Source organism: Niallia sp. MER 6 (assembly GCF_023714395.1).
Classification (GTDB): Bacteria; Bacillota; Bacilli; order Bacillales; family Cytobacillaceae; genus Niallia.
Window position 1 is genome coordinate 1 of sequence record NZ_JAMAUK010000031.1, and the last position, 51,021, is coordinate 51,021.

Annotated in this window: 42 protein-coding genes, 17 tRNA genes and 3 pseudogenes; 6 read left to right on the plus strand and 56 right to left on the minus strand. The window is 36.6% G+C overall.

Going from position 1 to position 51,021, the window contains the following annotated elements:
- Positions 1–84 precede the first annotated feature (84 nt).
- A complete protein-coding gene (locus M3600_RS23745) occupies positions 85–495 on the minus strand; it encodes an SRPBCC family protein (RefSeq protein ID WP_251647798.1) in 411 nt (136 codons plus the stop codon).
- A 939-nt stretch (positions 496–1,434) separates the two neighbouring features.
- Between M3600_RS23745 and M3600_RS23750 the strand changes: the two genes are divergently transcribed.
- Positions 1,435–2,838: an MFS transporter gene (locus tag M3600_RS23750; protein WP_251647800.1), complete on the plus strand. Its 1,404-nt coding sequence runs from the start codon at positions 1,435–1,437 to the stop codon at positions 2,836–2,838.
- A gap of 337 nt (positions 2,839–3,175) precedes the next feature.
- On the opposite strand, the gene M3600_RS23755 is transcribed toward M3600_RS23750, so the two are convergent.
- Complete coding sequence (locus M3600_RS23755; RefSeq protein WP_251647802.1) at positions 3,176–4,045, minus strand: dihydrodipicolinate synthase family protein; 870 nt, start codon at positions 4,043–4,045, stop codon at positions 3,176–3,178.
- 184 nt (positions 4,046–4,229) lie between these two features.
- On the opposite strand from M3600_RS23755, the gene pdxR (M3600_RS23760) reads away from it, so the two are divergent.
- The gene (pdxR, locus tag M3600_RS23760) at positions 4,230–5,606 is read left to right on the plus strand and encodes a MocR-like pyridoxine biosynthesis transcription factor PdxR (protein ID WP_251647803.1); all 1,377 of its coding nucleotides are present in this window, start codon (positions 4,230–4,232) and stop codon (positions 5,604–5,606) included.
- Positions 5,607–5,810: 204 nt separating this feature from the next.
- Here pdxR (M3600_RS23760) and M3600_RS23765 read toward each other — a convergent pair whose 3' ends face one another.
- The 26 genes from M3600_RS23765 to M3600_RS23890 all read right to left on the minus strand — a co-directional run bounded on the left by M3600_RS23765 (position 5,811) and on the right by M3600_RS23890 (position 16,295).
- Positions 5,811–6,452, minus strand: a complete 642-nt coding sequence (locus M3600_RS23765; RefSeq protein ID WP_251647805.1) for a CPBP family intramembrane glutamic endopeptidase — start codon at positions 6,450–6,452, stop codon at positions 5,811–5,813.
- A gap of 195 nt (positions 6,453–6,647) precedes the next feature.
- Complete coding sequence (gene dltD / locus M3600_RS23770) at positions 6,648–7,808, minus strand: D-alanyl-lipoteichoic acid biosynthesis protein DltD (protein ID WP_251647807.1); 1,161 nt, start codon at positions 7,806–7,808, stop codon at positions 6,648–6,650.
- Positions 7,808–8,044, minus strand: a complete 237-nt coding sequence (gene dltC / locus M3600_RS23775; RefSeq protein WP_237943517.1) for a D-alanine--poly(phosphoribitol) ligase subunit DltC — start codon at positions 8,042–8,044, stop codon at positions 7,808–7,810. The genes dltD and dltC overlap by 1 nt, the downstream gene beginning before the upstream one ends.
- 14 nt (positions 8,045–8,058) lie before the next feature.
- Complete coding sequence (gene dltB / locus M3600_RS23780; protein WP_251647809.1) at positions 8,059–9,216, minus strand: D-alanyl-lipoteichoic acid biosynthesis protein DltB; 1,158 nt, start codon at positions 9,214–9,216, stop codon at positions 8,059–8,061.
- Positions 9,213–10,715: a D-alanine--poly(phosphoribitol) ligase subunit DltA gene (gene dltA, locus M3600_RS23785; RefSeq protein ID WP_251647811.1), complete on the minus strand. Its 1,503-nt coding sequence runs from the start codon at positions 10,713–10,715 to the stop codon at positions 9,213–9,215. Before dltA ends, dltB begins: the two co-directional genes overlap by 4 nt.
- 17 nt (positions 10,716–10,732) lie before the next feature.
- A complete protein-coding gene (locus M3600_RS23790; RefSeq protein ID WP_233318026.1) occupies positions 10,733–10,879 on the minus strand; it encodes a teichoic acid D-Ala incorporation-associated protein DltX in 147 nt (48 codons plus the stop codon).
- Between the two features lie 17 nt (positions 10,880–10,896).
- Positions 10,897–11,568, minus strand: coding sequence for a response regulator transcription factor (locus M3600_RS23795; RefSeq protein ID WP_251647813.1), 672 nt, complete (start codon positions 11,566–11,568; stop codon positions 10,897–10,899).
- 77 nt (positions 11,569–11,645) lie between these two features.
- Positions 11,646–13,388, minus strand: a complete 1,743-nt coding sequence (locus M3600_RS23800; protein WP_251647815.1) for a sensor histidine kinase — start codon at positions 13,386–13,388, stop codon at positions 11,646–11,648.
- 543 nt (positions 13,389–13,931) lie between these two features.
- Positions 13,932–14,006: transfer RNA gene (locus tag M3600_RS23805), tRNA-Asn, on the minus strand.
- Between the two features lie 20 nt (positions 14,007–14,026).
- Positions 14,027–14,103: transfer RNA gene (locus M3600_RS23810), tRNA-Ile, on the minus strand.
- Between the two features lie 4 nt (positions 14,104–14,107).
- Positions 14,108–14,181, minus strand: a tRNA-Gly gene (locus M3600_RS23815).
- 80 nt (positions 14,182–14,261) lie between these two features.
- Positions 14,262–14,335: transfer RNA gene (locus M3600_RS23820), tRNA-Trp, on the minus strand.
- A gap of 3 nt (positions 14,336–14,338) precedes the next feature.
- Positions 14,339–14,415 (minus strand) — tRNA-Asp (locus M3600_RS23825).
- Between the two features lie 3 nt (positions 14,416–14,418).
- Positions 14,419–14,492 (minus strand) — tRNA-Met (locus tag M3600_RS23830).
- Positions 14,493–14,514: 22 nt separating this feature from the next.
- Positions 14,515–14,607: transfer RNA gene (locus M3600_RS23835), tRNA-Ser, on the minus strand.
- A gap of 4 nt (positions 14,608–14,611) precedes the next feature.
- A tRNA-Ala gene (locus M3600_RS23840) sits at positions 14,612–14,687 on the minus strand.
- A 19-nt stretch (positions 14,688–14,706) separates the two neighbouring features.
- Positions 14,707–14,783: transfer RNA gene (locus M3600_RS23845), tRNA-Pro, on the minus strand.
- Positions 14,784–14,786: 3 nt separating this feature from the next.
- Positions 14,787–14,863: transfer RNA gene (locus M3600_RS23850), tRNA-Arg, on the minus strand.
- 18 nt (positions 14,864–14,881) lie between these two features.
- Positions 14,882–14,970, minus strand: a tRNA-Leu gene (locus M3600_RS23855).
- Between the two features lie 15 nt (positions 14,971–14,985).
- Positions 14,986–15,060: transfer RNA gene (locus M3600_RS23860), tRNA-Gly, on the minus strand.
- Between the two features lie 18 nt (positions 15,061–15,078).
- Positions 15,079–15,163 (minus strand) — tRNA-Leu (locus M3600_RS23865).
- Between the two features lie 5 nt (positions 15,164–15,168).
- Positions 15,169–15,244 (minus strand) — tRNA-Lys (locus M3600_RS23870).
- 16 nt (positions 15,245–15,260) lie between these two features.
- Positions 15,261–15,336, minus strand: a tRNA-Thr gene (locus tag M3600_RS23875).
- Between the two features lie 7 nt (positions 15,337–15,343).
- A tRNA-Val gene (locus tag M3600_RS23880) sits at positions 15,344–15,419 on the minus strand.
- A gap of 6 nt (positions 15,420–15,425) precedes the next feature.
- Positions 15,426–15,500 (minus strand) — tRNA-Glu (locus tag M3600_RS23885).
- Between the two features lie 267 nt (positions 15,501–15,767).
- A complete protein-coding gene (locus tag M3600_RS23890) occupies positions 15,768–16,295 on the minus strand; it encodes an ECF transporter S component (protein WP_233318035.1) in 528 nt (175 codons plus the stop codon).
- 139 nt (positions 16,296–16,434) lie between these two features.
- On the opposite strand from M3600_RS23890, the gene pdxR (M3600_RS23895) reads away from it, so the two are divergent.
- Entirely contained in the window at positions 16,435–17,832 is a 1,398-nt protein-coding gene (gene pdxR / locus M3600_RS23895) for a MocR-like pyridoxine biosynthesis transcription factor PdxR (protein ID WP_251647817.1), read from the plus strand.
- Between the two features lie 410 nt (positions 17,833–18,242).
- Here the strand turns inward: pdxR (M3600_RS23895) and M3600_RS23900 are convergent, their stop codons facing one another.
- From M3600_RS23900 to M3600_RS23995, 20 genes and pseudogenes are all read right to left on the minus strand, one after another.
- A complete protein-coding gene (locus M3600_RS23900; protein ID WP_233318041.1) occupies positions 18,243–18,875 on the minus strand; it encodes a trimeric intracellular cation channel family protein in 633 nt (210 codons plus the stop codon).
- A 733-nt stretch (positions 18,876–19,608) separates the two neighbouring features.
- Positions 19,609–20,685 (minus strand): annotated as a pseudogene (locus M3600_RS23905) (helix-turn-helix domain-containing protein).
- Between the two features lie 196 nt (positions 20,686–20,881).
- Positions 20,882–21,292, minus strand: coding sequence for a DUF1801 domain-containing protein (locus M3600_RS23910; RefSeq protein WP_251647818.1), 411 nt, complete (start codon positions 21,290–21,292; stop codon positions 20,882–20,884).
- Positions 21,293–21,488: 196 nt separating this feature from the next.
- Positions 21,489–22,961 carry a phytoene desaturase family protein gene (locus M3600_RS23915; RefSeq protein WP_251647820.1) on the minus strand — a complete coding sequence of 491 codons (1,473 nt, stop codon included), beginning with the start codon at positions 22,959–22,961 and terminating at the stop codon, positions 21,489–21,491.
- On the minus strand, positions 22,958–24,064 hold the full coding sequence (locus M3600_RS23920; RefSeq protein ID WP_251647821.1) for a glycosyltransferase family 2 protein: 1,107 nt from the start codon (positions 24,062–24,064) through the stop codon (positions 22,958–22,960). Before M3600_RS23920 ends, M3600_RS23915 begins: the two co-directional genes overlap by 4 nt.
- Positions 24,065–24,078: 14 nt before the next feature.
- Positions 24,079–24,741: a lysophospholipid acyltransferase family protein gene (locus tag M3600_RS23925; protein WP_251647822.1), complete on the minus strand. Its 663-nt coding sequence runs from the start codon at positions 24,739–24,741 to the stop codon at positions 24,079–24,081.
- Positions 24,738–25,472: a carotenoid biosynthesis protein gene (locus M3600_RS23930; RefSeq protein WP_237943493.1), complete on the minus strand. Its 735-nt coding sequence runs from the start codon at positions 25,470–25,472 to the stop codon at positions 24,738–24,740. The genes M3600_RS23925 and M3600_RS23930 overlap by 4 nt, the downstream gene beginning before the upstream one ends.
- 288 nt (positions 25,473–25,760) lie before the next feature.
- A complete protein-coding gene (gene fni / locus M3600_RS23935; RefSeq protein ID WP_251647823.1) occupies positions 25,761–26,822 on the minus strand; it encodes a type 2 isopentenyl-diphosphate Delta-isomerase in 1,062 nt (353 codons plus the stop codon).
- Between the two features lie 35 nt (positions 26,823–26,857).
- Positions 26,858–27,736 carry a phytoene/squalene synthase family protein gene (locus tag M3600_RS23940; protein ID WP_251647824.1) on the minus strand — a complete coding sequence of 293 codons (879 nt, stop codon included), beginning with the start codon at positions 27,734–27,736 and terminating at the stop codon, positions 26,858–26,860.
- Entirely contained in the window at positions 27,723–29,288 is a 1,566-nt protein-coding gene (locus M3600_RS23945; protein ID WP_251647825.1) for a phytoene desaturase family protein, read from the minus strand. The genes M3600_RS23940 and M3600_RS23945 overlap by 14 nt, the downstream gene beginning before the upstream one ends.
- Before the next feature lie 548 nt (positions 29,289–29,836).
- Positions 29,837–30,100: pseudogene (locus M3600_RS23950) on the minus strand (HXXEE domain-containing protein); the annotation flags it as partial.
- Between the two features lie 206 nt (positions 30,101–30,306).
- Complete coding sequence (locus M3600_RS23955; RefSeq protein ID WP_251647842.1) at positions 30,307–32,403, minus strand: transglycosylase domain-containing protein; 2,097 nt, start codon at positions 32,401–32,403, stop codon at positions 30,307–30,309.
- Between the two features lie 629 nt (positions 32,404–33,032).
- Positions 33,033–33,467 (minus strand): MFS transporter, encoded by a 435-nt coding sequence (locus M3600_RS23960; RefSeq protein WP_251647826.1) that lies wholly within the window; start codon positions 33,465–33,467, stop codon positions 33,033–33,035.
- A 15-nt stretch (positions 33,468–33,482) separates the two neighbouring features.
- Positions 33,483–34,472, minus strand: a complete 990-nt coding sequence (locus M3600_RS23965; protein WP_251647827.1) for an MFS transporter — start codon at positions 34,470–34,472, stop codon at positions 33,483–33,485.
- Between the two features lie 98 nt (positions 34,473–34,570).
- Positions 34,571–35,158 carry a TetR/AcrR family transcriptional regulator gene (locus M3600_RS23970; protein WP_233319416.1) on the minus strand — a complete coding sequence of 196 codons (588 nt, stop codon included), beginning with the start codon at positions 35,156–35,158 and terminating at the stop codon, positions 34,571–34,573.
- A 124-nt stretch (positions 35,159–35,282) separates the two neighbouring features.
- Positions 35,283–35,738 (minus strand): nuclear transport factor 2 family protein, encoded by a 456-nt coding sequence (locus tag M3600_RS23975; protein ID WP_233319411.1) that lies wholly within the window; start codon positions 35,736–35,738, stop codon positions 35,283–35,285.
- 68 nt (positions 35,739–35,806) lie between these two features.
- On the minus strand, positions 35,807–36,262 hold the full coding sequence (locus tag M3600_RS23980) for a nuclear transport factor 2 family protein (protein WP_251647828.1): 456 nt from the start codon (positions 36,260–36,262) through the stop codon (positions 35,807–35,809).
- Positions 36,263–36,893: 631 nt separating this feature from the next.
- Complete coding sequence (locus M3600_RS23985; RefSeq protein WP_251647829.1) at positions 36,894–37,700, minus strand: endonuclease/exonuclease/phosphatase family protein; 807 nt, start codon at positions 37,698–37,700, stop codon at positions 36,894–36,896.
- Between the two features lie 4 nt (positions 37,701–37,704).
- Positions 37,705–39,351, minus strand: a complete 1,647-nt coding sequence (locus tag M3600_RS23990) for a PTS transporter subunit IIBC (protein ID WP_251647831.1) — start codon at positions 39,349–39,351, stop codon at positions 37,705–37,707.
- Between the two features lie 76 nt (positions 39,352–39,427).
- Positions 39,428–41,098: a glycoside hydrolase family 13 protein gene (locus M3600_RS23995; RefSeq protein ID WP_251647832.1), complete on the minus strand. Its 1,671-nt coding sequence runs from the start codon at positions 41,096–41,098 to the stop codon at positions 39,428–39,430.
- A gap of 343 nt (positions 41,099–41,441) precedes the next feature.
- Here M3600_RS23995 and M3600_RS24000 point away from each other — a divergent pair, with 343 nt between their 5' ends.
- The gene (locus M3600_RS24000; RefSeq protein ID WP_251647834.1) at positions 41,442–42,461 is read left to right on the plus strand and encodes a LacI family DNA-binding transcriptional regulator; all 1,020 of its coding nucleotides are present in this window, start codon (positions 41,442–41,444) and stop codon (positions 42,459–42,461) included.
- Between the two features lie 169 nt (positions 42,462–42,630).
- Here the strand turns inward: M3600_RS24000 and M3600_RS24005 are convergent, their stop codons facing one another.
- Both M3600_RS24005 and M3600_RS29265 read right to left on the minus strand, forming a co-directional pair.
- Complete coding sequence (locus tag M3600_RS24005; protein ID WP_251647836.1) at positions 42,631–43,476, minus strand: HAD-IIB family hydrolase; 846 nt, start codon at positions 43,474–43,476, stop codon at positions 42,631–42,633.
- Positions 43,448–43,609 (minus strand): annotated as a pseudogene (locus M3600_RS29265) (3-oxo-glucose-6-phosphate--glutamate aminotransferase); the annotation flags it as partial. The gene M3600_RS24005 and the pseudogene M3600_RS29265, both read right to left, overlap by 29 nt.
- 307 nt (positions 43,610–43,916) lie before the next feature.
- On the opposite strand from M3600_RS29265, the gene M3600_RS24015 reads away from it, so the two are divergent.
- A complete protein-coding gene (locus M3600_RS24015; RefSeq protein WP_237943476.1) occupies positions 43,917–44,906 on the plus strand; it encodes a LacI family DNA-binding transcriptional regulator in 990 nt (329 codons plus the stop codon).
- Between the two features lie 92 nt (positions 44,907–44,998).
- Here the strand turns inward: M3600_RS24015 and alsE are convergent, their stop codons facing one another.
- From alsE to M3600_RS24045, 6 genes are all read right to left on the minus strand, one after another.
- The gene (gene alsE, locus M3600_RS24020; protein WP_233317071.1) at positions 44,999–45,688 is read right to left on the minus strand and encodes a D-allulose 6-phosphate 3-epimerase; all 690 of its coding nucleotides are present in this window, start codon (positions 45,686–45,688) and stop codon (positions 44,999–45,001) included.
- Between the two features lie 118 nt (positions 45,689–45,806).
- Complete coding sequence (locus M3600_RS24025; protein ID WP_237943474.1) at positions 45,807–46,898, minus strand: PTS fructose transporter subunit IIC; 1,092 nt, start codon at positions 46,896–46,898, stop codon at positions 45,807–45,809.
- 57 nt (positions 46,899–46,955) lie between these two features.
- Positions 46,956–47,405 carry a PTS sugar transporter subunit IIA gene (locus tag M3600_RS24030; RefSeq protein WP_233317069.1) on the minus strand — a complete coding sequence of 150 codons (450 nt, stop codon included), beginning with the start codon at positions 47,403–47,405 and terminating at the stop codon, positions 46,956–46,958.
- Between the two features lie 20 nt (positions 47,406–47,425).
- Positions 47,426–47,743, minus strand: a complete 318-nt coding sequence (locus M3600_RS24035; protein ID WP_233317068.1) for a PTS fructose transporter subunit IIB — start codon at positions 47,741–47,743, stop codon at positions 47,426–47,428.
- An 11-nt stretch (positions 47,744–47,754) separates the two neighbouring features.
- Positions 47,755–48,192, minus strand: coding sequence for a PTS sugar transporter subunit IIA (locus M3600_RS24040; protein ID WP_237943470.1), 438 nt, complete (start codon positions 48,190–48,192; stop codon positions 47,755–47,757).
- Positions 48,182–49,672: a BglG family transcription antiterminator gene (locus M3600_RS24045; protein ID WP_251647838.1), complete on the minus strand. Its 1,491-nt coding sequence runs from the start codon at positions 49,670–49,672 to the stop codon at positions 48,182–48,184. The genes M3600_RS24040 and M3600_RS24045 overlap by 11 nt, the downstream gene beginning before the upstream one ends.
- 657 nt (positions 49,673–50,329) lie before the next feature.
- Here M3600_RS24045 and M3600_RS24050 point away from each other — a divergent pair.
- Positions 50,330–51,021, plus strand: a 692-nt coding sequence (locus M3600_RS24050; RefSeq protein WP_251647840.1) for an IS110 family transposase, incomplete at its 3' end; no start/stop codon positions are given.

Sequence of the window (51,021 nt, forward strand, 5' to 3'; positions counted from 1 at the left end):
TAACTAAATAACGTAAAACCTTCCAATTATGAGAAGTAGGAAGGTTATTTGGTATACCCTTTTTTAGTATAACATGAAATATTTTTAGTATTTAATGAAAAATATTGACAAACTATTAGCTGGTTTAATAATTGGTGTTAACATTGCACCAGATAATCCGCCTGCATGGATTTCCACCGTACAAGTCATCATTGTTTCACCATTAATATCTTCTGCAGTAAAGAGACCGCTTCCTGAAAAATTATCTGATAAACCTTTTAGTTCAAATTTAATATTTGAAGGTTCATTCCATTCGGTAATATCTACCTGTGCTTGTATTGTTTTTTTAATGCCTTTCAGACTACCTTCAAATGTCCAAATAGATTGCTTGTCATTTATGATTTTATGTTCTTTATAGGCTGGTACTGTCGTTGCCCATTTTTCAAGATCACTGACATAATCCCAAACTGCTTGTACATCTACTGGAACTACTACAGTATGAGTTCCTGTTGCCATTATGACCCCCACCTTCCCTATGTATGTAACTTTACATCTCTACAGTTTAATTATTACATAAAAATCATAAACTTTCATCTATAATGACACATAGCTTTCCTACTTCCACTTCCCCAATTATTTACATTCTCCACAACCCAGCTGTTTAATGAAATGAACAGCACTTCCGTTTTCAAACGACTTTTATGTTACTTAATACTATTCTTTATGGAATTTATCACATAAAGAAAGGCTATCCAGTTAATTTAAGGCTAGTATCTTCTGTTAGGTGTTTACCAAAAGAAACTGGAATTCCCATTAGTAAAACAGGTATAGAAGTAGTAGGAAGTTTGCCAGCCTTCTTATTTAAAGGTGAAGAGAAAGTAATAGTTCAACCAAAATCATTTATTAAATTCCTTGTGTCTATCCAGTGTAAACCATCGTATTAATAGCAACATATATCTGTTCTCCCTGATTATTATGGTTATTATTTCTCCACTTTCTTTCCTCTTTTGATATCATCAATTTTCTCCGATGTAAATTATATAATCGTTCTTCTTATTGCTACTTTAAAACTCAAAATAGTTAACCCTATCTGAATTGCATTATAAGCACACCTTACTAAGTTTTTTCATCAGATTATACTTACTTCATTGCCTATAACATTAGATTCCTTCGGGTAATTAGTATGCGATAAAATCAAAGGTTTTATAAGGAGAACGATTGAAAGTGAACACTTAAGGACTCAATACGTGGAGGGAACAACTATTCCCCTTTTTTGATTGACTTACTCTCATTATTAATTTTAACCTGAAGAATTTGGCACTGCTCGAATCTTTTACTTTTAGTATGCCGCAGATGCTTTTGTGCACAATATGATACATGTAAGCAGCATGATAAGTAGCATTCGTTTAACTTATTTGTTGTCTTTGTATAACCACAGACTACGGAGTTGAAAAAATGAAGTTTAACAAGAAGAAGATTAACATCGTAGATATCCAAACGGCAAAGAAAAGTGTGTTTGCAACTGGGGTTGGAAATGCAATGGAATGGTTTGATTTTGGTTTATATTCCTACTTAGCTGTTATTATTAGCCAGAACTTTTTTAGTGCAGTACAAAATGACGAGTTAAAATTAGTATTTACTTTCGCGACTTTCGCCATTGCCTTTTTAATGCGTCCATTAGGCGGTATTATCTTCGGTAAAATTGGTGATAAAGCAGGAAGAAAAGTCGTCTTAACTACAACCATTATTTTAATGGCCTTTTCGACCTTATTGATCGGTTTATTACCTACTTATGATCAAATTGGTATATGGGCTCCCATCCTGTTATTAGTCGCAAGAATTATTCAAGGCTTTTCAACTGGAGGCGAATATGCTGGTGCAATGGTCTATATTGCTGAATCATCTCCTGACAATAAGCGCAGCATCCTCGGAAGTGGATTAGAAATTGGTACCCTAACTGGGTATATATTGGCTTCCCTCGTAGCAAGCATACTTTTTGTCGCATTATCTGATGAACAGATGGCCACATGGGGATGGAGAATCCCATTCTTGCTTGGTTTACCGCTAGGACTTATTGGAATGTACCTGAGAAAAACCTTAGAGGAATCACCTATTTTTGAAAATGAAATTTCTTCTACTCAAGCTGAAGAACAAACAGAAGAAGGCTTCTTCTCTATTCTAAGAAATCATAAAAAAGATATAATAGTCTGTTTCATATCTGTAGCCTTCTTTAATGTGACAAATTATATGCTACTATCCTACATGCCTTCCTATTTAAACGAGATAATTGGTTTATCAAGCACGACCGGTACTATTTTAATTACACTTGTGATGGTCATCATGGTGCCACTCACATTACTATTCGGTAAGTTAAGTGATAACATTGGTAATAAAAATGTCTTCTTAATTGGTTTAGGCGGACTATCACTCTTATCTGTACTAGCTTTTTATTTCGTGAATCTGAATGGCTTACTATTTATTTCGTTAGGTATCCTTATTCTGGGCGTACTGCTTGCAACGTATGAAGGCTCCATGCCCGGTTCATTGCCAGCAATGTTTTATACCGATATACGCTACCGAACATTATCTGTAACATTTAATGTCTCTGTTTCCATATTTGGAGGTACTACACCATTAGTTTCCACCTGGCTTGTTCACCAAACAGGCAATAACTTAGCGCCTGCCTGGTATTTAACAATCGTAAGCCTTGTCGGATTCTTTGTAATACTATTCTTATTTAAGAGTACTACAGGAAAATCCTTAAAAGGATCTTATCCAACAGTTGCGACGAAATCTGAATTTAAAGAAGTTGTTGAGAATCCTGAGGATGCACTATGGTGGCGGACGGAACAAGAATAAAGCAAGCTTTATTAACATTCACCAATTAGACAAGGTTCGACTGACACTTTTTTAGCTTATTATTACATCAAAGGTTGAAAGAGAACGTATTTATATGTATAGAGTTCTCAATAGATTAAAGCATCAGCATACTTGCTGGTGCTTTTTTTAGTATTAATTGAAATAAATTACACATTAACTATAAAAGTGTTAACTCCAATATAAGTGTTTATCCTTCTTAAGTTGAAATTGAAAAAATACGTCTAATCCTTTACACACCAAGGTTTATTTACGCATTTCCCAATATAAATTTAATGATACTTGTTTATACTTCTTCAACGACCGCTTCTTTTCATAACTATTTAAGAAAACCATCAATAATTATTTGCTCCTCTTTGTTTAAAGTAGAAATGGGTTCCCGACAAATACCTGCAGATACATTTTGCTTATCTAATATATACTTAATGGCTCGAAGTGCTCCAATCTCTGTAATAGTCTTCATATAAGAAGACAGTTTAGAGAGTAGCTCCTTTGCAACATTAATCTTACCAGACTTTATTTGTTTAACTATCTCATGTATTTCGTTAGGAAATACATTTCCTAACACACTAGAAATACCATTAAAACCAAGTTCAGTATCTTCTAATATAGTTTGGTCTGATCCAGTTAATACAATAAATGTAGAACCGAGTTTTTCTTTTACTTCCTTTACTGTAGCTCGATCACCCGCTTCCTTTAATGCAATAATCTGAGGAAACTGTTTAACTAATCTAAATAATGTTTCTATATTTAAATTAAAACCAGTTCTTGGAGGGTTATTATATAGCATAATTGGTAAAGAAGTATGGGAACAAACCTTTGCTACATAATGAAAGGCTTCCTCTTGATTAATTCGGAGGTATGGAGGGAAACCTAACATAATTCCATTTAAACCAGCTTCTTTTGCTGCAATAGCCAGTGAAATCGCATCTTTCGTTTGAACTGCTGCAACTCCTCCATAAAGTAGAACTTCATTTTTCGCTGCTTCTTTTACTTTATGAAATAAAGTAATACGTTCTTCAATAGTCATAGAATGTTGCTCTCCTGTAGATCCACTAATCAGCAAGGAGGGAACATTATTCTTTTTATAGTAATCAATTAATGGCGGTATACCGTCTAAATTTAGCTTTCCATCATAAGTAAACGGTGTTACCATCGCAACACTGAATTCAAGAAAAGGATTTTTCATTTCAAGTTCTCCTTATATTTTATTTTCTTCACCACTTGTGCCACTTAGAATCAAATTCTTTATACCTGCTTCATCATTGGGAAATATTAAGTTTTATAGATGGCTTCAGAAAAATTCTATAATGTAATCTGACATAAAAAAAGGTACAATTATGAACAAATAAACATGTCAAGGGTGGCATTTAATGAAAAATACTATTTTTGCTCTTAATGACGACGCACCGAAATACAAACAAATTTACGAACAGTTTAAATTATATATTGAGAATGGAAATATCTCCGTTAACGAACAGCTGCCATCTATTCGTCAACTTGCAGACTCCCTTTCGGTAAGCAGAAATACTACACTTAATGCCTATGAACAACTTTTGGCAGAAGGTTATATTCGTAGTGATGGACGTAAAGGCTATTTTGTAAACGAATTAGATCCGCTTTTATATCAAAGTGTAAAAATGCCAACTAAAAATGAAAAAAAAGAATTAAAAAATGCCCGCATTGATTTCCGAGCAGGAACCGTAGATCAACAGCATTTCCCATTGAAAACTTGGAGAAGAGTGACCAATCAAGTTCTAACTATGCACCATAGTTATCAATATGGAGACCCTTTTGGTGAAGAATGCTTACGTGAACAAATTGTAGCCTATTTATTTCAATCTCGTGGACTCAAAACAAATGCAAATAATATCATAATCAGCAGTGGCACTCAGCCTATGTTAATTAATTTAGGGAAGCTTCTGAGGGAAAATTTCTCTAGCTTTATTGTTGAAGATCCAGGATATGTTGGTGCTAGAGAAGCTTTGAAGTTTCATGATTTTACATTGGAAACGGTACCTGTTTGTGAAACAGGTACAGATTTTTCTACACTAAATCAGAAGGAATCAAGACTGATTTATGTAACACCCTCTCACCAAAGTCCAATAGGCGTTAGTATGTCCATACAAGAAAGGTTAAAGCTTATAAATTGGGCCAGTGTCAGACAGGGATATATTATTGAAGATGATTATGATAGTGAATTCCGTTATACACAGCAACCATTCCCAGCATTAGCTTCCATTGATTCAACAAGAGTCATTTACTTTGGGAACTTTTCGAAGTCATTTCTTCCTGGAATACGTATAAGTTATATGGTTCTTCCAGATTCATTAATAAACCAGTATAAAAAGCAATTTTACCTTTTTGAAAGCCCTGCTTCGCTTCATAATCAGCTTGCAATGGCTAAATTTATGAAAGATGGTGAATGGAATCGCCATCTTAAACGAATGCGTCTTGTTTATAAGCAAAAAATGAATTATATCGTTTCAGAATTAAAGAGTCATTTCAAACAAACTATAACGATAATTGGAGAACAGTCTGGATTATTTGTGCTCGTTAAACTCCATCTTAACTCTACTGAAGAATGGTTAATCAATCGCGCTTCATTATATGGAGTAGTAGTGTATCCTACCTCCATATATACGCTAGAAAATCACATGAATGAGCCCACTATAAAGCTTGGCTTTAGCAACCTAACATGTGAAGAAATTCAATTAGGGGTTCATCTTTTAAAAGAAGCTTGGTCATAAAAATACCATGTAGTCGTTAGTAAATTACTAACAACTACATGGCATCTTAATCTATGAAGGATTAATGCTCATTTTCTGCTTGAACTTAGCTTTATCCCTTCCCCCACACTACAATCTAATAGAAGTTTGCTTCCTTTTACCAGAAAATAAATAAGTACAAATAAACCCAAAGATGATCATTAGAGTAGCTAAAAGCCCTCCTTCTTACCCAAAAGAACCTCCTGTTAATAAATCATTTCCACTACTCACATCTATTGTATATACACCATATGGCGTTGTTCCACTAACAGGAAAGCCGAAAACATTTCCCTGAAAATAGTTCCATGTAATATGATAGCCTATTGGTGTCCACAAACTCTGTGTTTTGTCATACATGTAAGCAAATAGTATTCCTACTAGGAAGATATTGAAAATGCCTAGTAGAGTTACATTTTGATTAGCCAAATGTGCAATTCCAAAAATCAGGGCTGACACCATATAAATGGTTACCTTTCGACGACCTCTATCTGCAAGGGTAGACATGATATAGCCTCTGAATACAAGTTCTTCAAACAAACCAACCAAAATAAAAAAGATTAAGTAAGTAATAGAATAAGTTGAAAAGTTTGGGTTGGAAAGTGTGTTGATTAATTCAATATTATCAGTAAATAACAGGATAAAGAAAATGATTGCAATAGATATTGCTCCTAATAGTAGACCAAATATTATATTTATTAGGAATAAACCAAAACCCAAATCTTGTATTTTCTTTTTGTTTAAGAATTTCCATAATAAAAGCAATGAAATTAAAGCAGCCCCATAACCAAGTGCATAGGAAAATACATCTAACCACGGTCGACCATCCATAATAACACTTCTATCCATTGTAAACACATTAGTACCGTCTGAAGTCAGTCAAACGTTCTTCCTCAGAATGTCTACTACAATAATTTTTGTTGCGTCTGCTGCTTTTACAGACAATAATGTAAACCTATTGGACTAGGAAGTGCGACTGACCATAGCAAAAAAACGACTCACCATTAGGTGAATCGTCCCTTCCTGCTATTCAAGGAATTTCTGCATATCCTCATCTAAATATACCCAGCCTTTCCAGCCGATATGAATCGTGTCACGCATAAAATAAGGTTCGTATTCATAGTCAGAGTAATCGGCGTAAGTAAATCCGCTATCATTTATTTGTGTCTTTATACGAGTGTAATAGTCTTGCCGGCCTTTTTCGGGAAAGCCTGTGTAATCATAGTAAGCGCCATTAACCGGGATAATGATAAAAAGCGGTTCGGCGCCAGATTGCTTGAGTATATCAAGCATCAGCTGGAAATCATCGTATTCCGGTGATTCTGCGTAGGAACGGCCTTTATTCTTTCCTTTCATTTCCTTGATGGAGTGCTTCTTATGATTATATACTTTGTCATCAATATAAAATTCGGACTGCTGTGTTCGTTCTTCTCCATAAGTATCAGCTTGTGTTTGCAATTCTTCCCATGTCTTGTCCTTGACTTCATCTGATTGATGCCTATTAGTGGTTGAATCATTCAGAAGTGTGAAGTACAAATCCTTTTTCTTCAGTACGGAAAGATAGGTCTTTGCAGGAACTGATAAGATATTAAACTTAATCTTTTTATCATTCAGATAAGCGTCATAAAGCTGATAAAGAATGGTATCATTCTTGACTGCATTATACGTCATCAGGCGTTGCATCAATTTTCGTTTCACCTGCTCGTTCACTTCCTTATTGAAAGGAAGCTCGTATGCTTGCACGGAGGAATAATTTGGTGCAAAATGCTGCTCGTCTGTACCATGCTTTACAAACCATTGCGGTGATACGATGATGACCATTTGCTTGTTCTTCAATCGAGCGGCATGGGTTGCAAAGTTTAAGTCGTGAATAATAGAGGTCATTCCGCCTTTTCCTACTAAATAAGGTGTGAAGGGAGCTGCGTTCGTTTCAAAATAATTTGATGGATGGAATGGATCCCAGCGCGATAATTCTGAAGAACCATAAATCGGAACATACTTTGAATGTTTGAGCATTTCACTTTGTAAATAGGTTCCTTGAAACATATTTGGCTCCAGACTGATAGCCGATTCCTCCAAGCGATCAGCAGGAACTAACTTAGCCAGCCATGATACGGGTAAGAATACAACCCCGGCAAACAGGACCAATGCAAGAATGATTGGTCCAAACAAATACTTTTTCTTCATTATTTCAACTCATTCAGACGGTCAACGATAGCATTTGGTGTATTCCATGTATCTCGGTCGAACTCCGTAATTGGTACATTTATATCAAGCTGATCCTGGAATTTAACTAGTAATTCTACTGTTCCAAAAGAATCAATTAGTCCTGAATCGAATAAATCCAAATCAAGCTCTTCTTTCACAACATCATCTTGACAAACTTCTGCAATAACTTGTAGTACTTCTTCTTTAAAATTCATTTATATATCCCCTTTTATTGAAATGGTTTGCCGGAAAACAGATAAAAACCGAAGCAAACGACATGGAAAGTGATGATGATAGACACCATTGTCATTGCTTTTCCTGTTGGCCAGCGTTTATGTTTTTTATTCCAAGTCTCGAAGAAATTAAATCCGGTCATCATCATGGCATGATATGCTCCATAAATGATGTACTGAATTTCTAATCCATGCCATGCTCCCATCAGCAGGAACAGCAGGATATAACCTAAATTCGAAACGAGCATTTTTTTTTGTATCCATTTTTTCTTCCTTATGAGGAAGACAAAGCGCATGAACACATAATCACGGAACCAGAACGACAGTGACATATGCCATCGGTTCCAGAAATCCTTGATGTTGCGGCTGATAAATGGTTTATTAAAGTTCTCCGGTGACCGGATACCCATTATATAACTGACTCCGACTGCAAATGCCGTATAGCCGGCAAAGTCGAAGAATAGGTACAAGCTATAGCTGTACATGTACAACAGGTGATATGAAAACTTACCATCTGCTATATAATCTAGATTCATAATGAAGTACGTATTAATGCAATAGCCGATTATAAATTTATACAAAAACCCAAGGAAGATTTTGTTGATCCCTTTATATAGCAGCTCTTTGTACTCCTCCGGTTTCCAGCGCTTTTCTTCATCCTTCTGGAATCTGCGGAAGCGGTCAATAGGACCCGAGGAAATTGTCGGGTAAAACAGCATAAAATTAACAAGCTTAAAAATCGAGAGCTGCTGCTTAATCAAACCATCTCTTGTTTCAATAATAATTTGGACAGCTCGGAATGTCAGATAAGAGATACCTAGAAAACTAGCCCAATTATCCACTGCCAAAATCGGTAAAATCTTGGATAAAATTAAAGGCAGGATGGATAGAAAACTTATTACATAGAATACGAGGCTGCTATTCTTTGTCTGTCGATACGAAATATAGCCTTTGACCAATATAACTTGAAGGATGGTGAAGACTACTAATGAGAAAAAGCCCGCGTTCCCTCCTGAAAATATAATAGCCAATACAACAATTGAGACAAAAACATTATAATAACGCAGGCGCTTGCCCATTATGCCGAGTATCATTGTCGGCAGAAGCAAGATACCTAGAATAATAAAGAAAAGGAACGAGCTATACGGGGTCATGCGAATACCTCTTCCTTCATTTTCTTGCGGTCTGCTTTTCCATTTATAGTCATTGGAATAGAAGTATGATACGAGAACTTACGCGGAATCATATATGCTGGCAAGCGCAGAGCAAGATCTTTGCGGATTGCAGCTGTCAGTTTGTATTCCTTATCAAAATCATGGTCCGCCGGCACAACTGCCGCAATCAAGTATTCAATTTCTTCGTTTGGTGCATAAGGAATAATAATCGCAGCCTTAATAAAATCAGACTGATTAAGGTGGAACTCAATCTCTTCCAGCTCCATCCGGTAGCCATGAAGCTTGATCTGAAAATCCATTCTGCCTTGGCAGTACACCAACCCGTCTTGAATAATGCCGGCATCTCCGGTACGATAGGCATTCATTCCGTTAATCATGCCGAATGCATTTTCTGTCAGTAGCGGCTCACCTAGATAGCCTTTTGACACACTTGGCCCAGCAAGAATTAGCTCCCCTTTTTCCCCTTCTGGCAACGGATTATCCAATTCATCCACAACGAAAATACGCATATCAGATTTTGGGTAGCCAACTGGCAGAGCCTTCTCTTTCTCAAGCAATTCTTCTGTAATCTCGATAGACGTCACAGCCACTGTTGCTTCTGTTGGCCCATAGGTATTAAAAATCCTTGCTTTTGGGAAACGTGCTTTCAGCTCCTTGGCCACAGCTAGCGGCAGTACTTCTCCACAGAAAAGAAATACTTCAAGCTCTCGAAGCATCTTGTCATTAAAATCTGGATTTGGAAAACACATTTGCACGAAGGATGGTGTCGATGTCCACACTTGCAAGGCAGAGCGGCTCAAGTTCTCAAACAAAAGCTTCGGCTTATTGCTTACATCTTTCTCTAGCGCATGAATGGAGCCTCCGCTCTGTAACGCTGGATAAAAGTCCATCACAGACAAATCGAATGAAAAAGGCGCCTGATTCAAGAATACTTTTCCTTCATCTAATGGAAAGTCACCTGTCATCCAATCGGTAAAAGATTGCAGATTTGCTGCAGTTATTTGAACACCTTTCGGATTTCCTGTACTGCCGGAAGTATAAATGGTGTAAAAAACTTCTTCAAGATGGACCCAGTACTCATCGCCAATAAGCTCTTCTTGTTCCAATTCCAGGTTTAGCATATGTAAAACTGCAACACTATCAAAATCCAGCTTGCTATCTGTTGTATTAATTACTAATCCAGCACCAGATTTTTCGACGATAAGACGCACCCGTTCCATTGGAATGGATGTATCTACCGGTATATAAGGGTATCCAGCCTGCACACAGGAAAGGAACGCTACCGGCATATCAGTTGCCATATGTCCATACACAACAATTGGCGTCTGCCGCTCGAGCTGAATGGCATGTAATAAGCTTGCTAGTCTCCTCGATTTGTCCCAAAGCATTCCATAGGTCAGCACCTGATCCTCTGTACGATATGCAATATGCTCCGGTTTTCTTTCCGCATGCTGTGCAATACGAGTTAAAAGTTTCATTTTATTATCTTCTCCATTTAGAAATCATTATAAATATAGTTGCCAGTATTGGCCGTATGGAAGCCGTACATCAAAAATAAGGTAACGAGGATAGCCAAATAAAAACAAGTATGTAAAGCAAACCGGACGCCAGTGTGCATATACAGCTGTTTAAGCTTATTCATCTTCTCTCTCCTTTCTTTTATTCAAATTTATAGCCGGTTCCAATAACAGTCCGGATATGATGTGATTCAAAGCTTAATTTAGCTCTTAGCTTTTTTATATGTGTATCCACAACTCGACTATCACCATCGAAGTCAAATCCCCATACGTGATTCAAAATTGTTTCCCGTGAAAGGACATTATTTTTATGCTGAAGCAAGAACACCAATAATTCATATTCTTTTGGCGTAAATTCGACCTGTTGGCCCCCGAGCTGAAGCTGATGGGACTTCGTATTAACGATTGCTTCACCGAAGCTTAGCATATGACCAGTCGGCAAGTAATGTTCGTTTGCCCGTTTCATTAAAGAATTAGCACGTGCTACTAATACTTTTGGGCTGAATGGCTTCGTAACATAATCATCAGCCCCAAGTTCAAAACCATGAATTTTATCATCGTCACTGGATTTTGCTGTCAGCAGAATAATCGGTACACCAGAACTCATTCGTACCTGCTTGGTGACAGCAAATCCATCCATTTGCGGCATCATGATATCGAGAATGACTAAATCCGGATAAATGGCATCAAACCAATCTATCGCACTGCTGCCATTATCCGTTTCATACACTTCCCAACCGTCCTTTTTGAAATAATCAGCTACAACTTCTCGAATTCTCACTTCATCCTCGACAAGCAATACTTTCTTCCCCATCGTGAATCTTCCTTCCAATTTATAGATATTAACAAGGTTATATGTCTTTCATGTGTCCTAATAAGAAATTATTACCATTATTTGAAATGAACATAGAAACGTACACCGTCTGGCATGTTTTCCGCACCATAATGAAATCCATGCAAGTTAAGTATTTGCTGGACAATCGCCAACCCTAAGCCTGTACCACCTGTCATTCGGCTTCGCGAAGATTCAGTCCTATAGAACCTTTTCCAAATATTATCCAGATGCTCACTTGGTATTTGCTGGCCTTTATTCTCAATTTTGAACACACAACCGCCATTTTCCTGATCCAATTCAATTCGAATCACAATAACAGAATTAGGCTCACTGTGCCGAACCGCATTAATAAGAAGATTTTGCATTACTCGTTCCATCCACTCATAATCCGCCAAAATATGCTGTTCATTCTTCGGCATGATTTCAATGACAACATTTTTCTCTTGTGCAATACAGAATAATTTAGAGGCCAATACCTCAATCATTTCACTAAGCAAAAAAGATGTTTTTCTTAGTTTAATCGCACCGTTCTCCAACTTAGCCAAATCGAGCATATCTTTAATAAGCACTTCCATCTTTTCTGACTCCTCAATGATCACTTCTACATAGTGGTCATGCTTATCCGGACTAACACCATCCTGCAGCCCCTCAGCGAAGCTTTTGACAATGCTGAGCGGCGTCTTCAGTTCATGGGACGCATGCTCGAAGAACTCGCGCTGCTCCTTTTCCATCTGCACACGTCTTTCCATATCACGCTTTAGCTTTCCATTAGCTTGTTTCAAGTCATTTAATGCAACATCTAAATTCTGTGCCATAACAAGCATATTGTTTGAAAGGCTCCCAAGCTCATCCTTCTGCTTAATCGGCTTCGCCGATGAGAAGTCTAGATGCACCATTTTTTTTGCCATGTCATTCAATTTAATCAATGGTCTGCTGACAAGACGGGAATAGAATAGCGACAACAAAATGATGAGAATAAAGCCAATAATGCCGATATATATATAAAATATTCGAAGTGCTTCATTGGTATCTTTAATTTCCTGAATAGATGTGACAGAGAACATAAATTGCATTTCTCCATCTTTCTTAATTGGCTCAATTAGTACTAAATTATGTTTTCCACTCCATGATTCCACCCAATCCAACTGCAGACTTTCCCCTTCAGTAAGCTGCTTTAACTGTTCCTCCTCAAGCGGGAACCATTCCAACAACGCATCATAGAGTATTCCTAGTCCTCTATTAATCATTCCACCCTTAGGCAGCGAAATGCTTTTTACCTTTCCTTCAATAGCCACTTCATTCTCGATTGGATCTTCCCCTGCACTTGACGAATTCTTTGTAATAACAGATGGATAAATGACCGTAGGAACCTTAGCATCTGGTTCTCCTCGAACAATCAATGTATCTCCCTCTTTGATATTCATTGCTTGTAACTGTTGTCCGTAAGACGAGACTAGTAAGGACAGCGATACTTCTACTACATTTCCATCTCCTGTTTCCAGCATAATATTAAACGGATCCTGAACTAACTGAAAACCTTCTTCGTCCACAATCGTCAACGGACTTTTGGACTTCCTCATGTAAGATAAAGTCTGTTTTGTCAGTTCCGCTTCGCTCCAGGAGTTTTCCTCATAACCTTCTGCTAATTGATGTATGCGATTTGCTGCTTCTTTCGTTTTATGATGCTGATAGAAACGATCAAATAATGACAATTGAAATATCATAATCATGGCGTAAAACACCAAAAAGAATAAAGCTGTTACAGCAAATAATTTAACGGTAATACCGCGTTTTCTCATGTTCTACTCCTTTATTTCATACGACTGTTTATTAATAACTTAAGCTATTCGTATGTTTTTTGTGTGTCCACAAACACCACTTCATATAGTAACCATCTTTTTGAAGTTGTGGAACCTTTTTTTACTTGAGCATTTCCATCAGAAATGAAGGTATCATTGGCAAAATAGATGTATGATCTAGACAGCCTTGTTAACATCAACTACTTATTTAAAATAAAAAAACATCTAGTAATTAGATGCCTGCCTGCACTGATTAATGTCCTTACACAAAGTTAACCTTTTTCACGTTTCTTCTACTAGGATGCTTCAGTTAATTCCACAATAAAAGGAGCATTAATCTTTTCATCGATTAATGCTCACTAAACCTCTCTATTATATTATTAAAGGAATATTTTCGGTTTAGCTAACTAGACATAAGCCTAACAAATAACGATTAATGGATTTAAACACTTATATTGACTTAAAAATCCGTAGTTCTATCAAAACAACTATAGGTACATATTAATATGTTTGAATATTCAGTATTTTAAATAGATAAAAAAATGGCTCCGCAGGTAGGACTCGAACCTACGACCGATCGGTTAACAGCCGATTGCTCTACCACTGAGCTACTGCGGAACAAAAAAGTATGTATTATATGGTGGGCCTAAATGGACTCGAACCATCGACCTCACGCTTATCAGGCGTGCGCTCTAACCAGCTGAGCTATAGGCCCATATTGGAGCGGGTGATGAGAATCGAACTCACGACATCAGCTTGGAAGGCTGAGGTTTTACCATTAAACTACACCCGCATAATAGGTTGTAAAAAAGATTTAAGATGTGGCTAAACTGGTTCATTCGAACTGTTAAGCACCTGCCATAATATTATTATTGGCAGGAGTAGTAGGAATTGAACCCACACCGGAGGTTTTGGAGACCTCTGTTCTACCTTTAAACTATACTCCTAAATGGCGGTCCGGACGGGACTCGAACCCGCGACCTCCTGCGTGACAGGCAGGCATTCTAACCAACTGAACTACCGGACCAGATTGCGGGGACAGGATTTGAACCTGCGACCTTCGGGTTATGAGCCCGACGAGCTACCAGACTGCTCCACCCCGCGATAATATTATTTATTTAACTAATGGAGGAGGAAAGGGGATTCGAACCCCTGCGCGGTTTGACCCGCCTGTCGGTTTTCAAGACCGATCCCTTCAGCCGGACTTGGGTATTCCTCCGTATTGGTGGAGCCTAGCGGGATCGAACCGCTGACCTCCTGCGTGCAAGGCAGGCGCTCTCCCAGCTGAGCTAAGGCCCCGTTATTTTTGGGATATTAATGGTCGGGAAGACAGGATTCGAACCTGCGACCCCTTGGTCCCAAACCAAGTGCTCTACCAAGCTGAGCTACTTCCCGATATGGCGCGCCCGAAAGGAGTCGAACCCATAACCTTCTGATCCGTAGTCAGACGCTCTATCCAATTGAGCTACGGGCGCTAAATTTTCGAAAAACAATGGTGCCGAGGACCGGAATCGAACCGGTACGGTAGTCACCTACCGCAGGATTTTAAGTCCTGTGCGTCTGCCAGTTCCGCCACCCCGGCATTGTTTTTAAAAATTGGAGCGGAAGACGAGGTTCGAACTCGCGACCCCCACCTTGGCAAGGTGGTGTTCTACCACTGAACTACTTCCGCTTAGAGTATGAAATTAAATGGTGCGGGTGAAGGGAGTCGAACCCCCACGCCTTGCGGCGCTAGATCCTAAGTCTAGTGCGTCTGCCAATTCCGCCACACCCGCGTAAATGGTGAGTCATGCAGGATTCGAACCTGCGACCCTCTGATTAAAAGTCAGATGCTCTACCAACTGAGCTAATGACTCATCTCATTTTAAAAGATGGTGCCGACGAGAGGACTTGAACCCCCAACCTACTGATTACAAGTCAGTTGCTCTACCAATTGAGCTACATCGGCATTTATATGGTGGAGGATGACGGGATCGAACCGCCGACCCTCTGCTTGTAAGGCAGATGCTCTCCCAGCTGAGCTAATCCTCCGAATATTGGTGACCCATACGGGATTCGAACCCGTGTTACCGCCGTGAAAGGGCGGTGTCTTAACCGCTTGACCAATGGGCCAGTTTACCATTAATTCTAGTAGCCAATTAAACTTCTTATTTGGCGACAAAAGTTATTATATAAAAACTATATTATATTCGTCAACATATTTTTTATATTTTTTTTAAATAAATTTATATAAGTGGCTAACCCTCCATGTGGATTAGACATTTTAAATTGGATCTTAGCCACCACTTTTACTGATATTAAGGTAACTCCCGCTTCATTAAAAACTTCACGCTACAAAAGTATTCGAACAAAAAGACCGGACAGAGCCGGTCATCAAAACTAGATTGATTTAGAACGCCCAATTCTTTGCTTAAACCCATTTGCTAGAGGCACGACGATGATACCGGCAATAACGAGCTGCATGATGTTACCTGGGATAGAGCCGAACGGCTGAATCCAGTTGCTATAAAGGATAACTTCTGTAAAATAGTAGCCGACAACTTTGATAATCAGGGCAACAGCCACTGCCAGTACGTGTACGTATACCTTTTTGCCAGGCATCTTTTCAGCAATAAGGCCAGCTACATATCCCATTGCACCAACGATAACAAATGTAAACGGAGCCCATAATGTCCAGCCTGAAACAATATCGAACAGAGCCATTCCGAAGGCTCCCACTATTGCGCCTGATTTTTTACCAAATACAAAGGCAGCAATCAAAAGCGGCACGTTACCTAAATGAATGAGGCCCCCGTTACCCATCAGTGGCAGCCTAATGTTGATAAACATAGTAGCTAGGAAAGTTAAGGTAATAAAAAGTGCATTAAGAACCAGAGTTCTCGTTTTATTATGTTCTGTCGTAAACATGTAAATCCCCCTCGTTATTTCGGAGTGTGTGTTCAAAAGAATCTCCACTTCTTTAATGATTACTAGTATAATGAAATCTGACAATATAAAAAGTGCCACTTTTTTAAAATATAACATGGTCAGAGAGGAGGATTCTTGAATGGATATGCTTATGTTTGAATTGAATAAACATGCAACAAAACCCTTGTATGAACAGCTTTATATTGGAATTAAAACCGCCATTTTGAGCCAACAAATTGAAGTTGGAACGAAGCTGCCATCTAAAAAAAAGTTGGCCGAATTTTTAAATATCAGTCAAACAACCGTAGAAGTTGCATATGCTCAGCTGATTGCAGAGGGCTTTATTGTCTCAAAACCGCGGGTTGGTTTTTTTGTAGAGGATATTAATGAATTACCTTATATCGGAACAGAGCAGGTCGAGCTGCCAGTGGAGGATACTGAGGAAAAAATTATCCAGTTTGACTTTCACCCAGGAAAAATTGATACAGATTCCTTTCCTTTTTCACAGTGGAGAAAATATGCAAAAAATCTATATGATCTTCCTTCCAAGGAGCTGCTGCAGATTGGAGAACCCCAAGGAGAATACGCGTTACGGACTGAAATAGCAAAATATCTTTATCAATCAAGGGGGATTGTGTGTAAACCGGAGCAAATAGTGATTGGTTCTGGAACGGAACAACTTCTTCCTATGATTTTAAGGCTGCTTGAAAATGATTCAAACTTCGCCCTCGAAAATCCTGGCTATTCAGCAATCCCAAGAATTCATCTGCAAAACAAAGCAATTCCGATTCCAGTTGATGAAGATGGATTAATTGTAGATGAACTAAAAAAAACAAACGCAAATGTGGTTTACATCACACCTTCGCACCAATTTCCGACAGGTGCAGTTCTTTCCGCCACGAGAAGAACACAGTTATTGCATTGGGCAGCAAAAGTTGAAAATCGCTACATCATTGAAGATGATTACGACAGTGAATTTCGTTACACTGGAAAACCGATTCCCGCATTGCAAGGAATGGACAAAAACGATAAGGTGATTTATCTGAGTACGTTTACCAAGTCATTAATGCCTTCATTACGAGTGGCTTATTTTGTTTTGCCTTCAACATTGCTAAAAAAATATAAAGAAACTTTCAGTTATTATTCAGCAACAGTTCCGAGATTTGACCAGCATATAGTAGCCAGCTTCATGAAAGACGGTTATTTTTCAAAACACCTAAACCGTATGCGGAAAATTTACCATAAAAAGCTTGATAAACTGACCTATATCTTTAAAACAGATTATCCTGAAGTCATTATCACCGGAGATCAGGCTGGGATGCATATTTTAATTTCCCTTCCCCTGCAGAAAAGTGAAAAGGAGTTAAAAACAACTGCGGCAGAAAGCTCCATCGCCATTTACCCGGTAACTGATTATCTGTTAAAACCAATAGAATATAAGTATCCAACATTTTTGTTAGGATTTGGCGGTATACCACTAGAAAAAATCGAGGACGGTATTCACCAATTAATGCAGTGTTGGGGAATAGCAAAATAATTAGAGGCAGTCATAAAATGCCGGAAGAGCTTTCCGGTATTTTTATGACTATGTGGTTTTGACAGTTTTTTTATTTAGTTACCCTCTTCCTAACTGTAGTTCTGAGATAACAAATCCCCCTTTTGGGTGTTCAAAAGTCTTTTTCGAGGCTTTAATTTTTGACGGAGCGATTTTATCAATTCGATCTTTTTAATAACCCTTTTTTCACATAAAAAAAAGCTACCGTTGCGGCAGCATGATTTAAACCTTATAAAACTAAATCATTCATTTCACAAATCTTCACTGTTATTCCTGTTTAAATAAAACAGCCACTCACTAGGAGTTATTTCAATAAAAAGTTCCTGCAACAATGCTTATCCCAGACTTCTTTTTTATCTGGTGTGCCCTGCTCGAAGAAAATTTCACTATGATTAAATTGCTTTTTCAGTATTAGATGCTTGTCTTTTTGGCCTTGGAATATGCCATTTATATTTTAAAGACAACATCCTTAAGACAACAATTACTATAAATAATACGTAAGTTTCGATAGTCCCATTAATAAAATTAAGACCTATTAAAGCCCCCGTAATGATAGTCCAAAAAGCATATAGTTCATATTTAAAAACAAATGGCTGTCTTTTCGCTAAGGCATCTCGAATGATACCTCCACCTACACCGGTTAATAAAGCAGAAGCAATACTAGCACTTGCAGGTAATCCTGAATTTTTCGCGTAAAGAGCACCTTGAATGGCGAAAGCCACTAATCCAACCGCATCTGTTAGACCAAATGAATAATACCAATGCTTCCAACTAACAATTTTTTGAATAGGTATAAAATATATGACCGTAATCAATAGGAATGTTAGTAGAAATAATGTGTTTTGTTCCCATAATGCCGAAACTGGCACCCCTATCAATAAATTCCGTATAGCTCCGCCTCCAAAAGCAGTTATAAAGCCTAATGCATAGTATCCGATCAGGTCATAATCTTCTTCCGAGGCAATAAGCGCCCCACTAATCGCAAATGCGATAGTGCCGAGATAATTCCAAATGTCCCAGGACATAACTCTTTTGCTCCTATCTTTATTTCTTTAATAACCCATATAATTATAAATTCTGACTATGCATTTATACAACCTAAATTTATTTTTTGTTCATTGGGCCATTATAAATCTCTTAAACTCTCTACCTAAGCCAATCAAACATTTATCTTTAATTATTATTTCGCTTTGAAGCAACCATCCTAGATTGTCTTTTCGCATTACATTTCCTTCAACAAAAAAGGTTATCTTTTCAGTACAATCGTGTTCCTAGAATACTTGCCCGTGGCGAAAAGACAGGGAAATAATCAAACTATTATACCTTTTGAACACGCAGTAAATGAGCGTTAACTCGTTAATCCTTATTTGAATGAAAATTGAATATAATAAAAATACGCCTGATCCCTTATATATCGAAGGGTTAGACGTATTCACCACCAAATTTAAACACTTTCTTATTGGCTGTATAGGTACCCCTTCTTGGTAACATGTCCATTGATTTTTAGGGAGCGTTCCTATTGGCAGCAATTAAGAATCTTGAGCTCTATTGGACATTTCCCTCGTGGCATCTAGATAACATGGCAAAGAATACAATTAATGTAGAAAACTATATATTATTGTCTATTACAATTAAAGGTTAGTCATTTTGTCTAAAAGAAAATGAAACAAATAAAGGGACTTTCCTTTTAATAGAGAAAGCCCCTTAAAAATATAGAATTAGTTCACAATATTGGGATTGTGTTATTGCTACTGAGCCTCATCTAATTTTACTAATTATCTCTTTATATTGTGTATCTCCGTAACCTATTGTTGGGAAAAGATTAAACAACTTCTGGATTAGTTCATTTGTTGATATATCTTTATTTTTTTTGATAAATTTCACCACCTCATTATCTTCTCTTAGCATTTCTAAATACATGTTTATTGCTTGATACATAACAGGGACTAGTTCATGAGATGGTTTAGTATGATTAACCAACACTTCTTTATATACCGAATAATAACAACCTAATTTAATTTCCGTTTGATTAACTTTAAACTCATCCTCTCTGAAACTATTTAAGAACACTTTTCCCTTGTAGCCTGACTGCTCCAGATACGAAAGTATAGTTAGCAGATTCATTTGGCAAAACATGTCTTCTCCAAACCACAATACGATACATTTATACTCTTTATTAAAAAGATTAACTAAAGGAACTATAACTTTTTCCATATATCCTTCTACTAGTTCATGATGGCCAGTAGCGCGAGTATATATAAACTCTTTCTCAAAAATACGTTCAGTAGTTTCGTTCATACAAATTGCTTCATTAAATGGAGCATAATCAGCATTTCCCATTAGTTTGTTATCTTTAAACTCCTCATACATAACTTGCCCATTCAATATATGTATTACATCTTTATCAAAGAGATCACTCTGCTCATGCAGTAGCTTTTCAACCTCCATTTTTTTAGAAATATTCATATTAAACCACTCCCCATTTTTATCAAGAGTGAGTTTAACAACTGATTGAACAGGAAACTTGTTAATCTGGTATTCTCTAGGATTGATACCAAAAATAGTTTTAAATGCTCTGCTATACACTTCTTGTGAAGAGTAATCATAATCCATTGTAACATCGATAATTTTTTAATTTTCCGCCAGGTCTTCCGTAGATAAATACAATCTTCTAAGAAGAATATAACATCTTATACTTATTCCAGTTATCTGGTGAAATTTAAATGAACAATAGTAAGGGGAATATCCCATATAATTTGAAAGTTCATCTAAGGAAAATTGATTTTTTAAATTAGCTTCAATCCAATCAAACATAAGCTGTACCTGTTCATTCATATTGTCTCACTCCTATATACATAATAAGAGGTATTAATTTCTATTTTTTGATATTTCTTGTGTTCATCTTATCTCCTATCCTTTTTACGTAAAAAAGCTTGTATTATACCTCTTTTTATATAAATCGCTTAATTTATACATTCCTTCTATTATAAAAAGTTAATAGGGCATAAAGCCTGGAACTATGGCAATAACTTTAGTCGTTCTGATATGTTTCTAATGTATATTTAATTAGTTCCTTTAACACATTTGTATCAATATCAGCTAATTTATTCACATAAATACAAGCCTTACTCTTCGTGTGTTTACCAAAGCTTTCTAATAATTTTTCCCTTTCATCACTTTCATAGGCCAAATAAAGACTAATTTTTGCCTTCCTTGGAGAAAAACCGACTAAAGGCGCATCTCCTTCATGTCCTGATGCATACTTATAATGATAGCTGCCAAAGCCTATAATACTTGGACCCCACATTTTTGCATCATAGCCAGTTACCTCTTCAAAAATTTTTAATAACTGATAGGCATCTGCCTTCTTTTTCTCATTTTCCACACCTTCTATAAAACCAATGACACTGTTGTCCGTTTCTTTCATCTTCGGTTCATACATATCTGGGTTCTCTCCTCTTCTCTGTGTACATACTTACTTACATTATTGTCATCATTATTACATTCTAGAAAACAAGCCCCATTTCATGCAAAAAGATGTTTCCCTAAAAACTTTTTATAAGATGAAGAAAAGCAGGCGCTTCTGACAAGAAAAAAAGCTAGAGAAACTATGACGTGCTTCTCTAGCTTTTTTTCAGCTATTTTTCTGCCTTAATAATTAAATTGGCCGTATTCATACCGCTCAATGTCACGATTGGCGACCCGCCGCCAGGATGTGTGCTTCCTCCTGCGAAAAAGAGATTGGCGATATCCTTGCTCACGTTTTGGGGACGTAAAAAGGCATCTTTTTTTCGATTGGAAGATAGACCATAAAGCGCCCCGCGAAATGAGCCGAATTGAGCAGCGATATCGGAAGGTGTATAAACTTTTTCTTCTACGATATTATCCTTCAGCGCAAGTCCAAAGGTTGAGAGTTTTTGATAAATTAGCTCTTTATACATTTCCGGATTCACCTGCAGTTTTCCATCAGCAGGAAGGGCTGGAGCATTTGCCAGTATAAAAAGATTGCTTCCCCCTGGCGAACGGTCAGGCTCTGTATAGGAAGAATTGCTGATATAAATGGTAGGCTCACTGCTGTACTGCTTGTGTTTGAATAGATCAATGAATTCCTGTTCATAGTTATCGGAAAAATAGACATTGTGATGCCTCAGCTCTGAAAACCGTTTGTTAACACCTGCAAGGACTACAAAAGCTGATGTGGAGGGTGATAGCCCTGCTGCCTTTGAGTTCGGAAAGGAGGGACGGTCGCTTTCGCTAACCAGCTCGGGATAAGCTTTGAGTAAATCTGCATTCATAATAAAATAATCCCCATGTATTTTCTCCCCATCCTCCAGCTCTATGCCTATTGCTTTTTTGTTTTTTACGATGACTTTTTTCACAGGTGAGTCGGCGTGTAGCTTAGCACCCAGTTTTTTTGCTATTTTTGCATAGGCTTCGGCAATTTTCACATTACCTCCCTCGACATAATAAACTCCGCCAATCATTTCCAGATAGGCAATCATGGCAAATGTGGCAGGAGTCTTATAGGGAGACGAGCCAATGTAAGTCGAATATCGATTAAAAGCGTGAAGTACATGAGGATGTGAAAAATACTGCCGAAAAAAGCTGTTGAGGCTTTGCAGCGGCCTCACCTGCAAGAGAGCTGCCCCAAGTGATGGCGACAAATAATCCTGCCATGATTGAAATGTTTTTGGCAGGAAGTGTTTCTCAGATAACTTAAATAATCTTGTAATCTCTTTTAAAAAATCATCATATTTATGTGCAGGATCCATCTGATTCAACTGCTGCATCATATATTCCCTGCTGCTCGAAAGATCAAAGGACGTTCCATCAGAAAACACATTTCTCGTATGATATTCAAGCTTAATCATATGGAAATAGTCTTCAGCCTTGTCACCTGTCTGTTCAATCACTTTCCGGAATACCTCTGGCATGGTGATGGTATTTGGTCCGAAATCAAAAGTATAATCCCCTAATGCTACAGGCATTAATTTACCTCCGAAATGCTTATTCTTTTCGAACAGTTCTACATCAAATCCTTTGTTGGCTAGCGTTATGGCTGCTGACAATCCTGCCAGTCCGCCGCCAATGATTAACACCTTTTTCTTCATGAATACTGTCTCCCTTTCCAGCTATAAGGCTTTTTCCTGATCCATCTCCACATAGAAGCATTCATGATAATAACCAGTGCTGCTGCCGACAACGGCATGAAAAATGATAGAGATAAATGCTGATTTGCTTTCCAGTCCACTAACATGCGCTGCAGGACAATCAGGAGATAAGGAAACACATAGAGCGGCTGGAACATCCATAGCCCGTATACCAATAAAACCCCAGGCAGCACATAAAAAAAGCCATAAAATACGCTTAAGAGCATCACCATCATGACAGAACGGCCAAGGCCTGAAAAAATATTCTTTATAAAACCTTCCCATACCTCACTATTCCGTTCGTACATCCGGCATGAAACGTCATTACTTATATTGCCCAAGCAGACTTTGCCTCCTGATCTCTTCATTTGTCTTGCCAGATGAACATCTTCCACTATAGAAGTCTGGACTGAAGCGTGGCCGCCTATTTCTAGATAGGCCCTTCTTTCAAAAAACATGAATACTCCATTGGCAGCCGTTGCGGCAGGCATCTTGCCCTTATTCGCAAGATGAATCGGGAGGTGGAATAGCACAACAAAATGCATCATCGGAATCAGAAGCTTGCTCAAAATTCCTGGAACTTCAAAGGAGGGAAACCCTGTTAACAGCTTGGCATTTTCTTTCTTTACCAGTGTCAGTGCTTTTTCAATCACTCCCGATTTTAGACGGACATCTGCATCAATGAAAAGGAAATACTCTCCTTTTGCTTTTTCCTGCAGCTGATGACAGGCATGCACCTTGCCAGCCCACCCTGCTGGAAGTTCTCTCCCTCTTAAAATCTTAAAACGGCTGTCACCTAACGTTTTTTCCTGCAGCAAGGACAAAGTCTCATCTGTTGAGCCGTCATCCAGAAGAAGGATTTCCAGATGAGGGTATGTTAATGACTTAAGGCTGCTGATTAGTCCATCCACGTTCCGTGCTTCGTTTCTTAACGGAACTAAAACTGACACAAGCGGCTGAAAGTTTTTATTTATATTAGGAGCAGAAAGACCTGGGAGTCCGCTCATATTCCACAATGTCCATAGGAAAAATAGGAAGAGACTGGTGATTAAAAATAGAACCATCTAGACATTGCTCCTTACAGTAAGTTTACGAAATGCTTCGTTTTTTCGCTGATCACATCGTTTTTCAAGCCATCCAACGCGTCAGTGCATTTCTTTTCAAGTATTAAGGTTTTTTCAAACCTCGAATCTCCCGGCAGGTCATTGCTATACAATGGATTTCCTGCTTTTATCCATACTTCAGGCTTTCGTTTGTGTGCAAAAGAATAGTAGAAGCAGACAGGTATAATGGGTATTTCGGGAAGCTTTTCCTGCAGATATAAAGTTCCTGGCTGAAATTGCAGCGGGCGTTTTTCCAGGTGGTACTCATCACCCTGAGGAAAAAGCCATACACTTTTTCCTTGTTTCAGCAACACCTCAGCATACCTCATTGTTTTTAAAATTTCTTTTGGGCTGGAGCGGTCAATTGAGAAGGCTCCAAGTTTTTTAAAGTATGGAAACTGCTTCAGTCCCTGTTCATGCATCATAATATACATATCCTGCTGAATAACAGTCTTCGTCAGCTGATAGTAGATGAGCCCATCCCACCAGGAAGAGTGGTTGCAGACAAAAATGCAAGGAAAGGCCGGCAGTTTACTAGATTCTTGCCAATAGATTTTATCAAAGGAGAAGGCAAGCATTCTCTTATGAAAAATAGAAAACAGTTTATTAAAAACAACGTCTTTTTTAGCTTCAATCATGTTCGTTTCCTTCTTATAGCAGCATATAGTGTCAGTCCTGCCAGGCAGGCTGTCAGGATGCCTGCAAAAAGAAGTTCACCGGTTGCTGCAAGCAAAACAAACATGGTTATTGTAAGGGCAAATAGTAAAAACATCCGTTTTTCCCAGAAAATATTTTTGTTTGGTGAGAAAAATAAGATAAATACATGAAGAACAAGTGCCACAATAAACCATCCTAAAAAGTTGCTGAATGGAATGTCATAGTACACTCCATCCTCCTCCCATATCCAATATTGTTTTAGTTTAAATGCGACAGGATCAATAATTAGATCGATAATTACAGCAACACAGGCACCGATTATCGGCTGAAGCCATTTCTTTTCTGTGATAGCACAAGCCAATGCATGAGAGGTTCCCATTACCATTAGCCATGCAAAACCAATCGCTATTGGCACGTCAAATAGATTGGGAGCAAACCGATTGGTATAATAATAATCTCCAAATAAAATTCCATAAGATGATCCTATGAATTCTGCAAGATAGGAAAACAGGAAAATAACCACACTAATCAAAGATCCAGCTTTTTTTCCAAACTTTTTAGAGAAATAAACTATTGCCAAAAGGCCGCTTAAAATTAGAAAAACAGCGTTCGCCCATTCAAGCCAAGCAGGCAGCAGATCAAAAGTGAGAAGAATCACTCCGCAAATATACCAAAATATAAAAAAACGAAATAGAACATTGCCAAAACTCATAGAACTCTCCTTCTCATTATTTAAGCAAATATTTACATTATATATATACAAAGACGAGACAAATATAGAAATGAATATTCCTGCTTGAAGACTAATTACATTTTTATAAGCACTTGCATTTCCAACGGCTACATTGTCTCCTGAACGCAGCATTCTATTTAGCCATTAATTGTTAGGTTTTGATTTTCCTAGCAACCTTAAAAGCCTAAAGATGACATTAGTTTTTCAGTAGAGACAGTTAGTTTAGGTTCCCGATAGAAATGCCTATTACCTAAAATAAATTGCTATTCACGGCTTCCTTCTAGCAAGTCTTTGCCAGTCAATACCTCTTGCTTCGCACCATTCCCTAACCTTGCCGCCAGCTATAATGGGACATTGCTTGAGATTTCGAATAGATTTTGCTCCTTGGAGAAGAAGCAGCATTCTTAAATGTTCCTTCCACACCTCGAGCTCCATTATTAGTCCAGCAACTCCTTGGTCGTGAAGAATCTTTAAAAATGGTCCGGCAATCCCAGCGGCGGAAGCTCCTAAAGAGAAGGATTTTACTGCGTCAAGGGGGTTACGTATTCCTCCTGAAGCGATAATCGTCAGCTCATCTAATACTGACTGTGCTTCTAACAACGACACGACAGTCGATTGGCCCCAATCTTTTAAATACTCAAAATCCCGTTTACTTCTGCGCTCATTTTCAATATGAATGAAATTAGTGCCGCCTTTTCCTCCTAGATCAACATATTGAATACCAGCATTCTGTAGCTGCATGAGCGTTTCTGTGCTCATCCCGAATCCGGTTTCCTTGACGATAACAGGGACATGCAGTGTAGCTGATAATTTTTCCAGTTTAGCAAGTAAACTAGTGAAAGTACGCTCTCCTTCTGGCATAACCAGTTCCTGCGGTACATTCAAATGAACTTGCAGGGCATCAGCCTCTAGCATATCAATGGCTTTTAATGCATAATCCAGCGGCGCATCTGCACCAATATTTGCAAATACAAGACCGTTCGGGTTTTTTTTCCGCACCACTTTAAATGTATGAGCAAGCTCTTCCTCTCGGATGGCAGCATGCTGGGAACCAACTGCCATCGCAATTCCTGTTTCACTGGCAGCTTCTGCAAGAGAAGCATTAATCACTCCTGATTTCTCACTGCCTCCTGTCATCGCGTTAATAAAGATTGGATAGTCAAGCGTTAAAGGACCGATATTGGTCTGGAGCTGAATATCATCCATTCCCACTTCCGGCAAGGAGCGGTGAATGAATGACAGCTCATCAAAATCGGAACTTAAAGTAAATGGTGATGTTAATGCTATGTTAATATGATCTGCTTTTCGATTTTGTCTAATTGTGTCCATAAACTATACAGCTCCCAAATCTTCTAATTAATGAGTTACAAACTCACTGTTAATCCCTCCACCACTTGCTTCAATCGATACATATTTTCTTGTGAAACATAGTTTCGTTTTTGAAAGCAGTCATATCCGCTTTCCCTGACTACTTTTAATATTTCTTTATAAATAAGTGCTGAAAGGAGAACATGTAATTGACTGTCTTTATCAAAATAATCAATCCCCACTTGAAATAACTCATAAAGCTCTTCCGAGCGGTTCGCTATTTTCTCCCATACGCTTATAAATGAGGAGTTAATGTTGCTAGATTCCAAATCCTGCTGCTTGTAATTTTCCATCTGAAGCAGGTCTTTTGGTAAATAAATGCGGTTATTCCGATAATCCTCCCCAACATCTCGAAGAATATTAGTCAATTGCATAGCTACCCCTAACTCAACAGCATAGCCATGCAAATGCTGATGGTTTTCCGTTGCAAGAATAGGGAGGAGCATTAAACCAACCGTTCCTGCTACATAATAACAATACCTTTCTAACTCGGCTAACGTAGAAGGCTGCTTAAAGTTAATGTCCATTCTCTGTCCCTCTAATTGCTCGTAGAAAGGTTTAATATCCATCTCATAACGGGTAAAAACATCTCGTAATGCCCTCCAAAGAGGGGATGAAATTTCCTCTCCCTTTTCAAAAAGCTGAAGTTGATGGTACAAGTCCTGCCAATTCTTTAACTGGGTAGATTTGTCTCTTGTTTCATCAACACTGTCATCTGCATTGCGGCAAAATGCATAGATGGCATACACAGCATTAGCCTTGTCTTTTGGTAATTTTTTAAATGCTTGGTAAAAACTTGCCGAATTCTGTTTAATAACATTCTCACAGTATAAATAGTCGTTTTGAAGCAAATCAACGGTTTTAGCTTCCCTCATTTGCAACCCCTCCTGCTGACTGAAATGCTTGTGTTTGCGTTGCTTCCGTGGAAACAGAATCATCTAACATTAATTCCTCTGTAGCAATTTTTGCTGATAATAATACAATTGGAACCCCAGCTCCTGGATGTGTGCTGCTTCCTGTAAAATATAGGTTTTCACAATTTTTTGCCTTGCTTTGTGGTCTTAAATGGTTACTTTGGGCTAACGTAGGCCGTAATCCAAAGCAAGCTCCGTTATAAGCGTTAAACTTTTCGGCAAAATCTATTGGCGTCATATAGGTTTCGGAGATAATATCCTCTTCAATTCCTTCTAGCCCCTCGACTTGACTAAGCGTTTGAAAGACTTGAGAACGATAATACGATATTGTTTCATCTGACCATTCGTATTTAGCTGTAGACAAATCAGATACTGGGACAAGAATATATAGTCCATCCTTCCCTTCTGGAGCCAATGTTGGATCTAGTTTGGAAGCATTGTATACATAGAAAGAAGGATTCTCCAGTTTTTCTCCAGAGAAAATATCGTCTAAGTTCTTCTTTAAGTCGTCTCCAAAGAAAAAGCTGTGCGCAGTTTTTAATTGCTCATATTTCTTATTCATGCCTAAGTACAAGATGAAGCAAGAACAAGAATAGTCCATACTATCAATCTTTTTATCTGTATATTTTCCTTTTGCTTTGATATCTTTTACAAGATTTTTCACAGCATAGGGAAAATCAGCATTACAAATAACCTTGTCGGCCAGAATTTCTTTACCATTCACCTTAATGCCTTTTGCCACTTGATTTTCAATCATAATTTCATCGACAGAGGATTGATAAAAAACCTTGCCACCAAGCTCAAGAAATAAGCGCTCCATTGACTTAGCCATCGTATACATGCCCCCTTTTATAAACCAAACTCCATAGAAAAACTCAATCATTGGAATCATCGAATAGAGAGACGGGCCGTTATATGGAGAAACGCCAATATATAAAGTTTGAAAACTAATCATTTGCTTTAACTGTTCATTCTGAACATATTTACTGATAAAATTGTCGGCACTATCAAAGGTCTTTAGCTTTAATGCTTGATACAAAGTTGCCGGATTATAGAAGTCCCTTTTATTTCGGAAAGGACGCTGCAGAAAATGATTTTTCGCAACCATAAAACGTTCATAAATCAACTGCAAGTATTTTAAAAAGCCTTCTGCATCTTTTTCACTTACATGTTCAAATGTTTTCATTAATTCCACTAAGTCAGAAGAAATCTCATGGTACCCTTTCTTTCCACTTCCAAAGAAAACAGAATACATAGGATCTAATCTTTCCATCGGAATATAATCATCTGGATTACGTCCGACCAGTTCAAAGATTTCTCTGTATAACTCCGGTATCATCACAATCGATGGTCCTAGGTCAAATTGAAAGCCATCCTTTTCGATGCGGTGCATTTTCCCTCCCGCTATAGTTTCTTTTTCATATATTTCCACTTGATAGCCAGTATGCTGCAAACGGATAGCACTTGCTAATCCTGCAACACCTGCACCAATAATAGCCACTTTTTTCTTCATTGTAGAAAACTGCCCCCTATTGTATCTTTTTTAAAATTTGTTTTTAAAGATTAAAAACTTGATGAACCCTTGGTTATCATTTGATAAGGTAAATAACTAAACAAGCTGCTTATCAACTGATAAGGAGGATGTGCAAACAACCACTTATCAGTTGATAAATGACTGCTAAATATATCACCTTATCAAGCGATAAGGTGATATTCAAACAACTTTATTATCAATAGAGACGTGTTCCTTGTCAACATACAGCTATCCAAACCAACCAACGATTCAGGTAAAGATTAATAAATAAACATAAGATTGCTTCCTTACTTTTAAAAAGCATAAAAAAATTGGGATAAGTATTTATCCATCCTTCTGTGCACCTGTCTAATACATTATATAGGTGCATTTTTACTTACTACCCTCTTCCCAATCTGTTGAAACCTTTTTTGTTTATTTTTTTCGTTTCTTACATTTGATTGGTTTGCTGACTCCTATCTACTAAAATTTATAATATCCGAAAGATCCTGAAGCACATCCGCAAAGTCTCTTTACTCCAAATGAACCTATGAATTAGGAGATATTCTTCCACCAATCTTAAATAATACCGGAATAAGTGCTAATAAAATAATTCCTACAACTATAGTAGAAATTATTAACTCTTTCCAAACAATTAAATTCTCTGCAAACATTTGATAAATAACAAATGAATTTATTGGAATGTTAAGCAATAAGCCAGTTAGTAGGCCGGGTGCATATTTTTCCATCAAAACTGTTGCAATTAAATGTGGAAACATTGCATTGAAAATCATAGAACCTAAAAAACCTATTGCTTTAGAAAAACAGCACCAACTGTCCTTAGCAGTCGCGTATTCTAATATTTACTCGGGCTTATCATCGCTGGCTGTAGTGGGTGTTTTAAATACATTTTTATATCTGAAATATACACCAATTACACAAGCAAGCAAAATTTTAAATAAAAAATAACCACTCTGAATGAGTGGTTATTTTTTGAAAGCTTTTCAATTGAAGCTATTTACTCTTTCTCTTTCTCTTTTTTCTTCTTTTCTTTCTCCTGTGCCTTCTCTTCTTTTTTTACTTCTTTGTTTACTTTTTCCTTTTCTTTCTTTTTATTTTCTATCTTTTTCTCTTCTTCTAATTTCTTTTCTTCTACCTTCTTTTCATCCGCCTTCTTTTGTTCTTCTTTTCTCTTTTTTTGCTCACTTAACTGTTTTCCAACTAATGAGAGGTTGAAATCTGTATTAGTCAATTCTGATTTAGAGCGAGATATTATTTCTTTAAAAATTGTTGTAACACTTGAACCACTTGTACTTGATAGAAAGTGTTGAGCATCTGTTTTATCGTACCCTAACCAAATTGCTCCTACGATTTCTGGCGTATAGCCAACAAACCAGTGATCCTTTGCCCCATCATTATTTGCAAATGGAAGCTGTGTAGTTCCTGTTTTACCTGCAATCTCCAATCCTTCCACTTGCGCCTTTATCCCCGTTCCTTTTTCTACGACTCCTTTAAGCATATAGGTCATTTTTTGAGCGATAATTGGTTCAGTTACTCTGAGTGCATTTTCTTTCCACTTTGCAAGGGTATTTCCATTTGCATCTTCTATTACTTTAATGGAGTGTGAATCTACCATTGTTCCATTATTAGGGAAAGCGGAATATGCTTGGGCCATTGATAGAGGAGAAGTTCCTTTACTCATGCCGCCAAGAGCTAAACCTGGCGTATAATCAGCTTCCTCCAATTCAATTCCGAATCTTTTTACAGCATTTACCCCATCTTCCAATCCGATTTTCTGCAATAACCATACAGGTGGTACATTATAGGAATGTACTACCGCATCATACATCGTTACTTGACCTCTGTATTGATTATCGTAGTTTTTAGGTTGATATCCATCAATATTAATCGGATTATCCTGTAACATATCATAAATATCATAGCCTTGTTCTATGGCTGGTGTATATACAGACAATGGTTTCATTGTAGAACCAGGCTGTCTCTTTAGTTGAGTAGCATGGTTAAATCCCCGAAATGTATGTTCTCCTCTTTCACCTACAATTGCGTTAATCCCGCCGGTTGAAGGATTGATGAAAACGGCCCCGCTCTGAATTAATTGATCTGCTTGACTTTCAGGAAATAACGCGTCCTCTTTATACACTTCCTCGGCAGCTTTTTGTATGGTAGGATTTAGTTCTGTATAAATATGAAGTCCACCTGAAAGAATCCCATTTTCGGTTAATCCGTATTTTTGAGTTGCTTCCTCAATAATATGATCTACGTAAGAAGGATACTTTCCTTTATAGTCATCCATCTTTTTCTCCTCTAATACTATTGATTGTTCCTTTGCTTTTTTAACATCACTTTTAGTGATATAGCCTTCCTTTTCCATTAATGATAAAACAACATCTCTTCTTTCAATTGATTTCTCCATATTTTTAAAAGGAGATAATATGGATGGAGCTTTGATTAACCCTGCGATCATAGCTGATTCAGCTAATGTTAATTCACTAACATCCTTCCCAAAGTAAGTTTGTGCTGCACGCTGGATTCCCCACGCACCTTCGCCAAAATAAATTTGGTTTAAATATTTTTCCATAATTTCGTCCTTAGAATAGGTTCGTTCAATTTTTTTAGTAATGATAAGTTCTTTAATTTTTCGAGTATATGTACGTTCTTGAGTTAAAAAGGCATTTTTGGCTAACTGTTGTGTTACAGTGCTTCCACCTGCCACGACTTCACCGCTAATGATATTACTAGCAAATGCCTTAATAATGGCTATATAATTAATTCCATTATGCTTGTAAAAGCGCTGGTCTTCTGTTGCAATAACAGCATGAATCATATCCTCAGGAATTTGTTTAATACCTACACCTTCAATATTTGAAACCGATATTTTACTGGCCACAGCTCCACTTTGGTCATAAATAATCGTTGACTGAGGAGCAGGATCTTCTAGTTTACTAACATCTCTTGTCCATATAAAAATATTTAGTATAAAAACGGATAATATGACTATCGCTAAAAAGATTACTAAAAGCCTAATCTTAAAACCTTTAGAACTCCAATTTCTCCAAATACGTGGAGTAGTGCTTCGGTTCTGCCTTCTTTCCATTCTTCCCAAGTTTATTCCTACCTTCTTAAGATGTTGATAACCATATGGATAGCTATAGGATAAAAACCTACCCCAAATGTGAAATGAAATTGTTATTAATTTCTTCACTCGATTTACTTTGCATTTTATTGCCTTATTTAAAAAGAATCTTATATGATAGGACTTTCTTCCATCTCCAGAGACAATTATAAATATAAGCCTAATTTGTTTGAAGGGGCAAAACGCACTATAAATTATACGGATGGAAACATTATTAAATAAAATAATATAAGAATGAAACTAAAAGTACCTAAATAAATCTCCGTAATTATGTAATTTTTTTAAATTTATTCAATTATTCCAGGACATACTACCCTAAATTAAAATCACGATTTATCATGCTAATTTCTGCAAACTTCTTTACTCTCACACTGAATTAACTTCGAAACTTTGCAGCATAATTTACTAACTGTACATAGTATTGTTCCTTACCCTTCATAAAGTTATCAGCATATGTACCAGTGAAAAAGCTCTCTTTTTATTTGACCTTTTTTCTATACAGCCCTGATTGATAAATTAACAATGCTCTTTTCTACAGGAATGCCATAGACTAAAAAAACAGCTGCAAGTCTGCAGCTGGATATATTTATTTAATGAGTTATTGTAATGTTGGTATTTTCCTCTTCTTTATTTATTTGACTAGGCTGTTTAAGGGTAACAAACGCCACTAAAATACCAAGCAAAGTAATGGCTGCCGAGATTAGAAATGCGATATGGACGGCACTATTTAGATCTGATGGTAACATCATTTCCATTGAGGAGGAATTCGATCCGAGACTTGCTGATATAATCGCCATAATAACAGCTAAACCAATGGCTCCTCCTATCTGTTGACCTGTAGAGATAAGGGCAGAAGCTACACCCTGCTCTTTTTTACTGACACCTGTGCTACCCGCTATAAACATCGTTGTAAAAACAAGTGCCTGACCGATACCGATAATAACTGTACCAGGGATTATCTCTATGAAGGAGCCCGTTACCGAAAGTCTACTTAATAAAAGGAAACCGATGATTCCAAGTCCCATTCCTATTCCAATTGTTCATGCCACTCCAAAAGAGCTAAGCATCTTATTTATTAACTTTGCACCTACAAAGGCACTAAGAGTTAGTGGCAGGAAATTAAGACCAGATTCTATCGCTGAATATTCCAATACTCCCTGTGTATAAAGGGTTAAAAAGTAATAAAGGGAGCCAAAAGAAGCTGAAAATAAGAATGCAGTTAGTGCGGCTCCAATTAGGTTCCGATTATGAAACATTTGAAAAGAAATTAAGGGTTCTTTTGTTCTTTTTTCAATTACCACAAATGAAATCAAAAGAACTACTCCGATCATAAGAAACGGAAGTGTCGATTTACTAAACCAACCTTCTACTGGAGCTTGAATGAGATAATACACAGAAAGCAATAAACCGAGTGTAACCGATATCGTACCCGCGATATCAAAACCCTTCGCTGCTGATAAATTCTTACTTTCTTTAAGTACTATTGGTGCAAGAATAATTACCAAAATGGCAATCGGTACATTTACGAAAAATGTTGCTTCCCAACCAACATAACTAGTAAGTAGACCTCCAAGCAGAAGGCCTAGGGACATTCCAACACCACCCATAGAAGCCCAAATCCCCAATGCCCGATTTCTTTCTTTTCCTTCCTTAAAATTAGACATGATAAGTGATAACGTTGCTGGTGATAGGAAGGCTGCACCTAGACCCTGCAATCCCCTTGCTGTAATTAACATTAGTTGAGATTCTGCTAAGCCACCAAGGAGTGAACCTAGTCCAAATAGGCCCATAGCAATAATAAACATACGTCTTCTACCTAAAAGATCGGATAAACGACCTCCAATAAGCAATAACCCACCAAACGTTAAGGAATAGGCACTTACAACCCACTGTAAATGATTTGTTGTAAAACCAAGTTCATTTCCAAGCGAAGGCATTGCCACAAAAATAATGGTATAATCGAGTGCCATAACTAGCTGAGATATGGCCAGTATAAATAAAGCTATTCCTTTGGTTTTATCTGAATTCATTTTCTAACTCTCCTTTTATTAAGACTAAACATAACAACTTTAGGTTTTTTGACTGTTCAGTCTAATATTTTCAATAATAAATGAAGCGCTCTAACGCTTCATTTATTATCAAGTACTGATAAAGTAACTGTTGTTATTTGTTCAATAACGTTTGAATCCTCGGTGAATTTTGCTGCTTGTGTTAAAGCATATCGAGCGTGGTATAAATACTGCGCAAGTGCCCGTAAGTCCTGTTGTGGACTAAACTCACCCTGTTCCTGTCCGCGAAGTAAAGCTTCATAGAGCGCATTTTCTAAGCGAATTTTATCTTGTTTAAATAACTCAGCAATTTCAGGATCATGCGGTATTTGATCTATTGCACTATTTAAAATAAAACATTCCCTGCGGCGCTGTTCATCATTTAAAGTTTCAACAATAACGGAGAAAATATCTGAAATAGCTTTTTTAACAGGGTTAGTCTGTTCTAAATAATCAACGACATTAGTCGATTTTTCATTTACATAATGACTTACAGCCTTGATAAAAAGATCTCGCTTCGTACCATAAGTATCATATAAACTTTGACGGGCTATACCCAAGCCTTCTAGTAGAAGTTGTAGAGATGTTCCCTCGTATCCGTAATGACCGAACACTTCCATAGCTTTATGCAGAACTAGGTTAGTGTCAAATTCCTTACTTCGAGCCAAATTGATTCGCCTCCTTCCTTCTCAAAATACTACCTTTACTAGAACATTCAGTCAAGAATAGAAATTAATTTAAGCCTATTTCATTTAAATAGAATTGTTACATGTTCTAAATTCGAGTCAAACCTTACTCTGAGAATTGTACTGCTTCATCGACACTGCCGACGGACTCTATCGCAACTAACGGATTCCAGAAATCACGGTATCGAGTAATCTTTCCATCTTTTGTTTCTACCACACTTATATACGTTTGATTATACGGGTTGCCTGTTTCTCTATGCTTGCCGACGGACTTAAATTCTGCGATGACCAACTCTGGATCTACCGTCAAATGAAACTCAAGTTCTGTGAACTTCACTTCGAAGTGCTGCGGGAAGTTTTGCATATACTCATAAAGCTCTTCTTTTCCTTCTTTCTTTTCTGGAAACCCTGATGGACCATATGGAAATTCAAGAACACCGTTCTCTTCCCACAGTTCTACCCACGCCTTAATGTTGCCTCCCGATAAATGCTTCAGATGATTTCTGAACGCCTCCTGTGCTCTTTCTCGGATTGCTTCTTGTGTTAATGTTTGATTTGTCATTGTTTTTTCCTCCTTATTATTTTTGACCATTTAGTCTATTTTTAGTAAAAAAATATCTTTTTTTTGCTTTAGTCTGAGAATTGTACTGCTTCATCGACACTGCCGACGGACTCTATCGCAACCAGCGGATTCCAGAAATCACGGTATCGAGTAATCTTTCCATCTTTTGTTTCCACCACACTTATATACGTTTGATTATACGGGTTGCCTGTTTCTCGATGCTTGCCGACGGACTTAAATTCTGCGATGACCAACTCTGGATCTACCGTCAAATGAAACTCAAGTTCTGTGAAATTTACTTCGAAGTGCTGCGGGAAGTTTTGCATATACTCATAAAGCTCTTCTTTTCCTTCTTTCTTTTCTGGAAACCCTGTTGGACCGTATGGAAATTCGAGAACACCGTTTTCCTCCCACAGTTCTACCCACGCCTTAATGTTGCCTCCCGATAAATGCTTTAGATGATTTCTGAACGCCTCCTGTGCTCTTTCTCGGATTGCTTCTTGTGTTAATGTTTGATTTGTCATTGTTCTTCCTCCATTTTCTTTTTTGACTCTTCAGTCTAAATAGATCAAAAAAATAAGTTGCTGTATTTCAAGCTATTTCTTACCGTTTCAGCAATCTTTCCTTCTTGATGAATTCATCATATCACTTTCCAGACCGTTCAGTCAATAAAAAATATAAATAATTTTTGATTATTTATATTTTGTTATTTTACCAATTAAAAAATGTCCCTGTTATAAGGGGGATTATGGAAGTTACGGTTTTTCTGTGAATAATGTATTTCAGAAATATACTGCCAAGTTTATTATACGGCTCACTTCATTATTACAGGAATACTGCCTCCTATAAATCAAAATGACCATAATAGTTACGGTTCTGTATTAGTAAGGAAAATTAAAAATCGCTTTCCTTAAGAAAAGGAAAGCGATTCTTCAATGTATTCTTATTCAATTAAAAGCCCCATTTTTGATACAATACGATTTAAACAACTTCTTTAAATAAGGTTTCACATCTAAGCAATACCACAAAACATTAGAGAAATTAGGCATTCAAGGCAGCCATACTCGCAAAGGGAAACAACGGAGAAGCTATATCGCTCACACTTTAAAACAGTATAACTTTACAGTTGTTTCTATTTAAACCAATGACTTTCAATCAGCCGCTTTGTTTATGGTTATCCACTTCTATTTCTACTCCAAAATGATCCGAAATAATCCTTTTTGTTTTTCCATTAAAAATAACACCTGAATAATTGATCGGCTCTAGTTGTCCTGTTAGTATTAAATCGATTCGAAGATCTTGTTTATTTTTGTCCCATCCATCTATATTACCTTGAACAGTTATGCCATTATCTTTTTCTTCAGCAAGGTGGTACGTATCATAAAGACCTTGGCTTATTAAATAATCATAGCCTCCATCTTTAATAGATGCATTATTATTAAAATCCCCCATTAAGTAGTACCTATCTTCCTTTGGAATACAATTCAAAAGAGAATCAACTTGATTTTTAAATGGCTCTTCTTCATCATGCCACCAGCCTAGATGACAGGAATAAAAAGAGATAGGTTGATTGTCGTAGGATATTTTTGCACCAACAATCTTTCTTGTTTTCCAGTAATTTGTATCCCTGCTATTTGTCACAAAAAATGAGTATTTTTCTATAATGGGATGTTTTGTAAGAATAGCTAGTCCTTCCTCATATATATCAAATCCGATATGAGAAAAATCCCAAACTAATTGATAATCTGTTACTCCAAGCTTATAAAGTTCATCTAGTAAAACAAGTCCATAATTATCTTTTTTAATATTTTCCTTTATAAGTATTTCGCTAATCGATTGACTCACCTCTTGAAGAGCAATGACGTCATACGATTTTTCTTTAATTGTTTTAGCAAGGTATTTTATTTTATCCAGCTGATTTTCTTCTAGCCAAGAGTGGCAGTTTAAAGTTAATAGTTTCATAATCTTACATTCCTAAGCGGTCTTGAATGTCTGATTTTAAGACATCTGCTTTAGGACCATAAATTGCTTGTACCCCTTTATCTTTTACTATTAAGCCTAACGCGCCATTTTGCTTCCATTGCTGTTCTGTAGAAACGGCATTTGTGTCCTTTACCGTTACACGCAATCTGGTCATACAAGCATCAACATCTTCAATATTATCTCTGCCGCCTAATAACCCAATAATCGTCGTTGCAAGTGAATTATCATTGGTGTTGGCAGTTTTCCCTTCTTGGTTCGACTCCCCATTTTCCTCCTCGATATAATTGCCAGCACGTCCAGGAGTTGGAAAATTGAATTTTTTAATCAAAAACGAAGCTACGAAGAAGTTTAATCCGAAAAACACTGCACAGGCGATTACAAAATTAACTAAATCTAACCATAAGCCTGCTTTAATAATCATTGGTGAACGAGTTAATAGTTCAATTACTCCAAAGGCGTGAACTCGTATATCAATAATATCAACAATTGCAAAAGCTAAACCAGTCATAATTGCATATGCTATATACAAAATTGGAGCAGCAAACATGAACATAAACTCGATTGGTTCAGTGACACCAGTTAAAAATACAGCCAATCCAGCTGACAAGAACATAGATTTATATTTTTTTTGCTTATCCTTATCTACATTGCGATACATCGCCAATGCAATACCTATCAAAGCAGCACATGAAAGTATCATCTGTCCTACTTTAAAACGTGCAGGTGTTATCTCATTTAATAACTGTTTATAACTTTCTACATCACCAGCTGCAAGAAAATTATTTAAGTCAGCAATCCACGCTAGCCATAGAGGATCTTGTCCGGCTACTGTTTGTCCAACACTAGAACCTGTTAAGATTTGATATGTTCCTCCAAGTTCTGTATAGTTCATTGGAACAGTTAACATATGATGTAGACCAAATGGTAATAGTAAACGTTCTAATGCACCATAAATAAATGGAGCAATGACAGGTGCTGTATCGCGAGAAGTTGCAATCCAACGACCAAAATCATTCAATAATCCTTGAATAAATGGCCATACAATTGATAAAACGAGAGCGGTTACAACTGAGCCAACAATTACTACAAATGGAACAAACCTTTTACCATTAAAGAATGCAAGTGATTGTGGTAACTTATCATAATTATAAAATTTATTAAATAGAGTAGCTCCTAAGAAACCCGAGATAATACCTACAAAAACCCCCATGTTTAACGCCGGTGCGCCAAGAATCGATGTAAAATAATCTTTAACAATTAATTCACTACCAAATAAAGATTGAACAGTTGCTTTAGGATCAGCTAGCATCTCACTATTTACACCAAAAATATTACCAGTAATTCGGTTCACTAGAATGAAAGCAATTAATGCTGCAAAAGCACCACCCGCACGTTCCTTCGCCCAAGAACCACCAATAGCTACGGCAAACAGCACATGAAGATTCCCAATGATTCCCCAGCCAATGTCCTCCATAACTCGTGCTATTGTTTGGATAACTGTTAAATCCCCACCAGTCATACTAACCAATTTCCCAAGCGAAATCATAATACCTGCTGCCGGCATAACTGCGACAACAACAAGTAATGCCTTACCAAATTTCTGCCAAAAATCAAATGAAAGTATTTTCATTTTCTGACATCCTCCTACTACCAATTAAATTTATTTTTAGGCAAACGTTTGCACAAATGTGCATGCTTTATTCATCTTAGTTTAAACGATATACCCTAGCTTCATAAGGACTTAAGGTGATTTCTTTTATTTCATCACCATTGTCAACTTCGTAATTACTAATTAACAACTCTGTTGATTCAACTGTAAGATCTGCAGGTAAGACAAATTTTGTAATCTGTGGAAACAGGTTTGTAATAATAAGCATTTTTTCGTTATTTAATGTTCGTGTATATGCATAAATTTGATCGTGTTCTTCTAATATCAAATCATAAGCGCCATAAACAAGAACCTTATTTTCTTTTCGTAAGTCTATAAGTTTTTTATAATAATGATAGATAGAGTTTGGATTTTCTAACGCCAGGTCAACATTTATATTCCTAAAGTTCTGATTTACTTTCATCCATGGTTTCCCTGTAGTAAACCCTGCATTTAAATCGTCGCTCCATTGCATTGGTGTTCTTGAATTATCTCGACCCGTTTTCCAAATAATCTCCATTATCTCTTCATGAGGTTTCCCATTTTCTTTTTCCAATTTATATAAGTTCTTAATTGCAACATCATTGTAATCCTCAATAGCTGGAAATTGAACATTAGTCATCCCAATTTCTTGACCTTGATATACAAATGGTGTTCCTTGCATTAAAAAATACAGCGTTGCCAAACATTTAGCAGATTCAGCCCAATACTCCTTATCATTTCCCCAAGTGGAAACAGAACGCGGCTGATCATGATTTTCAAAAAACAAGGCATTCCATCCATTATCCTCCAGGCCTTTTTGCCATTTGGTAAGGGTGTTTTTCAAAGCATGAATATCTAAACCATTATTTACACTTTTATTCCAAAGCTCTAAATGTTGAAATTGGAAAACCATATTAAATTTCCCATTTTCTTCACCTACCCATAAATCGGCTTCTTCGACAGATACCCCGTTGGCTTCACCTACAGTCACAATATCATAATTATCAAAGGTTTCACGTTTTAATTCATCAAGGAAAGTATTAATTCCCGGGCGGTTCATATGCCCATCAAACGACGGTACATAACGTTTATTCTCTGGATTAGGCATGTTAGGGAATCCTGCAACCTTTTTAATATGAGAAATGGCATCGACACGGAAACCATCTATTCCTTTATTTAACCACCAATTAATCATTTCGTATAATTCTTGGCGGACACTTGGATTTTCCCAGTTTAAATCAGGCTGTTTTTTAGAAAATACATGAAGATAGTATTCCTCCGTCTTTTCATCATACTGCCATGCTGAGCCTCCAAAGATAGATTCCCAGTTATTCGGTTCTTCACCATCAATACCTGAATGCCATATATAATAATCTCGGTATTCATTTTCTTTTGAAGAACGAGCTTCAATAAACCAAGGATGTTCATCAGAAGTATGATTAATAACAAGATCCATAATCAGTTTCATACCTCTTGCATGGACCTCATCTAATAATTGATCGAAATCAGTCATAGACCCAAATTCACTTAAGATATCTTTATAGTCACTAATATCGTAACCGTTATCATCATTTGGCGACTTGTAAATCGGGCAAACCCAAATAATATCTATCCCTAGATTTTTTAAATAATCCAGTTTGGATATGATTCCTTGAATATCACCAATTCCATCACCATTTGAGTCCATGAAACTGCGCGGATAAATTTGATAAGCAACTACTTCTTTCCACCATTTATTTTTATTCATTATAAAGACCCCTCTCTTACTAATAACGAGATTAACATAACTTATTTACTTATGCAACCGTTTGCGCAAAAACTTTATAATGCTACCTCTTTTTTATTACTTGTTATTTATTTATGCTAATTTATTGCTATACAAAATGTAACTATGAAAAAACATTTTTATTCGTTAAGATTTTACTGGAACTTCCTATTGGGTAAATAAGCTATAATAAAAGAAAATGAACTGAAAATACCAAAATTATCACCATTAAGCAGCCAAATCCTTAAAATTGATTAACCTTATAAAAACCTAACACAAATAATTCTATACAATGTATGTACTAGGAGATTTGGAGTGAAAATTTATGTCAGTAACTATTAAAGATGTAGCTAAGCTTGCAAAAGTCGCTCCATCTACAGTTTCAAGAGTCATCGCAAACAATCCACGTATAAGTGAAAAAACGAAGAACCGAGTAAGAGAAGCAATGGAGTCTTTAGGCTACCATCCTAATTATAATGCTAGAAGCCTCGCAAACCGTAGTACACAATCAATCGGCCTTGTCATGCCAAGTTCAGTAGATAAAGTCTTTCAGAATCCTTTCTTTCCTGAAGTAATAAGAGGAATCAGTACGAAGGCACATGAAGAAGATTTTGCTATTTATATGTCAACAGGACAAAGTGAACAGGAGAGCCTGGAAGGTGTTGAGCGAATGTTACATGGTGGCAGAGTAGATGGTGTTATCATTCTCTATTCAAGTATTGATGATAAAATTATGTCTTTCCTTCAAGAAGAGAAGTTTCCATTCTCAGTTATCGGTAAGCCATATAATAATGTCAACCAAATTACTCACGTCGATAACGATAATGTTCAAGCAGGTAAAGATGTGACAGACCACCTTATCCGACTTGGACATAAACGAATTGCCTATGTCTGCGGAAGTTTAGATTCAGTTGTTACGATGGACCGGATACTTGGATATAAAAAAGCATTACAAGATGCTAACATACCATATCAAGAAGAATATATTGTGAAAGAAGAACTCCTTAATGATGGAGGAATAAAAGAAATCTCAAGGTTGATGTCCTTGCAGTCACCGCCAACAGCTCTTATTGTAAAGGATGATTTATTGTCCTTTAGCATTATGGGCACAATTGATAAAATGGGGTACTCCATACCTAAGGACCTCTCCATTGTTAGTTTTAATAATTTAATGTTGAGTGAATTTACTAGACCTCCATTGACAACAGTAGATATTGATATTTTTAATCTAGGTTATCATGCTGCAGACTGCCTATTGGATCTAATAAAAAATCCCGGTCAGGAAGCTAAACAAGTCATTGTACCACATCGATTAGTTGAACGACAGACCAGTCAAAGGATATAAATTTATAATTTAGAAGTTTTTTCTCTAGCGTAAAACATTCCAAAAACCCCAACATAATGATGGGGTTTTTATCATTATTATTTCACGGTAATCTCCCTAATAAATAGCTTATTTTCATACTATCCACCCTACCTGAACCGGAAATCCCTACTTTTTATTTCACTCTTCTTTATCCGATAATTTTGTTTAAAGTCATTTTGATTCCTTTAGAGTATTCATCTTCTGATATATTAGGGAAAGCATTTTTAGCCTCTTGTGTTGCATTTTGAAGTAAATATCCATATTTCACTGCATGTAACATTTTAATATCATTTCCGCTATCTCCAAATGCAATCGCATTTTCTGGTCCTAACTTGTATTTTTCTAACATAAATCGCACGATTTCATCTTTACCTGTACCTATAGGAATAAAATCTACATCATAGCTATCCTCGGGATCACCAGCTAGAGGATTGCAACGATTTATATTTACAGAAACCCCATGTTCCTTACAAATTAATTCAATAGCTAACAAGTTATTTTTATCATTTATTTCATCTTGCTCTTGGTAATAATAATTATGCTTATAACGAGAAATACCTAATTGAGTTTGTGGATTTAAAAAGATATTATGATTCTCTCGTAGATGTTTAACCATTCTTTCCATCTTCTCTTTGCTAAAATCTTGATTTATTCGGCTATTCCAGTTAATATCTTGCTCACCAAAATTATGTTCAGAGAAATACGTTATTTCTGTCCCAAGATCACTTGCTATAAAATGAGGAAAGTATCTAAATTTACCTCTTTTCATCTTATCGAGAATAGATTCTATACTACTCCCAGTAACCCAGCCGATTTGTATGTCTCCGCTTTTACTTTTTTGTTCTAAATAATCTTCTAGCTCATAAATATCCTGCTGCTTCTCTTTATCAATCTTATGAGGAAAATAAGTTTCATCAAAATCACAAAATATAATATATTTTGGTTGTTCAACAGGTGAAAGAGTTTTATACTCCAACGTCTTTTTTAATAACACTAAACAATCCCTCCATAACATGTCTTTCTTCTATAGTAAATGTTGGATACAACGGCAAATTTAAAATCTGGCTATGAGCGAGTCCTGTGATGTGTTTGTCCTTGACCAATGGGGTGTTTCGCATGTGTGATAATTTGCTTTTAGTTGCATTCACATCCCTTTTCTGTAAATATATAGATAAATATTCTGCGATTTTGTACTTCATTGTTATTTATATAATTGTTTCACTGCTCATTCACAATGCGGTCTTCTATAAAAAATTCATGTACGTTACCTTAAAATAATAAACAGTATCATGCTTTCTTACCTTTACCTGAAATCGTAAGCTTTTTTTCGCAAGCAGTACCTCCCCCAAATTGGTTATGTGGAAATCCATTGCAATTTTATCCTAATTTCTGAAATCGATAACATGTCAACATTTTTTCAAAGGATGGTAGTATATGCCCACAATTGATGAAATAGCTAGGTTATGTAATGTATCAAAAACCACTGTATCTCGTGTTTTGAATAATCACCCCTATGTTTCTAAAGAGAAAAGAGACATGATTTTAAAAGTTATCAACGAAATGGACTATATTCCTAATTCAATAGCTCGGCAATTCAGGAAAAATGAAACTCGAACAATTGCATTATCGGTACCGAGTATTGACCATCCCTTTTTTGCACAATTAATTAAAGGTGTTTCCCTGCAGGCATTAACTAATAATTATAAAGCAGTTGTTTTTCAAACATTTTATAACCAAACATCTGAACTAGAATTGCTAGAATTATTGAAGCATAAAGAAATAGACGGGGTTATTCTAGGAGCGTTAGAAAACGATTGGTGTAAAATAGAACCATTTTTAAAATACGGACCTATTTTGTTATGTAATGAGTATCACCATTGTGCTGATATACCCATAATTGGATATGATGAATTTGAAGCAACTTATAAAGCTGTAGTACATTTAATTGAAATGGGGCATGAAAAGATTGGGTTTTGCTATGACACACCATATAGCGAAGCTCAATGCCAAAGAAAAGAGGGATACTTAAAAGCCTTAGCTGATTACAATCTACCTCAAAAACACGATTGGGTATTTGGCGGTGTATTTAATATAGAGGATGGTTTCCATCTCTTTGAACAGATTCATAACTTAAAAGATAGTCCAACTGCTATCTTTACAGGTAATGATCAAGTTGCAGCTGGACTTATCAAAAAAGCAACTATATCAGGGTTTAATATTCCCAAGGACTTAGCCGTTATAGGCTTTGATAATCAAATGATTTGCCAAGTAGTGACTCCAACTATAACAACAATTGATACCCCAATCATTGAATTAGGTCAAAAAGCATTGTTAAAATTGCTCGATTGCTTATTAGGAAATGTTAATTTAGAGAGGGAAGTTATTAGACTACCTACTAATCTTATCATTCGAGAGTCAACATAATAAATGCAGGAATTATGACTTTAGACTACTTGATGAATAAAGAAATGAAATAAAAAAAGAGGCGGGGATTCTCTCCCAGCCTCTGTAAACTTTTATTCTACTACTTTGCCAGTCATATCCTCATAATCTTTACACATTATTTCCCATGACTTTTTAATATCTTCATCTAATCCAAATAGACCGCTACGACCTATGATATAAATATCAGGATCGGCTGCATCAATTCTTTTAAATGTTTTTCGACTAGATGATCCATCCATTTCAATAACATATTGATAGCCTTTTTCATCACGTAATTCTCTTAAAGCTACAATTTTATCTAATGTGCTTTCAATAAAGCGTTGTCCAGCGAATCCTGGGTCCACCGTCATAATAGTAATTTTATCTACTAAATCAATATAAGGAAAAATTGTTTCAATAGGAGTTTCTGGATTTAATACTACCCCTGCTTTTAGTCCAGCATCATGTATTTGATCAATCAATCGGAAAGCAAGACCATCTAGTACTTCTGCATGCATACAAATCCATTCACACTTTAGATCCACTAATTGTTGAACCCAGAAGCTTGGATTCGTTACCATTAGATGGGCAGACATCGGTAAATCACTTATTTTTCGCACTTCTTGGACAAACCATGGAGATAATGTAATATTAGGAACATAATGCCCATCCATAATATCAATATGATAAGAATCTACATGATCGTTTAAAAACGTGATCTGCTCTTTAAACTTATCTAAATCCATAGTCATTAGTGATGGTGAAAATTCTACTTTTTTCATACTCTATTAATCCTCCGTAGATCTCTAGTTTCTTTAGGAATAATAATTGAGTTTGACTGGACCAAATTATTATTCCTAAATTTTTGTATTAGCCTTTATTTAACACGCTTACATTTTTTTATAGAATTTGAATATCATCTAAATCGATATCTTCTTCCTCTACTTCTATTTCCTCATCTTCGTTAACCTTTTTCTTAATTAAAGCCAACGCAACTCCTGTTACAACAACGTTTACTAAGATAGCTGCAACACCAGCCCATGGATTGGACATCGTTGGTAGCATAAATACGCCACCGAATGGTACCGTTGCATCAGCTCCTAACACCATCGTTACTGCTCCACCAGCTGCTCCACCTATGGCTACAGCGGTTACAGTACGAACAATATCATTCATAACAATTGGAATTACACCTTCCACAATGTTAACAACACCCATTGGCACTGCTGATTTCAATGTTTCCACTTCTGATCGTGTATAAATGTTTTTCTTGAAGATTTTTGCAATAAAGTAAGCTAATCCAAATCCGATTGGCGTTGCTGTATTTACTAATTGTAAAGCTGTGATAGGTCCATTAATGCCTTCTGCTTGCATAGTCAGAACGAAGGCAAATACTGTTTTGTTAATTGGTCCGCCAAAGTCAACTCCACTCAATAGACCAACAATTCCACCAAATACTAGTAGGGATGAAGTTCCTAAGCTGTTTAATCCATCTGTTAATAATGATGTAAGAGCAGCAACTGGAATTCCAATAATGTAAACCATGATTAGTCCACCAATAATAGAGGTGAAAAATGGAACAATTAACGTCGGCATTAATCCTTTAGCCCAACTAGGAACTTTAAAATGCTTAATAATAGCTACTGCAAGATAACCAGATAAAAATCCTCCTAAGATACCACCAATAAAGCCAGCACCAATTGCATTAGCACTTAATCCAATAATGAAACCTGGCGCAATTCCTGGTTTACCAGCAATAGAATAAGAAATACCAGTTGAGATAACGACAGGTAATAAACCTAAGCCTGCTCCACCCATTGTTGCTAAAGCATCCCATAAGGAAAACTCTCCTTGTACTAAAGAACCTTGACTTGTTCCTCCAAAAGCCATACCAATTGCGATTAAGAAACCTGCTCCACAAACAATTGGAATCAAGTATGAGATTGCTGTCAATAAATGGCCTTTAAGATTTAATTTTTTTAATCCACTCATTACTAACTCTCCTTTCAACTAAAGACCTCTTCAATAAATCTGTTTCTATAAGATTACTTAGCTACATAAAGCTTCTTTTACATCTTCAGCGTTTTTAGACTGTAGCATCTTCTCGATTACTTCGTCATTTCCTAGCTTTCTAGCAAATAATGATAGTAATTTCAGATGATTTTGTGCTCCATCATCATTTCCAACCGCAAACAGAATTATTCCCTTTACTCCCTTACCATCGAGAGTTTCCCAAGCAATTTCTTCTTGAGTAATCCCAATCGCTACTCCTATTTTTTCTACAGAATCACTTTTTCCATGAGGAATAGCAATATAATTTCCGATTCCAGTTTGTCCTATCGCTTCCCTAGCATAGATATCCTTTGTAAACTCTTCAATATCTTTGATGTATCCGTTTTCAAGCAAAACCTGAGCTAATTCCTGAATAGCTTCTTCCTTACTCTTAACACTCATGTTCGTTTTGATTGTATTTAAATCTACAATATTTTTCACTTCCATGATTATCTCTCCTTTTTTCATTATTTCTGTTGGTTGACAACCTCTGCTGCTTTTTCAATTAATTTATTTGGTGATTTAACCGCTATTTCTGTTGTAACTTGGATAATTCTTTTCCCGTCGAATCGTTCTCTTCCCGCAATCTTAACATCTGTTGCTAAAATAACGATGTCTGCTTCCGCAATTTGTTGTTGGCTCAATTCATTCTCTGTCCCGATCGTTCCTTGTGTTTCAATATGGATTTCATGGCCTGCCTTCTTACCAGCATTCTCTAATTTCTCCTGTGCGATATATGTGTGTGCAATTCCTACTGTGCAAGCTGCAACTCCTACTATTTTCATGATAATTCCTCCTAATATTTTATAATTTTATTTATAAATTCTTCTTTTTCATGACTGTTTAATAATCGGTCTAGATACTCCTCATCTGCAAGAGATCTAGTAAATAAGGCTATTCTCTTCTTCATATTAACGCTTTCATTTTTCTTTAGTAAAATTACAATCACTAGACAAATATTTTTTGTTTGGCAATCCCAAGCTTCAATTGGATTTGCTAAACGGATAAATAAAATTTGACTTTTCTCTAATTGGTCGCTTTCGATATGGGGCAACATAATATGCTCAGCAATTAATGTACTGCCCACTTTTTCTCTTTCATTTAAATGATGGATGACTTCATCCCTTGACATAGGATTATCTTGACCTACTATTTCAGCAATAAAAGCGTGTACTTCTTCTTTTGTTTGTAACTCACAATTAAAATGAATTTGATAGAGTGAATTAATTTCCATGATAAACTTCCTCTATCTTTCCCTGAAGTCTCTTCTGATCATCAATTGTAAACATCGCACTCACTAAGAGATAAGGAATTGGTACATCTTCCTTAATATGAACTGTACTCAGTATCAACTCAGCATCAGCATATTTCTCTTTTAGCATTTGAGTATTTCGTGATGCTACCACATCAACAATTTCTATCTCTGGAAATTTCTTAGAAACCTTTGCTTTTAAAAGCTCGGAAGTTCCTATTCCTGTTGTACACATAATGAGTGTTTTTATCGGACGTTGATGTTGACCCGTTTCAATTGCCTTTGCAAAATAAAGGGTGATAAACCCAATCTCATCTTCGTTTATGGCTGGTAGGTTGAATTTCTCACTCAGTAATTCCGAAACCTTCTTTACACCCATAAATACTTCTTCATACGTTACCTTAATCTGACTTAACAAACTGTTCTTAACCCGAATCTTATGCTCTAACCGGTTAAGCATCGGTTTAATATGGTTGGCTAAATCGATAAATATAGATTGACTGTCTATATCCATTCCTAAGTTAATACTCATTCCTTCCATATACTCTTTCGTTACTTGAATCACTTCTGATGAAAAAGTGGAAGTAATAGCATGAGATCCCTGCATTCTCGATGACACTAAATACTGATAAAGAAAATAGACCTCAATATCAGGCAAAGGACTGTTCAAATATTTCTCGATATTATGGACAATCACTTTAGCAACCGGATACAAAATATCCCGCTCCATGTTTTCCATTTCTTCTTTAGAAATCTCATCCGCGAACATTCTAGTCGGAACTATTCTTGTTCGGCTAAGTAGTATATATAAATGTGAGAAAATGTTTACATTATACGGGTAAGGAATGGTTATATTTAAATCTTCTTCAATCTTTCTTAATTGATCTAATATAAATAACACATCATACTGATTGAAGTTAAGTTTTGGATTCCTCTTTAAATCATCAATATCGATAATATTAAAGATTTCAATAATATCTTTAATCGCTTTTCGAATATTAACTTCTTCCCCAAGTATGGCTAATGTTCGATTTTTTCTCTCTAGAACCAAATTATATTTTTTAAGCTCTTCACTCATTATTTGCTCGTCATTAAAAGTCACAGAATCTCCTACATAATAGTGACTAAATAAATGATAAACATTTATAGGTTTGGGCGAAGACAACAATAATTCTTCCATAATTCGTTTACGTCTCTCACTAGGCGTAAATTGCTTTTCTTTATCATTATCATTACTTTTTTGAGAACTAATAAATTTTTCGTAATCTAGTTTATATCCTCTCCCTCTTTCAGATATGATTAAAGGGCCATCCTCGTACTCATTATTAATTTTATTTATTAAACGATATACCGTTTTTTGAGATACATTTAGTACTTCAAGGAGTTCCTTCGATGTAACATATCCTTGATTTTTGGAAAGAAACAGTAACAGTTCTTGTTCATAGTTGCTTTTAGAACTCATCTCCTTGCCTCCTTGATTTGATATTAACACACAATTTAAAAAACAATTCGCTGGAAAATGACCGTTGCAACGGTCACTTTTTTCCATACATTTTATAGAGTATATCTTTAGTGCGTCAATGGTATTGTATTTTATTGCTCTAGCAGCTTAAATTTAATGGATTTTCTATTGCTTAAATTAAGTCCTATTAAGAAGTATTCCCTATGAATGTATATCTCGATGTAGCAAAAGTAAAAAAGAGACGCTTAATGAGTTCAGTGAACTTTTAAGTGTCTCCAATAGAGAGGTATTGAGTTTTTTTTGATAACGTGCCAATTAAAGACTGAGGCGATTCAACACCTACTTCCCCCTGTTACGCGTAGTAAGATTAGATTACTTTTATTACCTCCATATTGCACTATCGCCCCCGTTCGTAATATATGGTTAGCCAGATTTTTCTGGTTGACCATTTTTTTTTTAGTTTTATGATTACGGTAGTCGGGGTAGAACGGCGCCCCCGTGGGAATAAATCCCGTCAGCTAAACTGTTCACCCCCTACTTGTATAAACATGTTTCAGGCTGGTTGGGACAATGAACCCGTTTAACAAGCGAACCTATGATATTACAAGGAGTTTAGGGGTTACCGACTAATATGCTTTTTAAGGAGGAGAAATTTGTATGAATCCAGTGATTGGTCTGGATGTTTCAAAAGGAGAAAGCCATGTTCAAGCATTTTTAGATAAAGGTAAACCATATCGGAAGAGTTTTAGTATTACACATAATCTAGAGGGTTTAGGTAGGTTATTAGATTTTCTTCAAGATGTTGAAAAAGCAGCTTTGGGTACTCAACCTTCGGTTGTATTAGAGTCAACTGGGCATTATCACACCCCAGTTATTCAGTTTTTAGAGGAACAAAAATATGTATATATTCTCGTCAATCCTCTTATTTCACATAGAGCCAAGAGTTCAAGCCTACGCAAAGTTAAAACAGATGCAATCGATGCTTATCATCTTTGTGAACTGTATTATAAGGAAGAACTACAGCCTTACAAGAAGCGAGGAATTCAACTCTTAAACCTTCGAAATCTAACAAGGCAACAAGAGAGTATTGCAGAAATTTCAGCGAAAACAAAAATACAGTTACATTCCTTAATTGATCAGGTATTCCCTGAGTATCGAGGAGTTTTCGGAAGTTTATACTCAAAAGTATCTTTGCTTACTTTACTAGAATTCCCTACTTCTAAGGCGGTATTAAGTGTCAGTGAAAAAGAATTAACTGATAAAATAGCTTCATTATGTAAGAATCGTTCGGTGTCCTGGGCAGAGGAAAAGGCACAAATGTTAATAGAGGCTGCCCTACGTAATCCATT

What these genes read in the sequence shown, in the direction of transcription:
- pdxR (WP_251647803.1), top strand. Translation starts at nt 4,230, where the DNA reads ATGAAAAATACTATTTTTGCTCTTAATGACGACGCACCGAAATACAAA.
- M3600_RS23990 (WP_251647831.1), bottom strand. Translation starts at nt 39,351, where the DNA reads ATGAAAATACTTTCATTTGATTTTTGGCAGAAATTTGGTAAGGCATTA.
- M3600_RS24045 (WP_251647838.1), bottom strand. Translation starts at nt 49,672, where the DNA reads ATGAGTTCTAAAAGCAACTATGAACAAGAACTGTTACTGTTTCTTTCC.
- M3600_RS23975 (WP_233319411.1), bottom strand. Translation starts at nt 35,738, where the DNA reads ATGACAAATCAAACATTAACACAAGAAGCAATCCGAGAAAGAGCACAG.
- dltA (WP_251647811.1), bottom strand. Translation starts at nt 10,715, where the DNA reads ATGAAACTTTTAACTCGTATTGCACAGCATGCGGAAAGAAAACCGGAG.
- M3600_RS23955 (WP_251647842.1), bottom strand. Translation starts at nt 32,403, where the DNA reads ATGGAAAGAAGGCAGAACCGAAGCACTACTCCACGTATTTGGAGAAAT.
- M3600_RS23920 (WP_251647821.1), bottom strand. Translation starts at nt 24,064, where the DNA reads ATGGTTCTATTTTTAATCACCAGTCTCTTCCTATTTTTCCTATGGACA.
- pdxR (WP_251647817.1), top strand. Translation starts at nt 16,435, where the DNA reads ATGGATATGCTTATGTTTGAATTGAATAAACATGCAACAAAACCCTTG.
- M3600_RS24000 (WP_251647834.1), top strand. Translation starts at nt 41,442, where the DNA reads ATGTCAGTAACTATTAAAGATGTAGCTAAGCTTGCAAAAGTCGCTCCA.
- M3600_RS23930 (WP_237943493.1), bottom strand. Translation starts at nt 25,472, where the DNA reads ATGAGTTTTGGCAATGTTCTATTTCGTTTTTTTATATTTTGGTATATT.
- M3600_RS23800 (WP_251647815.1), bottom strand. Translation starts at nt 13,388, where the DNA reads ATGAGAAAACGCGGTATTACCGTTAAATTATTTGCTGTAACAGCTTTA.
- M3600_RS24040 (WP_237943470.1), bottom strand. Translation starts at nt 48,192, where the DNA reads ATGGAAATTAATTCACTCTATCAAATTCATTTTAATTGTGAGTTACAA.
- M3600_RS24015 (WP_237943476.1), top strand. Translation starts at nt 43,917, where the DNA reads ATGCCCACAATTGATGAAATAGCTAGGTTATGTAATGTATCAAAAACC.
- M3600_RS23945 (WP_251647825.1), bottom strand. Translation starts at nt 29,288, where the DNA reads ATGAAGAAAAAAGTGGCTATTATTGGTGCAGGTGTTGCAGGATTAGCA.
- M3600_RS24025 (WP_237943474.1), bottom strand. Translation starts at nt 46,898, where the DNA reads ATGAGTGGATTAAAAAAATTAAATCTTAAAGGCCATTTATTGACAGCA.
- alsE (WP_233317071.1), bottom strand. Translation starts at nt 45,688, where the DNA reads ATGAAAAAAGTAGAATTTTCACCATCACTAATGACTATGGATTTAGAT.
- M3600_RS23940 (WP_251647824.1), bottom strand. Translation starts at nt 27,736, where the DNA reads ATGAGGGAAGCTAAAACCGTTGATTTGCTTCAAAACGACTATTTATAC.
- M3600_RS23790 (WP_233318026.1), bottom strand. Translation starts at nt 10,879, where the DNA reads ATGAATAAGCTTAAACAGCTGTATATGCACACTGGCGTCCGGTTTGCT.
- M3600_RS23910 (WP_251647818.1), bottom strand. Translation starts at nt 21,292, where the DNA reads ATGTATGAACCGAAGATGAAAGAAACGGACAACAGTGTCATTGGTTTT.
- dltD (WP_251647807.1), bottom strand. Translation starts at nt 7,808, where the DNA reads ATGAAGAAAAAGTATTTGTTTGGACCAATCATTCTTGCATTGGTCCTG.
- M3600_RS24030 (WP_233317069.1), bottom strand. Translation starts at nt 47,405, where the DNA reads ATGGAAGTGAAAAATATTGTAGATTTAAATACAATCAAAACGAACATG.
- dltC (WP_237943517.1), bottom strand. Translation starts at nt 8,044, where the DNA reads ATGAATTTTAAAGAAGAAGTACTACAAGTTATTGCAGAAGTTTGTCAA.
- M3600_RS24035 (WP_233317068.1), bottom strand. Translation starts at nt 47,743, where the DNA reads ATGAAAATAGTAGGAGTTGCAGCTTGCACAGTAGGAATTGCACACACA.
- M3600_RS23915 (WP_251647820.1), bottom strand. Translation starts at nt 22,961, where the DNA reads ATGAAGAAAAAGGTGTTAATCATTGGCGGCGGACTGGCAGGATTGTCA.
- M3600_RS23745 (WP_251647798.1), bottom strand. Translation starts at nt 495, where the DNA reads ATGGCAACAGGAACTCATACTGTAGTAGTTCCAGTAGATGTACAAGCA.
- M3600_RS23995 (WP_251647832.1), bottom strand. Translation starts at nt 41,098, where the DNA reads ATGAATAAAAATAAATGGTGGAAAGAAGTAGTTGCTTATCAAATTTAT.
- M3600_RS23890 (WP_233318035.1), bottom strand. Translation starts at nt 16,295, where the DNA reads ATGTTTACGACAGAACATAATAAAACGAGAACTCTGGTTCTTAATGCA.
- dltB (WP_251647809.1), bottom strand. Translation starts at nt 9,216, where the DNA reads ATGACCCCGTATAGCTCGTTCCTTTTCTTTATTATTCTAGGTATCTTG.
- M3600_RS23980 (WP_251647828.1), bottom strand. Translation starts at nt 36,262, where the DNA reads ATGACAAATCAAACATTAACACAAGAAGCAATCCGAGAAAGAGCACAG.
- M3600_RS23765 (WP_251647805.1), bottom strand. Translation starts at nt 6,452, where the DNA reads ATGGATGGTCGACCGTGGTTAGATGTATTTTCCTATGCACTTGGTTAT.
- fni (WP_251647823.1), bottom strand. Translation starts at nt 26,822, where the DNA reads ATGGACACAATTAGACAAAATCGAAAAGCAGATCATATTAACATAGCA.
- M3600_RS23755 (WP_251647802.1), bottom strand. Translation starts at nt 4,045, where the DNA reads ATGAAAAATCCTTTTCTTGAATTCAGTGTTGCGATGGTAACACCGTTT.
- M3600_RS23925 (WP_251647822.1), bottom strand. Translation starts at nt 24,741, where the DNA reads ATGATTGAAGCTAAAAAAGACGTTGTTTTTAATAAACTGTTTTCTATT.
- M3600_RS23985 (WP_251647829.1), bottom strand. Translation starts at nt 37,700, where the DNA reads ATGAAACTATTAACTTTAAACTGCCACTCTTGGCTAGAAGAAAATCAG.
- M3600_RS23960 (WP_251647826.1), bottom strand. Translation starts at nt 33,467, where the DNA reads ATGGGACTTGGAATCATCGGTTTCCTTTTATTAAGTAGACTTTCGGTA.
- M3600_RS23965 (WP_251647827.1), bottom strand. Translation starts at nt 34,472, where the DNA reads ATGAATTCAGATAAAACCAAAGGAATAGCTTTATTTATACTGGCCATA.
- M3600_RS23750 (WP_251647800.1), top strand. Translation starts at nt 1,435, where the DNA reads ATGAAGTTTAACAAGAAGAAGATTAACATCGTAGATATCCAAACGGCA.
- M3600_RS23900 (WP_233318041.1), bottom strand. Translation starts at nt 18,875, where the DNA reads ATGTCCTGGGACATTTGGAATTATCTCGGCACTATCGCATTTGCGATT.
- M3600_RS23795 (WP_251647813.1), bottom strand. Translation starts at nt 11,568, where the DNA reads ATGGGGAAGAAAGTATTGCTTGTCGAGGATGAAGTGAGAATTCGAGAA.